This is a genomic window from Streptomyces nojiriensis (assembly GCF_017639205.1).
Taxonomy (GTDB): Bacteria; Actinomycetota; Actinomycetes; order Streptomycetales; family Streptomycetaceae; genus Streptomyces; species Streptomyces nojiriensis.
Window position 1 is genome coordinate 3,186,183 of record NZ_CP071139.1, and the last position, 54,878, is coordinate 3,241,060.

At 73.2% G+C, this 54,878-nt stretch carries 58 protein-coding genes, 1 other RNA gene and 1 riboswitch (2 of these 60 cut by a window edge); of the genes, 30 read left to right on the top strand and 29 right to left on the bottom strand.

What is annotated here, in order from left to right; all coding sequences use genetic code 11:
- Nucleotides 1–590: the 3' portion of a bifunctional DNA primase/polymerase gene (locus JYK04_RS14820; protein WP_189747861.1), read on the top strand. The gene continues 160 nt to the left of window position 1, outside the view; 590 of the gene's 750 nt are visible here — the last part of the coding sequence; the start codon falls outside the window, past its left edge; the stop codon is at nt 588–590.
- A 213-nt stretch (nt 591–803) separates the two neighbouring features.
- Here JYK04_RS14820 and yaaA read toward each other — a convergent pair whose 3' ends face one another.
- The gene (gene yaaA, locus JYK04_RS14825) at nt 804–1,607 is read right to left on the bottom strand and encodes a peroxide stress protein YaaA (RefSeq protein ID WP_189747859.1); all 804 of its coding nucleotides are present in this window, start codon (nt 1,605–1,607) and stop codon (nt 804–806) included.
- 112 nt (nt 1,608–1,719) lie between these two features.
- Between yaaA and JYK04_RS14830 the strand changes: the two genes are divergently transcribed.
- Nucleotides 1,720–3,162, top strand: a complete 1,443-nt coding sequence (locus JYK04_RS14830) for an RNB domain-containing ribonuclease (RefSeq protein ID WP_189747857.1) — start codon at nt 1,720–1,722, stop codon at nt 3,160–3,162.
- Here the strand turns inward: JYK04_RS14830 and JYK04_RS14835 are convergent.
- Both JYK04_RS14835 and JYK04_RS14840 read right to left on the bottom strand, forming a co-directional pair.
- Entirely contained in the window at nt 3,159–3,989 is an 831-nt protein-coding gene (locus JYK04_RS14835; protein WP_189747855.1) for a hypothetical protein, read from the bottom strand. The genes JYK04_RS14830 and JYK04_RS14835 overlap by 4 nt on opposite strands.
- The gene (locus JYK04_RS14840) at nt 3,986–4,720 is read right to left on the bottom strand and encodes a MerR family transcriptional regulator (protein WP_189747853.1); all 735 of its coding nucleotides are present in this window, start codon (nt 4,718–4,720) and stop codon (nt 3,986–3,988) included. The genes JYK04_RS14835 and JYK04_RS14840 overlap by 4 nt, the downstream gene beginning before the upstream one ends.
- Before the next feature lie 87 nt (nt 4,721–4,807).
- Between JYK04_RS14840 and rnpB the strand changes: the two genes are divergently transcribed.
- An RNA gene (gene rnpB / locus JYK04_RS14845) (RNase P RNA component class A) lies at nt 4,808–5,209 on the top strand.
- A gap of 516 nt (nt 5,210–5,725) precedes the next feature.
- Here rnpB and JYK04_RS14850 read toward each other — a convergent pair.
- From JYK04_RS14850 to JYK04_RS14860, 3 genes are read right to left on the bottom strand one after another with little or no spacing between them, the layout of a single operon-like run.
- Nucleotides 5,726–7,045 (bottom strand): bifunctional RNase H/acid phosphatase, encoded by a 1,320-nt coding sequence (locus tag JYK04_RS14850; protein ID WP_189747851.1) that lies wholly within the window; start codon nt 7,043–7,045, stop codon nt 5,726–5,728.
- Complete coding sequence (locus tag JYK04_RS14855; protein WP_189747877.1) at nt 7,045–7,788, bottom strand: zinc ribbon domain-containing protein; 744 nt, start codon at nt 7,786–7,788, stop codon at nt 7,045–7,047. Before JYK04_RS14855 ends, JYK04_RS14850 begins: the two co-directional genes overlap by 1 nt.
- The gene (locus tag JYK04_RS14860) at nt 7,785–8,645 is read right to left on the bottom strand and encodes a Nif3-like dinuclear metal center hexameric protein (RefSeq protein WP_189747848.1); all 861 of its coding nucleotides are present in this window, start codon (nt 8,643–8,645) and stop codon (nt 7,785–7,787) included. Before JYK04_RS14860 ends, JYK04_RS14855 begins: the two co-directional genes overlap by 4 nt.
- A 382-nt stretch (nt 8,646–9,027) precedes the next feature.
- On the opposite strand from JYK04_RS14860, the gene JYK04_RS14865 reads away from it, so the two are divergent.
- Nucleotides 9,028–10,113, top strand: coding sequence for a hypothetical protein (locus tag JYK04_RS14865; protein ID WP_229876926.1), 1,086 nt, complete (start codon nt 9,028–9,030; stop codon nt 10,111–10,113).
- 29 nt (nt 10,114–10,142) lie between these two features.
- Here the strand turns inward: JYK04_RS14865 and JYK04_RS14870 are convergent, their stop codons facing one another.
- From JYK04_RS14870 to JYK04_RS14880, 3 genes are read right to left on the bottom strand one after another with little or no spacing between them, the layout of a single operon-like run.
- Entirely contained in the window at nt 10,143–11,084 is a 942-nt protein-coding gene (locus tag JYK04_RS14870) for a 3-oxoacyl-ACP reductase (RefSeq protein ID WP_189747841.1), read from the bottom strand.
- A 24-nt stretch (nt 11,085–11,108) separates the two neighbouring features.
- Nucleotides 11,109–12,185, bottom strand: coding sequence for a Zn-dependent alcohol dehydrogenase (locus JYK04_RS14875; protein WP_189747839.1), 1,077 nt, complete (start codon nt 12,183–12,185; stop codon nt 11,109–11,111).
- Between the two features lie 56 nt (nt 12,186–12,241).
- On the bottom strand, nt 12,242–13,096 hold the full coding sequence (locus JYK04_RS14880) for a MaoC/PaaZ C-terminal domain-containing protein (RefSeq protein WP_189747837.1): 855 nt from the start codon (nt 13,094–13,096) through the stop codon (nt 12,242–12,244).
- 253 nt (nt 13,097–13,349) lie between these two features.
- Here JYK04_RS14880 and JYK04_RS14885 point away from each other — a divergent pair, with 253 nt between their 5' ends.
- The 4 genes from JYK04_RS14885 to JYK04_RS14900 all read left to right on the top strand — a co-directional run bounded on the left by JYK04_RS14885 (nt 13,350) and on the right by JYK04_RS14900 (nt 15,235).
- On the top strand, nt 13,350–13,703 hold the full coding sequence (locus tag JYK04_RS14885) for a response regulator transcription factor (protein WP_189747835.1): 354 nt from the start codon (nt 13,350–13,352) through the stop codon (nt 13,701–13,703).
- Nucleotides 13,704–13,873: 170 nt separating this feature from the next.
- Entirely contained in the window at nt 13,874–14,428 is a 555-nt protein-coding gene (locus JYK04_RS14890; protein WP_189747833.1) for an RNA polymerase sigma factor, read from the top strand.
- Nucleotides 14,415–14,684, top strand: a complete 270-nt coding sequence (locus tag JYK04_RS14895) for a hypothetical protein (protein ID WP_030011827.1) — start codon at nt 14,415–14,417, stop codon at nt 14,682–14,684. Before JYK04_RS14890 ends, JYK04_RS14895 begins: the two co-directional genes overlap by 14 nt.
- Before the next feature lie 122 nt (nt 14,685–14,806).
- A complete protein-coding gene (locus JYK04_RS14900) occupies nt 14,807–15,235 on the top strand; it encodes a hypothetical protein (RefSeq protein WP_189747831.1) in 429 nt (142 codons plus the stop codon).
- Between the two features lie 33 nt (nt 15,236–15,268).
- Here JYK04_RS14900 and JYK04_RS14905 read toward each other — a convergent pair whose 3' ends face one another.
- The 3 genes from JYK04_RS14905 to JYK04_RS14915 form a co-directional block, all read right to left on the bottom strand.
- Nucleotides 15,269–15,784 carry a YcxB family protein gene (locus JYK04_RS14905; RefSeq protein ID WP_189747829.1) on the bottom strand — a complete coding sequence of 172 codons (516 nt, stop codon included), beginning with the start codon at nt 15,782–15,784 and terminating at the stop codon, nt 15,269–15,271.
- 282 nt (nt 15,785–16,066) lie between these two features.
- Complete coding sequence (locus JYK04_RS14910; protein ID WP_189747827.1) at nt 16,067–17,254, bottom strand: lipid-transfer protein; 1,188 nt, start codon at nt 17,252–17,254, stop codon at nt 16,067–16,069.
- 12 nt (nt 17,255–17,266) lie between these two features.
- Nucleotides 17,267–19,399, bottom strand: coding sequence for an acyl-CoA dehydrogenase family protein (locus tag JYK04_RS14915; RefSeq protein ID WP_189747824.1), 2,133 nt, complete (start codon nt 19,397–19,399; stop codon nt 17,267–17,269).
- Between the two features lie 139 nt (nt 19,400–19,538).
- Between JYK04_RS14915 and JYK04_RS14920 the strand changes: the two genes are divergently transcribed.
- Nucleotides 19,539–20,162, top strand: a complete 624-nt coding sequence (locus JYK04_RS14920; RefSeq protein WP_189747822.1) for a histidine phosphatase family protein — start codon at nt 19,539–19,541, stop codon at nt 20,160–20,162.
- Between the two features lie 64 nt (nt 20,163–20,226).
- Here the strand turns inward: JYK04_RS14920 and JYK04_RS14925 are convergent, their stop codons facing one another.
- The 3 genes from JYK04_RS14925 to JYK04_RS14935 all read right to left on the bottom strand — a co-directional run bounded on the left by JYK04_RS14925 (nt 20,227) and on the right by JYK04_RS14935 (nt 22,917).
- Entirely contained in the window at nt 20,227–20,601 is a 375-nt protein-coding gene (locus tag JYK04_RS14925; RefSeq protein WP_189747820.1) for a hypothetical protein, read from the bottom strand.
- Nucleotides 20,602–20,836: 235 nt separating this feature from the next.
- Nucleotides 20,837–21,799: a helix-turn-helix transcriptional regulator gene (locus tag JYK04_RS14930; protein ID WP_202186060.1), complete on the bottom strand. Its 963-nt coding sequence runs from the start codon at nt 21,797–21,799 to the stop codon at nt 20,837–20,839.
- A gap of 230 nt (nt 21,800–22,029) precedes the next feature.
- Nucleotides 22,030–22,917, bottom strand: a complete 888-nt coding sequence (locus tag JYK04_RS14935; RefSeq protein WP_189747816.1) for a LysR family transcriptional regulator — start codon at nt 22,915–22,917, stop codon at nt 22,030–22,032.
- 94 nt (nt 22,918–23,011) lie between these two features.
- Here JYK04_RS14935 and JYK04_RS14940 point away from each other — a divergent pair, with 94 nt between their 5' ends.
- Both JYK04_RS14940 and JYK04_RS14945 read left to right on the top strand, forming a co-directional pair.
- A complete protein-coding gene (locus JYK04_RS14940) occupies nt 23,012–23,749 on the top strand; it encodes an SDR family oxidoreductase (protein ID WP_189747814.1) in 738 nt (245 codons plus the stop codon).
- A gap of 72 nt (nt 23,750–23,821) precedes the next feature.
- Nucleotides 23,822–24,238, top strand: coding sequence for a hypothetical protein (locus tag JYK04_RS14945; RefSeq protein ID WP_189747812.1), 417 nt, complete (start codon nt 23,822–23,824; stop codon nt 24,236–24,238).
- Nucleotides 24,239–24,366: 128 nt separating this feature from the next.
- Here JYK04_RS14945 and JYK04_RS14950 read toward each other — a convergent pair whose 3' ends face one another.
- Nucleotides 24,367–24,549, bottom strand: a complete 183-nt coding sequence (locus JYK04_RS14950; protein ID WP_189747810.1) for a hypothetical protein — start codon at nt 24,547–24,549, stop codon at nt 24,367–24,369.
- 277 nt (nt 24,550–24,826) lie between these two features.
- Between JYK04_RS14950 and JYK04_RS14955 the strand changes: the two genes are divergently transcribed.
- The 3 genes from JYK04_RS14955 to JYK04_RS14965 all read left to right on the top strand — a co-directional run bounded on the left by JYK04_RS14955 (nt 24,827) and on the right by JYK04_RS14965 (nt 26,622).
- Nucleotides 24,827–25,204, top strand: coding sequence for a peptidase inhibitor family I36 protein (locus JYK04_RS14955; protein WP_229876925.1), 378 nt, complete (start codon nt 24,827–24,829; stop codon nt 25,202–25,204).
- A 93-nt stretch (nt 25,205–25,297) separates the two neighbouring features.
- Nucleotides 25,298–26,158, top strand: coding sequence for a hypothetical protein (locus tag JYK04_RS14960; protein ID WP_202186062.1), 861 nt, complete (start codon nt 25,298–25,300; stop codon nt 26,156–26,158).
- A gap of 110 nt (nt 26,159–26,268) precedes the next feature.
- A complete protein-coding gene (locus JYK04_RS14965; RefSeq protein ID WP_189747806.1) occupies nt 26,269–26,622 on the top strand; it encodes a hypothetical protein in 354 nt (117 codons plus the stop codon).
- A gap of 6 nt (nt 26,623–26,628) precedes the next feature.
- On the opposite strand, the gene JYK04_RS14970 is transcribed toward JYK04_RS14965, so the two are convergent.
- Nucleotides 26,629–26,841: a hypothetical protein gene (locus JYK04_RS14970; RefSeq protein ID WP_189747804.1), complete on the bottom strand. Its 213-nt coding sequence runs from the start codon at nt 26,839–26,841 to the stop codon at nt 26,629–26,631.
- Between the two features lie 18 nt (nt 26,842–26,859).
- Here JYK04_RS14970 and JYK04_RS14975 point away from each other — a divergent pair, with 18 nt between their 5' ends.
- Nucleotides 26,860–27,534, top strand: coding sequence for a DNA alkylation repair protein (locus JYK04_RS14975; RefSeq protein WP_189747802.1), 675 nt, complete (start codon nt 26,860–26,862; stop codon nt 27,532–27,534).
- Nucleotides 27,535–27,543: 9 nt separating this feature from the next.
- Here JYK04_RS14975 and JYK04_RS14980 read toward each other — a convergent pair whose 3' ends face one another.
- Genes JYK04_RS14980 through JYK04_RS14990 form a run of 3 tightly spaced genes read right to left on the bottom strand, consistent with a single transcriptional unit; the run spans nt 27,544 to nt 30,245 of the window.
- Nucleotides 27,544–29,136, bottom strand: coding sequence for a serine/threonine-protein kinase (locus JYK04_RS14980; protein ID WP_189747800.1), 1,593 nt, complete (start codon nt 29,134–29,136; stop codon nt 27,544–27,546).
- A 34-nt stretch (nt 29,137–29,170) separates the two neighbouring features.
- Nucleotides 29,171–29,437: a DUF397 domain-containing protein gene (locus tag JYK04_RS14985; RefSeq protein WP_189747798.1), complete on the bottom strand. Its 267-nt coding sequence runs from the start codon at nt 29,435–29,437 to the stop codon at nt 29,171–29,173.
- Entirely contained in the window at nt 29,397–30,245 is an 849-nt protein-coding gene (locus JYK04_RS14990; RefSeq protein WP_189747796.1) for a helix-turn-helix domain-containing protein, read from the bottom strand. The genes JYK04_RS14985 and JYK04_RS14990 overlap by 41 nt, the downstream gene beginning before the upstream one ends.
- Nucleotides 30,246–30,452: 207 nt before the next feature.
- Here JYK04_RS14990 and JYK04_RS14995 point away from each other — a divergent pair, with 207 nt between their 5' ends.
- The 6 genes from JYK04_RS14995 (at nt 30,453) to JYK04_RS15020 (ending at nt 37,153) form a co-directional block, all read left to right on the top strand.
- Complete coding sequence (locus JYK04_RS14995) at nt 30,453–32,291, top strand: serine/threonine-protein kinase (RefSeq protein WP_189747794.1); 1,839 nt, start codon at nt 30,453–30,455, stop codon at nt 32,289–32,291.
- 95 nt (nt 32,292–32,386) lie between these two features.
- Complete coding sequence (locus JYK04_RS15000) at nt 32,387–33,028, top strand: class I SAM-dependent methyltransferase (RefSeq protein ID WP_189747792.1); 642 nt, start codon at nt 32,387–32,389, stop codon at nt 33,026–33,028.
- A 126-nt stretch (nt 33,029–33,154) separates the two neighbouring features.
- Nucleotides 33,155–34,144 carry an N-acetylmuramoyl-L-alanine amidase gene (locus JYK04_RS15005; protein WP_189747790.1) on the top strand — a complete coding sequence of 330 codons (990 nt, stop codon included), beginning with the start codon at nt 33,155–33,157 and terminating at the stop codon, nt 34,142–34,144.
- Between the two features lie 157 nt (nt 34,145–34,301).
- Nucleotides 34,302–35,132 (top strand): DUF5336 domain-containing protein, encoded by an 831-nt coding sequence (locus tag JYK04_RS15010; RefSeq protein ID WP_189747788.1) that lies wholly within the window; start codon nt 34,302–34,304, stop codon nt 35,130–35,132.
- Nucleotides 35,133–35,232: 100 nt separating this feature from the next.
- Nucleotides 35,233–36,243 carry an LLM class F420-dependent oxidoreductase gene (locus JYK04_RS15015; RefSeq protein WP_189747787.1) on the top strand — a complete coding sequence of 337 codons (1,011 nt, stop codon included), beginning with the start codon at nt 35,233–35,235 and terminating at the stop codon, nt 36,241–36,243.
- A gap of 187 nt (nt 36,244–36,430) precedes the next feature.
- Nucleotides 36,431–37,153 carry a dienelactone hydrolase family protein gene (locus JYK04_RS15020; RefSeq protein ID WP_189747785.1) on the top strand — a complete coding sequence of 241 codons (723 nt, stop codon included), beginning with the start codon at nt 36,431–36,433 and terminating at the stop codon, nt 37,151–37,153.
- Nucleotides 37,154–37,159: 6 nt separating this feature from the next.
- Here JYK04_RS15020 and JYK04_RS15025 read toward each other — a convergent pair whose 3' ends face one another.
- Nucleotides 37,160–37,546: a hypothetical protein gene (locus JYK04_RS15025; RefSeq protein WP_189747783.1), complete on the bottom strand. Its 387-nt coding sequence runs from the start codon at nt 37,544–37,546 to the stop codon at nt 37,160–37,162.
- Between the two features lie 542 nt (nt 37,547–38,088).
- Nucleotides 38,089–38,658, bottom strand: coding sequence for a hypothetical protein (locus JYK04_RS15030; protein ID WP_189747871.1), 570 nt, complete (start codon nt 38,656–38,658; stop codon nt 38,089–38,091).
- A gap of 178 nt (nt 38,659–38,836) precedes the next feature.
- Between JYK04_RS15030 and JYK04_RS15035 the strand changes: the two genes are divergently transcribed.
- Entirely contained in the window at nt 38,837–39,139 is a 303-nt protein-coding gene (locus JYK04_RS15035; RefSeq protein ID WP_094744912.1) for a hypothetical protein, read from the top strand.
- A 13-nt stretch (nt 39,140–39,152) separates the two neighbouring features.
- On the opposite strand, the gene JYK04_RS15040 is transcribed toward JYK04_RS15035, so the two are convergent.
- From JYK04_RS15040 to JYK04_RS15050, 3 genes are all read right to left on the bottom strand, one after another.
- Nucleotides 39,153–40,235 (bottom strand): prenyltransferase/squalene oxidase repeat-containing protein, encoded by a 1,083-nt coding sequence (locus tag JYK04_RS15040; protein WP_189747781.1) that lies wholly within the window; start codon nt 40,233–40,235, stop codon nt 39,153–39,155.
- A complete protein-coding gene (locus JYK04_RS15045) occupies nt 40,232–40,966 on the bottom strand; it encodes a class I SAM-dependent methyltransferase (protein WP_189747779.1) in 735 nt (244 codons plus the stop codon). The genes JYK04_RS15040 and JYK04_RS15045 overlap by 4 nt, the downstream gene beginning before the upstream one ends.
- Nucleotides 40,967–41,039: 73 nt before the next feature.
- Entirely contained in the window at nt 41,040–42,359 is a 1,320-nt protein-coding gene (locus JYK04_RS15050) for a glycosyltransferase family 4 protein (RefSeq protein WP_189747777.1), read from the bottom strand.
- 218 nt (nt 42,360–42,577) lie between these two features.
- Between JYK04_RS15050 and JYK04_RS15055 the strand changes: the two genes are divergently transcribed.
- The gene (locus JYK04_RS15055) at nt 42,578–43,201 is read left to right on the top strand and encodes a TetR family transcriptional regulator (RefSeq protein ID WP_189747775.1); all 624 of its coding nucleotides are present in this window, start codon (nt 42,578–42,580) and stop codon (nt 43,199–43,201) included.
- Nucleotides 43,202–43,305: 104 nt separating this feature from the next.
- Here JYK04_RS15055 and JYK04_RS15060 read toward each other — a convergent pair whose 3' ends face one another.
- The 3 genes from JYK04_RS15060 to JYK04_RS15070 all read right to left on the bottom strand — a co-directional run bounded on the left by JYK04_RS15060 (nt 43,306) and on the right by JYK04_RS15070 (nt 46,227).
- Nucleotides 43,306–44,316: a hypothetical protein gene (locus JYK04_RS15060; RefSeq protein WP_189747773.1), complete on the bottom strand. Its 1,011-nt coding sequence runs from the start codon at nt 44,314–44,316 to the stop codon at nt 43,306–43,308.
- A 199-nt stretch (nt 44,317–44,515) separates the two neighbouring features.
- A complete protein-coding gene (locus JYK04_RS15065) occupies nt 44,516–44,749 on the bottom strand; it encodes a ferredoxin (protein ID WP_189747771.1) in 234 nt (77 codons plus the stop codon).
- On the bottom strand, nt 44,749–46,227 hold the full coding sequence (locus JYK04_RS15070; RefSeq protein ID WP_189747770.1) for an aldehyde dehydrogenase: 1,479 nt from the start codon (nt 46,225–46,227) through the stop codon (nt 44,749–44,751). The genes JYK04_RS15065 and JYK04_RS15070 overlap by 1 nt, the downstream gene beginning before the upstream one ends.
- 195 nt (nt 46,228–46,422) lie before the next feature.
- Between JYK04_RS15070 and JYK04_RS15075 the strand changes: the two genes are divergently transcribed.
- The 7 genes from JYK04_RS15075 (at nt 46,423) to JYK04_RS15105 (ending at nt 54,707) form a co-directional block, all read left to right on the top strand.
- Nucleotides 46,423–47,577 (top strand): Strvi_7410 family MBL fold metallo-hydrolase, encoded by a 1,155-nt coding sequence (locus JYK04_RS15075; protein ID WP_229876924.1) that lies wholly within the window; start codon nt 46,423–46,425, stop codon nt 47,575–47,577.
- 83 nt (nt 47,578–47,660) lie between these two features.
- A riboswitch (cobalamin riboswitch) is annotated at nt 47,661–47,730 on the top strand.
- 138 nt (nt 47,731–47,868) lie between these two features.
- Nucleotides 47,869–49,122 carry an SCO2321 family membrane protein gene (locus JYK04_RS15080; RefSeq protein ID WP_189747768.1) on the top strand — a complete coding sequence of 418 codons (1,254 nt, stop codon included), beginning with the start codon at nt 47,869–47,871 and terminating at the stop codon, nt 49,120–49,122.
- Complete coding sequence (locus tag JYK04_RS15085) at nt 49,122–49,772, top strand: SCO2322 family protein (protein WP_189747766.1); 651 nt, start codon at nt 49,122–49,124, stop codon at nt 49,770–49,772. Before JYK04_RS15080 ends, JYK04_RS15085 begins: the two co-directional genes overlap by 1 nt.
- A gap of 281 nt (nt 49,773–50,053) precedes the next feature.
- The gene (locus JYK04_RS15090) at nt 50,054–51,214 is read left to right on the top strand and encodes an energy-coupling factor transporter transmembrane component T (RefSeq protein ID WP_189747866.1); all 1,161 of its coding nucleotides are present in this window, start codon (nt 50,054–50,056) and stop codon (nt 51,212–51,214) included.
- Entirely contained in the window at nt 51,211–53,118 is a 1,908-nt protein-coding gene (locus JYK04_RS15095; protein ID WP_189747765.1) for an ABC transporter ATP-binding protein, read from the top strand. The genes JYK04_RS15090 and JYK04_RS15095 overlap by 4 nt, the downstream gene beginning before the upstream one ends.
- Nucleotides 53,115–54,026: an ECF transporter S component gene (locus JYK04_RS15100; protein WP_229876923.1), complete on the top strand. Its 912-nt coding sequence runs from the start codon at nt 53,115–53,117 to the stop codon at nt 54,024–54,026. The genes JYK04_RS15095 and JYK04_RS15100 overlap by 4 nt, the downstream gene beginning before the upstream one ends.
- A 276-nt stretch (nt 54,027–54,302) precedes the next feature.
- Nucleotides 54,303–54,707, top strand: coding sequence for a lysozyme family protein (locus JYK04_RS15105; protein WP_483030229.1), 405 nt, complete (start codon nt 54,303–54,305; stop codon nt 54,705–54,707).
- 116 nt (nt 54,708–54,823) lie between these two features.
- Here the strand turns inward: JYK04_RS15105 and JYK04_RS15110 are convergent, their stop codons facing one another.
- Nucleotides 54,824–54,878 carry the end of a steroid 3-ketoacyl-CoA thiolase gene (locus JYK04_RS15110; RefSeq protein ID WP_189748648.1) on the bottom strand. It continues 1,115 nt past the right edge of the window, so only the last 55 of its 1,170 coding nucleotides appear in the window; its start codon lies off the right edge, out of view; its stop codon occupies nt 54,824–54,826.

Below are 54,878 nucleotides of genomic sequence, written 5' to 3' on the forward strand. Positions count from 1 at the left end.
ATCCCGCCGGTTACCGATGTTCGTGCGACCGGATCGGCTGTCCGACGCCCGCACGGCACCCCGTCTCCTTCGCCTGGCAGACCCAGTCGACCACCGACCGCGCACAGGTCGAACGCTGGGCGCGCAACCAGCCCCAGGCCAACTTCATCACCGCGACCGGCATGGTCCACGACGTACTCGACGTCCCGCTGGAAGCCGGCACCGACGCCCTCGACCGACTCCTGCTCGCCGGCATCAAGGTGGGCCCCGTCGCCGAGTCGGGCGGCACCGGCGACCAGGCCCGGATGCTCTTCTTCACCGCCACCCGCGGCACCCCCGAGGACGAGGACGAGTGGTGGCCCTGCGCACTGGACTGCCACCCCGAGACGATGGACGAACACCCGGGCCTGCGCTGGCACTGCCGCGGCAGCTACGTGCTGGTCCCGCCGGCGGCCCTCCCCGGTGACCGGTCGGTGACCTGGATCCGCGGCATGGAGCACCCCCTCCCGGACCCGCTCACCCTCCTGGAAACCCTCACCGACGCCTGCGCCACCTACGCCGGCGCCGCCGACCACGCCCCCGCCACGGTGGCCTGGCCCCTGGGCCGCTAGCCCCGGACCCCACCGGTCTCCGCCCGGACCTGCGCCTCAAACTCCCCCAGCTACCGCTGGGAGGTGCCCCCTGGCGGGGCTGAAATTGCCCTGCGGGCAATGCAGCCCGCCGGGCGGCACGTACGGGCGCAGCTCAGCCAAAATTCAGCCCCGCCTGCGTTTGAGGCGCGGGGGTCCGGGGGCAGCGCCCCCGGCAACGGCGCCGCGCCCGGCTCAGTGGTGGATCTGCGTGACCACCACGTCGAGGGACCAGGCCTTGCCCGCCTTCGCGGGGGCCTCGGCCTCGACCGTGTACCCCAGGTCCCGCAGGGCCGTGACCAGCTCCGCGGGCGAAGCCGGGGCGGCACCGGCCAGCAGCAGGTCCCGGACCAGCCGCCCCTTCGTCGCCTTGTTGAAGTGGCTCACCACCGACCGCTTCTCCACCCCGTCCACCAGCTGCGAGTGCAGCACCCGGACGGTCGCGGTCCGCCCCGCCACCTCACCCTTCGGCTTCCACGCGGCCCCGTACGCCGCCGACCGCAGGTCCAGCACCAGCCCGTCTCCGGCCGCCTCCGGCATGACCTCCGCCATCGGCCCCCGCCAGTACGCGCCGAGCGCGCCCAGCCCGGGCAGCTTCACCCCCATCGAGCAGCGGTACGAGGGGATCGCGTCGCCGACCCGCACCGCGCCCCACAGCCCCGAGAAGACGAGCAGCGCGGCCTCGGCCGACGCCCGCGCCGCCGCGGGCAGGTCGGCCAGGCCCAGCGCGTCGTAGAGCACGCCCGTGTAGATCTCGCCCGCCGGCCGGGCCCCCGCCGTACGCAGCTCCGCGTTCTTGGCGACCTCGCCGCGCAGGCCCTCGCTCAGGCCCAGCACCTCGCGCGCCTTCGTCTCGTCCGCCGCGCACAGCTCGACCAGCTCCTCCAGCACCGCCGCACGGGCCGGGGCCAGACCGGGCAGCGACAGCGCCTCCGGCTTCAGGGGTGCGCCGGAGCCGCCGGCGGCCTTTCCTTCGGACGGCGGCAGCAGCACGAGCACGGTGGTTCTCCTTCGGTACGACATCGCAGGGGGTGCGGCCCCCGGGCCAGGGTAGACGTCCGCCGCCCCCGCTCGCCGCGCCGTCCGCGCCCCCCGCACCTACGCTCGACGCATGCCACGCCGTCAGATGCACATGACCGGCGCAGACGGGGCTGCTCTGCGGGCCGCGCTGCGTGAACTGCGGACGAAGCTGGAGGTGCCCGAGGCGTTCCCGGCCGCAGTCCTCGCCGAGGCCGAGCACGCGGCGGCGCACCCCAGCCTCCCCGACCTGGACAGTACGGACATCCCCTTCTTCACGATCGACCCGCCGGCCTCCGTCGACCTCGACCAGGCCATGCACCTGGCGAAGCGCTCCGGCGGCGGATACCGGGTGCACTACGCCATCGCCGACGTCGCCGCGTTCGTCACCCCCGGCGGAGCGCTCGACTCCGAGGCCCACCGCCGTGTGACCACCCTCTACTTCCCCGACGGAAACGTCCCGCTGCACCCCGCCGTCCTCTCGGAGGGCGCGGCCAGCCTGCTGCCCGACCAGGTCCGCCCGGCCCTGGTGTGGCGCTTCGACCTGGACCCCGACGGCCGGGTCGAGACCGTCGACGTCCGCCGCGCGCTGATCCGCAGCCGGGCCCGGCTCGACTACGACGGCGTCCAGAAGGCCATCGACACCGGAACGGCGGAGGAGCCGCTCGCCCTCCTGAAGGACATCGGCCGGCTCCGCGAGGCCCTGGAACAGGCGCGCGGCGGCATCTCCCTCAACGTGCCCGAGCAGGAGATCGTCGCGCGCGACGGCACGTACGCCCTGGCCTACCGCGCCCCGCTGCCCGCCGACGGGTGGAACGCGCAGCTCTCCCTGATGACCGGCATGGCCGCGGCCGATCTGATGCTGGCCACCGGCACCGGCATCCTGCGTACGCTGCCCAGCGCCCCCGACGGCGCTGTCGGCCGGCTCCGGCGGACCGCGAAGGCCCTGCGGATCGACTGGCCGCACCACGTGCCGTACGCCGAACTCGTGCGCTCCCTCGACCCGCACCGCCCCGCCCACGCCGCCTTCCTCCAGGAGTGCACCGCCCTGCTGCGCGGCGCGGGCTACACGGCCTTCACCGGCGGCGAGAGCCCCGACCCGGCGATCCATTCCGCGGTGGCGGCCCCGTACACGCACTGCACGGCGCCGCTGCGCCGCCTCGTCGACCGGTACACCGGGGAACTGTGCGTGGCGGCGATGGCCGGGACCGAACCCCCGGCGTGGGTCATGGCGGCGCTCCCCGCGCTCCCGGACGAGATGGCGGAGGGCGGCCGGCTGGCGAACACGGTGGAACGGGAGTCCGTGGACCTGGTCGAGGCCGCCGTGCTGAAGGACCGGGTCGGGGAGACCTTCGAGGCCACGGTCATCGACGTCAAGGACCGGGAGCCGCTGGTGGGCACGGTCCACCTGGAGGACCCGGCGGTCGTCGGCCGCGTCCGGTCCACCACGCTCGACCTGCCCCTGGGCGACCGGATCCGGGTCCGGCTGACGGAGGCCGACCCGGGCACGTCGAAGATCCTCTTCGCGCCGGTCTAGGCCGGCTGTCGGCGCAGGGCGGTGACGAGGGCGCGCGGGTCGTCGGCGTGGAAGCGGACGGTCCGGGCCTCGCCCGTGGCGCCGAGCGGCCGGGTGAAGGGGAGCGGCCGGTTCAGTTCCAGGGTGACGGAGGTCTGGCTGCCGACGATGAGGTCGAGCACCCCGTCCTCGGACAGCGTGACCAGCCGGCCCTCGGGATAGCGCCGGTCCACCCGTACGGAGGCCACCGCGTCCGCCGGTACGGCCAGGTCGAACAGGGCCCCGTAGCGGATCCGCAGGGACCCGTCGGGGCGGACCACGTGCGGCCGGGTCACGCACGCGGCGTGCAGCGCGAGGACGAGCAGGATTCCGTACACGTCCAGCACCAGCACCACCCGGTGCACCGTCGGCCAGGGGATGAGCAGGGCCAGGCCGATGGTCTCGATCACCGACACGAAGAGCATCCCGTACATCATGGCCGTCTGCGGTCCGGTGTACGCGGCGGCGAGGTCCCCGGGGCGCACCCCGTGCCTGCCGCGGACGGCCCACCGGCCGAGGGAGGCGGCGGCGCGCAGCTCGTGCAGCACCAGCCGCCGCACCTGTACGGGGACCACGGCCCGGACCGCCGCGCGACCGGCGGCCCGCCGGTCGGCGCCACGGGCCCGCTCGGAGGCGTAGAGGCCGTACAGCACCCGGGCCTCCAGCAGCAGCACTCCGACGAGGAGCGCCTCGGTGGCGGCGAGCGCCCACCCGGGCAGGCGCACCCCCGCCGCCAGGCACACCACGAGCACCAGCTCCGCCGGGACGACGGCGGTGACGGCGATGCGCGCCGCCCGTATGCGGGTCATCCCCGCCCCCTCTCGATGAACGCCTCCATGACGAGGCGGACGACTTCGGCCTGCGCGGGCGCGTACTCGGCGAGCAGCGCCTCCTTGAACCCGGTCACGACCACCCCGTCGGCGGGGATCGCGGCGAACACCTCGTCGGGGACGGCCGCCACCAGCTCCGCCGCCAGGGGCGGGATCCGCGGGTCGTCCACGGGCGCGTCGGCGAGCTCGTCGAGGCGCACGTACAGGGCGAGCACGGCGGGATCGGCGGCCAGTGGCCCGAGCGCGGCGTACATCTCCTGGCCGCCCGCCCCCGTCGCATCGAGCAGGGTCAGGTGTTCGCGGTCCTTCGCGGCGGCCGGCGAGTCGGTCTGCGGCGCCTTCGCCAGCAGCGCGGCGAGCCCGGGCGAGAGCGGTTCGGCCTCCCCGGGCCCGGCGGCGAGCAGCACGGCGAGGCGGCGCCGCCGCTCCTGGATCTCGGCCTCCTGCCGGGCGAGGTCGGCGTCGAGTTCCGTGAGGACGTCGGCGAGTTCGCGCCCGGCGTCGTCCGCGAGGACGTCCCGCACCTCGTCGAGGCTGAGCCCGAGCTCGGTGAGCCGGCGTACGCGGGCCAGCAGCACGGCGTCGCGGAGGCTGTAGGCCCGGTAGCCGTTGGGACGCCGCTCCGGTTCCGGGAGCAGCCCGACATGGTGGTAGTGCCGGATCGCCCGGGTGGTGAGCCCGACGACCGCGGCGATCTCTCCGATCCGCATGCCCCCAGTAGAAACCCTGCCGCTGCGTCAAGGTCAAGCGAGGTCGGGCACGGCCGTCGCCCCGGGTAACATGGTCGCCACGGCAGACGAGTCGGCCGGGCGGCCGCGTCGGGATCCTCGGATCCCGCCGAGGAACGTCCGGGCTCCACAGGGCAGGGTGGTGGGTAACGCCCACCCGGGGTGACCCGCGGGACAGTGCCACAGAAAACAGACCGCCAGGGGCTTCGGCCCTCGGTAAGGGTGAAACGGTGGTGTAAGAGACCACCAGCGCCTGAGGTGACTCAGGCGGCTAGGTAAACCCCACCCGGAGCAAGGTCAAGAGGATCCGTCCCCGGACGGGTCTGCGCGAACGCTCGAGGGCTGCCCGCCCGAGTTCGCGGGTAGACCGCACGAGGCCGGTGGCAACACCGGTCCTAGATGGATGGCCGTCTCCCCGGCGACCGCGAGGTCACCGGGCGACAGAACCCGGCGTACAGGCCGGCTCGTCTGCCGCTTCCACTCCCGTTCGGGGGCAAGCGGTTCTCTCTCCGGCTCGGCTCCTGCCGGCCGGTGGTGCCGGGGCTCTGCCCCGGACCCCGCGCCTCAATCGCCGGCGGGGCTGGGTGGTGTGGGGCGGTGCCCCGCCGGAGTGTCTCCTCGGCTCGCGCGGTACCGCATGTCTCGGCTGTACCCGGCGGTGCGCGCTCGTCCTGCGGGGACACTCCGCCGTGTCCCCACCCCACGGCAGGACTTCGGCAGTGCCCCCGAAGCCGCCCCGACGCGTGGGGAGCGGGGACGGGCAGGGGTGTCCCCGCAGGACGAGCGCGCACCCCCGATCCACAGCCGAGACATGCCCGACCGCGCGAGCCGAGGAGACACCCCTGCCCGGCCCCGCGCACCGGCCTGCACCGCGACGGATCCGGCCCGGCCCCCCCGCCAGGGGTACGGCACCGAGCCCGGATCCCGCCCAGCCCCCCGCCAGGGGCACCGCACCGCGACCGGACCCCGCCCGGCCCCCCGCCAGGGCTACCGCAGGTGGGACGTGTCGTTCAGGAGACGGACCGAGGCGTTCCCGTCCGCGTAGTAGGCCACCGCCGAGAGGGAGGCCGCCGAGAGCTCCATGCGGAACAGGGCTTCCGGCGGGGCTCCCAGCGCCAGCCGGACCAGGATCTTGACCGGGGTCACGTGGGTGACCAGCAGGACCGTGCGGCCCGCGTGGGCGGACAGCAGGCGGTCGCGGGTGGCCGAGATCCGGCGGGTGGCGGACATGAAGCTCTCGCCGCCGCCCGTGGGGGCCGCCTTCGGGGAGTCCAGCCAGGCCTGGAGGTCGTCCGGGAAGCGCTGCTGCACCTCGGCGAAGGTCAGCCCCTCCCATGCCCCGAAGTCCACCTCGCGCAGGCCCTCTTCGACCGTCACGGTGAGGCCGAGGCGGTCCGCGACCGCGTGGGCGGTCTCACGGCAGCGGAGCAGCGGGGAGCTGATGACCGTCTGGATGGTGCCGCGGACGGCGAGCGCCTCGGCCACGGCGGCGGCCTGCCGGTGGCCGGCCGGGGACAGTTCGGGGTCGCTGCCGCCGCTGCCGGAGAAGCGCTTCTGCGGGGTGAGGGCGGTCTCGCCGTGCCGCAGCAGCACGAAGGTGGCCGGCGCCCCCATGTCCGGGCCCCAGCCGTGAGTGCCCGAGGCGACCGCCGGGGCATCGGCGTCGAGGCAGGGCTCGATGGCGTCCGCCAGGGTCTCGGCGTCGGCGAACAGCGTGTCGGCGAGCTCCTGGGCGGTCGTGGCCGCGGCTCCGGAGGAGGCGACCAGCGCCGCGCGGACGGCCGCGGCGCCCTTCGCCGCGTCCCCCGGCGGGCCGGCCGGCGCCGGCGGGGTGGCCAGGGCGCGCGCCGCGCCGTGGTCGAGGGCGGCCGTGGACGCCGACGGCTCCCACTGCCTGCCGCGCTTGCCCGCGTCCATGGCCTCGTTCGCGAGCCGGTCCGCGTGCTTGTTCTGCTCGCGCGGGATCCACTCGTACGTCACCTGGGCGCGCGGCAGGATCCGCGCGGCCTCGGCCGCGAGCGGCTTCATGTCCGGGTGCTTGATCTTCCAGCGGCCCGACATCTGCTCGACGACCAGCTTCGAGTCCATCCGGACCAGGACCTGCGCGTCGGACGCCAGGTCGCGGGCCGCCGTGAGCCCGGCGATCAGGCCCTTGTACTCGGCCACGTTGTTCGTCGCGACGCCGATGTACTCGGCACGCTCGGCCAGCGTCTCGCCCGTCGCCGGGTCGAGCACCACAGCGCCGTAGCCGGCCGGCCCCGGGTTGCCCCGGGACCCGCCGTCCGCCTCCACGACAAACTGCGGCATCAGATGCCCGAGTCGGCCGTACGGACCAGGATGCGGCCGCAGTTCTCGTGACGGACGACCTGGTCGCGCGCCGCGGCCTTGATCTCGTTGACCTCGGCCATGTCGAGCTCCAGCCGGCAGCCCTCGCAGCGGCGCTGGTAGAGGCGCGCGGCGCCGACCCCGCCCTGCTTGACGCGGATCTTCTCGTACAGCGCCATCAGGTCGGCGGGCATCGACGCGACGATGACCTCGCGGTCCTTGGTGACCTTCGCGACCTCGGCGTCGATCTCGGCGGTCGCCGCGTCCCGGCGCGCGGTGGCGTCCGCGGTCTTGGCCTCCAGGGCCGAGACGCGCTCGGTCAGCCCGGTGACGCGCTCCTGCGCACCCTCCAGACGCTCCATGACCTCCAGGACCACGTCCTCCAGGTCGCCCTGGCGCTTGGCGAGGGAGACGACCTCGCTCTGCAGGTTCGCCAGGTCCCGGGCCGAGATGCCCACGCCCGAGTCGAGCCGCTGCTGGTCGCGGACGGCGCGCTGGCGCACCTGGTCCACGTCCTGCTCCGCCTTGGTCTGCTCGCGCGCGGTGTCGCTCGCCTGGGTCTGGGCGGCGACGAGCAGGTCGCGCTGCTGCGCGAGGTCCTTGGTGAGCGAGTCGAGCTCGGCGTGCTCGGGGAGCGACTTGCGCTTGTGGGCGAGCTGAGACAGCCGGACGTCCAGCGCCTGGACGTCGAGAAGTCGGATCTGGTCGGCGGGCTCGGCGTTCAGTTGGGGGCTCCAGAGATAGAAGGGGGTGTGACGGACGGCGCGTGGGCCGTCCACGGGTCGGTGACCGTGCGCGAGACGTGGGTCCGCAGACCCCAGCCGTGGCGCTCGGAGATCGCGTCGAGCTGGGCTGCGGCCTGCTCGCACCAGGGCCACTCGGTGGCCCAGTGGGCGGCGTCGACGAGGGCGAGCGGGCGGCTCGTCTCGCGGGCCTCGGAGACCGGGTGGTGGCGCAGGTCGGCGGTCAGGAACACGTCCACGCCGGCGGCGCGGACCTGCGCGAAGAGGCTGTCGCCGGAGCCGCCGCTGACGGCGACGCGGCGGACCATCGCGTCCGGGTCGCCGGCCACGCGGATGCCCTGGGCGGTCGGCGGCAGCCAGGCCGCGGCGCGGGCGGCGAACTCGCGCAGGGTCTCGGGGTGGTCCAGTTCGCAGATCCGGCCGAGGCCCCGGCGGCCTTCCGGGTCGCTCGGGTCGGGCACCAGCGGGCCGGTGATCCGCAGGCCGAGGGCGCCGGCGAGGGCGTCGGAGACTCCCGGGTCGGCGGTGTCGGCGTTGGTGTGGGCGACGTGCAGCGCGATGTCGTTCTTGATCAGCGTGTGCACGACGCGGCCCTTGAAGGTGCCGGCCTCGACGGTGGTGGTGCCCCGCAGGTAGAGGGGGTGGTGGGTGATGATCAGGTCGGCGCCCAGCTTCACCGCCTCGTCGGCGATCTCCTGGACGGGGTCCACCGCGAACAGGACCCGGGTGACCTCGGCGTCCGGGTCGCCGCAGACGGTTCCGACGGCGTCCCACTGCTCGGCCCGCGAGGGGGGCCAGAGAGCGTCCAGCGCGGCGATGACTTCAGAGAGACGGGGCACGGGCCAAGGCTACCGTCCGGGGCGACCGTCCCGGTCAGGCCAGCCCTGCCGAACGGGGCCCTGCCCTTCCGGGTCGGACAGATCGTCTGATTCCCACCCGGGCCCCAGCCCGCCCGAGCCGCCCCCGGCCCCGTGCCCGCGGCGCCGCGAGGACCACCGCGCGCCGCCACGCAGGACTTCGAGGGACTGACGGCCGTCGCCCCTTCCGCAGCGGAGCGCCCCGGCACGGGCCCGCGGAGCCGCAGGGACGGGCCGCGCAGCACAACCGCCTCGTCCGGCACGCGCGAATCGCCGCCCGGACACCCGTATGTGTGAAGCGGTGTTGGTGGTGTTGTTCGCCGGGAAGCCCGAAAACTAGCTTCCCCCCCGGAGGTGACCACGGATGACCGTCTGTGCCATCGAAATGACGACCACGGCCGCGTTCAGCATTGCCGCGGACGGGTCGTACGCGGCCCGGCTGGCCGGGGAGGGCGACGCGCTCTACGCGGAGCGCTGGACCCTCGCCGGGCCCGAGCCGTACGCGGTACCGCTGCCGCTCGCGCAGCCCGAGGAGGCGGACAGCGAGGTGCTGCCGCTGGCCGACGGGCGCGTGCTGATCCACCGGCGGGTGGCGGAGCGGCACGCCTTCGCGCTGCTGTACCCGACGGGGGCCGAGGCCGGGCCGAGCACCGGGGAGCTCCAGCTGGGCGGGGTGGACGTGCGGGAGGGCGTACGGGTGCGCCTGCTCCCGCCGTGCCCGGGCGGAACCGCAGCCTTCGCCCTGGCTGCGGAGGACACCGTGAGCACGGTCTGGCAGGTGGCCGGGGGCCCGTCGGGGCCGCAGCCCGTCGCCCGGATCCCGGGGCGGTGCTCGGGCGGCGTCTGGCTGGACCGGGCGGGCCGGCTGCTGGCCCTGGACCGCGAGCTGGACGGCACCACCAAGGCCGTCGCCGTGGACCTGGGGCGCGCCGAGGTGTCCCCGCTGCTGCAGATCACCGAGGACAGCGACGACCGGCTGCTGCTGGCCGACCCGGACAGCGGGCTGCTGCTGATCCGCTCCGACGCCCCGGGCACCTCGCGCCTGGGCTGGGGCGTGTCGGGCAGCTCCCTGCCCGTCCGCTTCCCGGAGTGCCTGGCCCGGCTGGGGGACGCGTACCCGTTCGCGGCCCAGCCCGGCCAGTCCCTGATGCCGGAGACCTCCGGGGTGGCGCTGCGGCTGCCCGATGGCGACATCGGCCTGTGGCGCCCCGCCGACCGGCGCGTCTTCCGGCTCGGCGCCCCGGCGGGCTGGCTCGGCGGGACCGGGCTGTGGAGCCCGCAGGGCCGCCTGCACCTGCCGTACGCGACGCCCGAGGTGCCCTGCGGGATCGTCGGCCTGAACCTGCCGGCCTCCCCGCCCCCGCCCCCGCCGGTGGTGGTCCTGGATCCGCCCACGCCGACCGCCCCCCGCCCCGTCCCCCTCCAGCAGGCACCGCTGGCCGGGCGATAGGAACGGAGGGCGCTCGCCTTCCTACAGGCCTAGCCGTGCTTGAGGCCCAGCACCTCCGCCGCGGCGAAGGTCTCGTTCGCCGGGCGGGACGCGTAGTGCGGGGTCAGGAGCCCGTCGAGCTCCTCGAAGGAGAAGGACTCCTTGGCCGTGTCGAACTTGGCGGCCACCTTCGGGCGCTCCATGACGACCACGATCCCGCCGTGGACGACGAACAGCTGGCCGTTGGCCCTGGCGGAGGCGGGCGAGGCCAGGTACCCGACGAGCGGTGCGACGTGCTCGGGGGCGAGGGCGTCCAGCTCGCCCTCCTCCGGGACCTCGAAGCCGGCGAAGACGTCCTCGGTCATCCGGGTACGGGCGCGCGGGCAGATGGCGTTGGCCGTCACCCCGTACTTCGCGAGCGCCAGCGCGGTCGAGGTGGTCAGGCCCACGATGCCGCCCTTGGCCGCCGCGTAGTTCGGCTGGCCGGCCGAACCGCCGAGGAAGGCCTCGGAGGAGGTGTTGACGATCCGGCCGTAGACCGGGCCGCCCGCCGCCTTCGAGCGCTCGCGCCAGTGCGCGGACGCGAAGTGGGTGGTGTTGAAGTGGCCCTTGAGGTGGACCCGGATCACCGAGTCCCACTCCTCCTCCGACATCGAGAAGACCATCCGGTCGCGCAGGATGCCCGCGTTGTTGACCAGCACGTCCAGCTTCCCGAAGCTGGACACCGCCAGCTCGACCAGTTCCCGCGCCTGCTCGAAGTCGGCCACGTCGCCCAGGTGCGCCACCGCCCGGCCGCCCGCCGCGCGGATCTCCGCGGCGACCTCCTCCGCCGGGGCGGCCGAGGCCCCCCCGGAGCCGTCCCGGCCCGGCTGGCCGAAGTCGTTGACGACCACGCTCGCGCCGAGCCGCGCGAGCTCGATCGCCTCGGCCCGGCCGAGCCCGCGGCCCGCACCCGTCACGATGGCGGAGAGCCCCTCAAGTGGGAGTGACATCCGTAGCGTTCCTCTCAGAGCGGGTCAGAGTTCGATGCAGGTGCGCAGGGCGACACCCGTACGCATCTGGTCGAGCGCGTCGTTGATCTCGGCGAGCTGCACCCGGTGCGTGATCAGGCTCGCCAGGTCCACCCGGCCGGCCCGCCACAGCGCGATGGTGCGCTCGTAGGAGCGGAGCACGTCCCCGCCGCCGTACATCGACGGCAGGATCTTCTTCTCGTCGAAGAAGAGCGAGAACATGTCGATCTGGAAGTTGTCGTCCAGCGCGCCCGCGCCGACGATCACCACGCTCCCGCCGCGGCGGGTCATCTTGTAGGCGGTCTGCGCGGTGGCGGACTTGCCGACGACCTCGAAGACGTAGTCGAAGCCCTCGCCGCCGGTGATCCGGTTCTTGGCGTCGTCGAAGGCCTCCGGCCCCACGGCCTCGGTGGCCCCGAACCGCAGGGCCGCCTCGCGCCGCGACTCCACCGGGTCGACGGCGATAATCTGGGCCGCGCCCTGGACCTTGGCCCCCTGGATGACGGATATGCCGACGCCGCCGCAGCCGATGACGGCCACCGAGGATCCGGCCTCCACCTTGGCGGTGTTGATGGCGGCGCCGAGGCCGGTGGTGACACCGCAGCCGATGAGCGCGGCGATGTCGAAGGGCACGTCGTCGGGGATCGGGACGGCGCAGGCGGCGTCGACCACGAGCTCCTCGGCGAAGGTGCCGGTCGCGGCGAAGCCGAAGATGTCGCCGCCCGCGCGGCGGAAGTTGGGGGTGCCCGCGTTGACCAGGCTCGCCAGGCACAGGTGGCCCTGGCCGCGCTTGCAGGAGGGACAGTGGCCGCACGGCGGCAGCCAGCAGACGAGGACCCGGTCGCCCTGCTTGAGGGTGGTCACCCCGTCACCGACGTCGGAGATCACCCCGGAGCCCTCGTGGCCCGGGACGAAGGGGGCGGGCTGTGGCAGGACGCCGCTCATCGCGGAGAGGTCCGAGTGGCACAGGCCGGTGGCCTTGATCCGGATCTTCACCTTGCCGGGGCCGAGGCCGACGGCCTCCATGTCGTCGACGACCTCGAGCTTGTCCTGGCCGATCTCGCTCTGCAGTGCTGCGCGCACGGTGCGGCTCCTTGGGTCTCGTACGGTCTTGTTCTCGCCTGTTCTCGTCCTCTGGGTTACGCGTGTTCGACGACGGTGTCGGCGAGGACCGGCGCGTCGTCCCGTTCTGCGGCGGTCACCGAGACCTGGACCCGGCCGGGCTCCTGCCACATCCGGATCCGCAGGGTCTCGCCCGGGAAGACGATCCCGGCGAAGCGCGTGCGGTAGGCGCGGACCCGGGAGACGTCCCCGCCCAGGGCCGTGTCGACGACGGCCTTGAGGGTCATCCCGTACGAGCACAGGCCGTGCAGGATCGGCCGGTCGAAGCCGGCCAGCTTGGCGAACTCGGGGTCGGCGTGCAGCGGGTTCCAGTCGCCGGAGAGGCGGTAGAGGAGCGCCTGGTCCTCGCGGATGTGCCGCTCCTCGGTCCGGTCGGGCGCGCGCCCGGGGAGCTCCTCCTTGGCCGAGGGTCCGCGCTCACCGCCGAAGCCGCCCTCCCCGCGTACGAAGATCTGCGCGTCGCTCGTCCACAGCGGGCCGTCGGCGTCCGCGACCTCGGAGCGCAGCACGATCACGGCCGCCTTGCCCTTGTCGTAGACGGCGGCGACCTTCGAGCGGGAGGTGGCCCGCCCCTTGACGGGGATGGGCCGGTGCAGCTCGATGGAGTGGCCGCCGTGCAGGACGGCGGCGAGGTTGACGTCGATCCCGGGTGCGGCGAGGCCGCCGAGCATGGCCATGCCGGCGCCGGCGACGGTCGCGAAGCTGGGCAGGACGTGGAGCTTGGATTCGAGGGTGTAGCGCAGCTCGTCCGGGTCGGTGGCCGGCAGGCCCGCGCCGAGGCCGAGGTGGTAGAGCTGGATGTCCTTGTGGTCCCAGCCGATGTCCCCCAGGCGGGGGTCGGCGGCGAGGGCCTTGGCGGCATCGATCGGCATGGGGATGCTGCTCCCTGTCGTTGGAGAACCGGGGCCGTGGAAGACCTCGGCGCGGCCGTCCGCACCGTCGGCCGCACCGAGGTCGTATGCGGGGGCCGGTTCTAGAACGCGTTCTAGGCCCGGCCGGTGAGGGAATGTATAACGCACGCCCCCACACTTGGGAAGACTCTTGACTTCACGTCAGATCCGCTGCGTGCGGGGCGTGTTGCGTGCCCGCCGGGAGGCGGGGCAATACCCTGCCCGGGTGGAAGAAATGCCTGTTGACCACCGTGAGGTGCGCGCCCTGCGCGTCCTGCTGGAGCCGCCGAATCCGGCCCTGGCGCTCCAGCTCGGCCTCCAGCCGGACATCGAGGTCGTCCGGGACCCCATGGCCCGGCCCGCGGTGGCCCTGGTGGAGGAGCTCGCGGCCGTGACCGCCCTGCTGGCCGACGACCCGGAGTGCCGGGTGCTCGTCCTGACGGGCTCGGCGCACCCGGGCCTGGCGGAGGCAGCCCTCGCCGCGGGCGCGGTGGGGCTGGTGCTGCGGGACGGCCCGGTCGCGGACCTGGCGGACTGCGTCCGGCGCGCCTCGACGGGCGAGACCGTGGTGGACCCCGCCCTGGGGTGAACCCCGGTGAATCCTTTTGCGGCTCGCACGCCTCTTATGCATGTGCCGGCGCAGAGGTTCGGCACCTGACCCGGAGGTTGTCGTGATCACTGCTGTCGCCGTAGGCGCCGTCGTACTGCTCCTGCTCTGCACCTGCACCGTCCTCGTGGCGCGCCGGCGGAGCCGCTCCCGTGGCTGAGTCGACCTGGCCCGCCGAGCCGCTGATCCTCGCCGCGCAGGGCGGGGACCTCGACGCCGTCACCGCGCTGGTCTCCGGATCGCACCCGAACGTGCGGAGGTTCGCGTACTCGCTGTGCGCCTCCCCCGAGGACGCCGAGGACGCCGCCCAGGAGGCGCTGATCATCCTCTACCGGAAGATCGGCATGCTGCGCGCGTCCGGCGCCCTGGCCTCGTGGATGTTCCGCATCGTCCGCAACGAGTGCATGCGCCGGGCCCGGCTGGTGCCGCGCGAGCGCGCCCCGCTGCCCGACTCCGCCGTGATGTCGGCCGAGGACGAGGTACTGGAGCACCTGGAGGCCGCCCGGGTGGCGCGGGCGATCGCCGCCCTCCCCGCCGACCAGCGGCGGGTGCTGATCATGCGGGACATCCAGGGCTACAGCGGGCGGATGGCGGCGGACGCGCTCGGGCTCAGCCCCGCCGCGATGAAATCACGGCTGCACCGGGCCCGCGCGGCCCTGCGCCACACCCTGTACCCGGCTCCTGGAGGCAACGATGACGATCACTGACGGCCCCGACTTCGCGAGCTCCTCCCTGCCCCGGCACCTGCTCCGCGGCGCGGTCGGCCTCGGCGCCCTGATCGGCGCCTTCGCCCTCCTCCCGCTCTACGGACCGGTCACCCTGGCCCTCGCCCCGATCGGCCTGGTGGCCCTGCGCGGCTGCCCGATGTGCTGGGCGATCGGACTGGCGCAGACGCTCTCGCGGGGCCGCCTGCAACGGGAGTGCACGGACGGCCGATGCGAACTGAAGCCGGCGTCCCGCTGACACCCTGCATGGGCTCAACCGTACGGTCCCGGCCACCGATTTGACGGATTCCGCAGCAGCGCGCATCCACCTGCTGGACCAGGATGAGAGCCCCTCAACCCAGCTTCGTGGAGGCAGAACCCATGCGCTTGTCCGCCCTGTCCACCACCGCCGCACTCGTGCTCGCGACCCTCGCGGGAGGCGCGGCCCCGGCCGCTGCCGACGCCCCGGCCGGCCCGGTCCTCCAGGTCGACCTGGACGCCGGCCAGGGCCTCCACCACAACATCGGGACGGTGATCTACGAGCGCGTCGACGGCGCGGCGAACGCGGTCAGGATCATCTCGGTGTCGATCACCAGCGGCGAGCGCGACTGCGCCTGGGTGTCGTGGAACGACCCGCACAACGTGAACGGCTGGACCAACCTGACCAGCGAGCCCTCCTGCAACGGCACCGGCCTGGGAGAGAACCCCGACATCATCATCAAGGCGCCGGTCGGCCACCCGCTCAAGGTGCGCCTGGCAGCCGACCACCCCGGCTCCGACGTGGTGCACAAGGACATCCAGAAGCTCTGACCGGGGCGGGCCGGGCGGGGCCGGGCCGGGCCGCTACGAGCCGTCGCCGGCCTGCTCGTGCCCGAAGGCGCCGAGGAGCTCGCTCTCGCCCGGGGCGGTGAACAGCCGCTTGGGCAGCGCCACGAGACACGTCCGGCGGCGCGAGCGGCCCACGAACACGTGCAGCCGGGGCGTCTCGTGGTAGTAGCGCACCTCGTCCCACACCATCCGCTGCGATTCCCCGCCGCGGAACACCTCGATGCCCGTGCCGTCCACCACGACCCGCTTCTCCTCGGCGGCCCTGCCGCTGCGGAAGCCCCGGGCCACCGCCCACCGCGGCAGCAGAAGCAGCGCGACGAGGCCGTACGCCGCCGCGATCGCGAGGGGGACGGGGTGCACGGTGAGACCTTCCGAGGACAGCGTCACGCCCGCCGAAGCGAGGAGGACCGTACCGAGGGCGGCCACCACCCGCCCCCGCCGGAACAGCCCCGCCGCCTTGGCGGCCTCGTCGTACTCGTCCCTGGTCACACTGCCGGTGGCACTGAAGGACACCTCACGTATCTCACTCACGGGAGCGGAGCCTAGCGCTCCGCCCCCATGCCCGAAAGCGCGTTCCGCAGGGCCCCGCCCGGGGAGCGGCGGCCCCGCCGGGGGCTAGGCCGTGTCCGCAAAGTCCCGCCTGCCCCGCGACGCCTGGCACCGCACCTCGCCGCGTTGTCGGGGCGCCCGAGTACGTCCAGTACACGGGCGCCCCTCCGCCTTGCCATGCTTCCCCTCGGCCCTGGCGGGCCTGGGGAGGCCCCGTGGCACCGGACGACCCGGGCTCGGCCGACAAGATCCGGAAGAGACGGCCTACCTCCGCAGCAGCGTCACCACCGCCGCGCCGCCCAGCCCGATGTTGTGCGCCAGCCCCACCCGCGCCCCTGCGACCTGCCGCGGACCGGCCTCGCCGCGCAACTGCCACACCAGCTCCGCGGCCTGCGCCAGCCCCGTCGCCCCCAGCGGATGCCCCTTGGAGATCAGCCCCCCGGAGGGGTTGACCACCCACCGCCCGCCGTACGTGGTCGCGCCCGACTCCACCAGCTTCCCGGCGGCGCCGTCCTCGCACATGCCCAGCGCCTCGTACGTCAGCAGCTCGTTGATCGAGAAGCAGTCGTGCAGCTCCACCACGTCCACGTCCTCGATGCCGAGCCCCGAGGCCTCGTACGCCTGCCGGGCCGCGGCCGCCGTCATCGGCTTGCCGACCACGTCGATGCAGGAGCCCGAGGCGAAGGAGGCCTCGGTGTCCGTCGTCATCGACTGGCCGACGATCTCCACCGCCTTGTCGTGCAGCCCGTGCCGCACCAGGAACCGCTCGGACACCACCAGCGCCGCCGCCGCGCCGTCCGAGGTCGGCGAGCACTGGAGCTTCGTCAGCGGCGCGTGGATCTCCTTCGCCGCCAGGATCTCCTCGACCGAGTACACGTCCTGGAACTGCGCGTTGGGGTTGTTCGCCGAGTGCCGGTGGTTCTTCGCGCCGACCGCCGCGAGCTGCGCGGCCGTGGTCCCGTACCGCTCCATGTGCTCGCGCGCCGCGTTGCCGAAGATCTGCGCCGTGGGCGGGGACATCTCGAAGCCGTGGCCCGCGGCCATGATCCCGTAGTGCCGGGCCACCGGCGAGGTCTTGAAGTCGCCTCCGTCGGCCCCGCCCCCGAGCGCGCCGCGCTTCATCTTCTCGAAGCCCAGCGCGAGCACGCAGTCGCTGATCCCGCCCTGTACGAACTGCCGCGCCATCATCAGCGCCGTCGAGCCCGTCGCGCAGTTGTTGTTGACGTTGTAGACCGGCACCCCGGAGAGCCCCAGCTCGTACGCGGCCCGCTGGCCGGCCGTGGAGGCCTGGAAGCAGTACCCCACCGGGACCTGCTCCACCAGGTCGTAGCCGATGCCCGCGTCGGCGAGCGCCGCCGATCCGGCCTCCTTCGCCATGTCCCAGTACTGCCAGTCCCGCGACTCCGGCTTCTCGAACTTCGTCATGCCGACGCCCACGATGTACGACTTCATGCCCGACAACTCCTAGTCCCTGGGTAGGCCGAGGATCCGCTCGGCGACGACATTGAGCTGGACCTGCGTGGTGCCCCCGGCGATGGTCAGGCAGCGGGACATGAGCATCCCGTGCACCGCCCGCTCCCCCGCCCCCTCCCGCACCGCGCCCGCCGGCCCCAGCAGTTCGAGCGCGAGCTCGGCGGTCCGCTGCTGGTGCGGGGTCTGGACGAGCTTGCGTATGGAGGCGCCCGCGCCCGGCTCCAGCCCCGACACCTGCTGGAGCGTGGTGCGCAGCCCGATGCAGGCCAGGGCGTGGGCCTCGGCGGCGAGTGCGCCGATCCGCGCCCGGTACGTGCCGTCGAGGTCGGCGGCGCGCGCGAGGAGCGCCTCCAGGCCGGTGTCGAAGGTCATCTGGTCGGCCATGTGGACGCGTTCGTTGCCGAGGGTGTTGCGGGCCACCTTCCAGCCGCCGTCCGCCGCGCCGACCAGCGCGTCCGCCGGGAGCACCACGTCGTCGAAGTACACCTCGTTGAAGAGGGCCTCGCCGGTGATCTCCTTCAGCGGCCGGACGTCGATGCCGGGGGTGTTCTTCATGTCGACGACGAAGTAGCCGAGCCCCTTGTGCTTGGGCGCGTCCGGGTCGGTGCGGGCCAGCAGGATCCCGAAGTCGGCGCTGTGTGCAGAACTCGTCCACACCTTCTGGCCGTTGACCTTCCAGGAGCCGTCCTCCCCGCGCTCCGCCCGGGTCCGCAGCGAGGCCAGGTCGGAGCCGGCGCCCGGCTCCGAGAAGAGCTGGCACCAGGTGACGTCGCCGCGCAGGGTCGGCAGGAGGTGGGCCTCCCGCTGGGCGGGCGTCCCGTAGGCGAGCAGCGAGGGCACCACCCAGGTGGCGATCCCGAGGTCGGCGACCTTCACCCCGGCCGCGCTCAGCTCCTGCTGGACGACGAGCTGCTCGACGGGGCCCGCCCCGATCCCGTAGGGCGGCGGCAGGTAGGGGGCCGCGTAGCCGGTGGGGGCCAGGATCCGGCGCGCGGCGGCCGGATCGAGTCCGCGCGCGTCCGCGATGGCGGTACGGGCCTTCGCGCGGTACGCCTCGGCCTCCGCGGGCAGTTCCAGGCGCAGCTCGCGCCGCGCACCGCCCGCCGCGCACCGCACGGCCCGTACGCGGTGCCCGTCGCCGGGCCCCAGCAGCTGGCGGGCGACCAGGGCCCGCCGCAGGTAGATGTGGGCGTCGTGCTCCCAGGTGAAGCCGATCCCGCCGAGGAGCTGGATGCAGTCCTTGGCGCAGGAGTAGGCGGCGTCCAGGGCGGTCCCGGCGGCGAGGGCGGCGACCAGCGAGCGCACGTCGGCGGGCTCGTCCATCGCCTGTGCGGCGTCCCAGGCCAGCGCCCGGGCCTGTTCCAGCCGGACCAGCATGTCGGCGCACAGGTGCTTGACGCCCTGGAACTGCCCGATGGGCCGGCCGAACTGCTCGCGCACCTTCGCGTACTCGGCGGCCGTGTGCAGCGCCCAGGCGGCGGTGCCGCAGGCGTCGGCGGCGAAGAGCGTGCAGGCCAGGTCGCGGACCAGGGCCTCGTCCAGCGCGAGCAGCCGGTCCGGGCCGGTGGCGACCCCGCGCGCCCGCACCTCGGCGGTGGGGCGGGTGGGGTCGGCGCTGTCGTGCGTACGGATGTCCAGCGCGGCGGCGTCGACGGCGAACCAGCGGGTGCCGTCCGCGGCCTCGGCGGCGAGCAGCACCAGGTCGGCCTCACCGGCGCCGAGCACGGGCGGGGCGAGTCCGTCGAGCAGGTGGCCGCCGCCCTCGACGGCGACGGCGGTCAGGGTCCCCGGCCCGAGCGCGACCGCCCCGACGCGGCCTGCGAGCGGCTCGGCGCCGGCCCGCTGCAGCAGTACGGACGCCAGCGCGCTCGGCAGGTACGCCCCGGGCAGCGCGGCCCGGGCCGTCTCCTCGACGACGACGGCCAGGTCGAGCAGGGTGCCGCCGTCCAGGTGCGGGGCGAGCAGCCCCTGCGCGGTCAGCGCGTCCCAGTAGGCGGGCCGCGCCCCGGTCTGCGGCGGGGTGTCGAGCAGCTTGCGGACCTCCTCGGGAGGCATGGCCCGCGCGACCCAGCCGCGCACCGCCTCGGCCAACTCGCGCTGCTCCTGCGTGATTCCGATGCCCATGCGCGGCAGACTAGAACACGTTCCAATCTGACGGAAGGTCAGATGAAGGGTGATTCGGGGACCGGGGGCGGGAACCGGCCCCCGAGGGGGTGACGTCCTCGGACTCACAAGATCGACTGTGAGTTCGAAGGAGTCTGGAATGACCGGCACGGCCACCCGATACCTCTATCTCGCCCGGCACGGTGAGGCATCACCGGACGAGAGCGGGCTCACCGAGAACGGCCGCCGACAGGCCGTACTGCTCGGCCGACGCCTCCGGGACGTCCCCCTCGCGGCCGTCCACCACGGCCCGCTGCCCCGGGCGCAGCAGACGGCCCGCCTGATCGGCGACCAGCTGACGGGCGTCCCGCTGCACCTTTCGGAGGTCGCGGGCGACTACGTCCCCCACCTGCCGCAGCGGGATGAACTCCCGCCGGAATCGGCCGACTACTTCCTCGATTTCCTCGCCGGTGCCAGCGCCGAGGAAATCGAGCAGGGACCCGCGCTGGCCCGCCGGGCGATGGAGCTGTTCACCGGGCCGGTGGACGGCGCAGAGGACCGGCACGAGCTGGTCGTCACGCACAACTTCCTGGTCGCCTGGCTCGTCCGGGAGGCCATGTACGCGCCGAAGTGGCGCTGGCTCGGGCTCAACCACGCCAACGCCGCCCTGACCGTCATCCGCTACGCGCCCGGCCGGCCCGCCTCCGTGCTCCTCTGCAACGACATGCGGCACCTGCCGGCCGAACTGCGCTGGACGGGCTTCCCGCCCGAGTCGCACATCTGAAGGAGACCCTCCGGGGGCGCGGTTTCCCGCGCCCCCTCGGGTGGCGCCGGGTCGGCGAGCGGGTTCAGAGGAACCACATGAACTGGACCCTGATGGAGAGGTCCTCGGGCCAGCGCGCTTCCATGCGGACCTTCACCCACCCCCCGTCCTGGGGCGCCACGTTGTGCAGGGTGACGACCGCGGATCCCAGGATGGGCTTGTCGGTGACGGGACTGAACTCCGTGACGTTGGCGAGCACCATGGCCCAGGCCCCGCCGAAGCCGGGCAGCTTCACCTCCCCGTCGAAAATCCCGTGGCCCCGGAAGTCGAAGGTCTGGGCGGCCATCTCCGGATTGAACTGCGCCTGGCCCCCGCTTCCGCCCGTGGACGGGAGCGCCTGCTCGGGCCCGGCCTTCACCGCGGCCTTCACCGCGTTGCCGCTTGCCGTTTTCTGGGTCATGTCCGTTCCCTTCGGTGAGGGGGGATCCCGACATGGCGCAGGCGTGTCGAAATCGGCACGCCATGCCGGTGCGGGGATCTCCGGAAGACCGGGCCGTGTACGCCGGCGGCTCGACGAGGAAGGACGTCCCGGCCTCGCTGTGCGAGCCGACCGCGGGTGTTCCGGTCTGCTTCTCATGGTGGGCCGGATCCGGGTCGCCGCGACCCCCTGACTTCAGGGATGTACGAACCGCGGATCAGCGGGTCAGCGCGGCACCGAGTTCGTCGCGCCCGTCCGCTCCGGTCTTGCGGAAGACCGCCTTGAGGTGGTCGTTGACCGTGTACGCGGACAGGTCGAGGCGGCGGGCGATCTGCTTGACGGACGCCCCCGTGCGGAGCTGCGTGACGACGTCGCGCTCCCGGGGAGTGATGCCGTACCACGCGCACAACGACGGCAGGACCAGGTCCCACGTGGCCCCCTGGACGACGAGGGCCACATCGCCCGCGGCGTCCGCGTCGAGCACCTGGCCCTGACAGGTGGTCCAGCGGCCGGAGGCCGCCGGGGGCGCGCACACCAGGGGAATCGCCCCGCCCTGACGGCGGGCCTGCGTCCGGGCGACGAGGGAGAGCGAGACGAGGAAGGCCCCCGGCACCCACGAGGGGATGGCGTGCGCCGACCACTGGTCCAGCCACAGCTGCGCCTGCGGGCTGACCGCCTTGATCCGGTGGTCGGGACCGACGGTGATCACTCCCGCCGGCAGAGGGGGAACCTCGGGGCAGAGCGGACCGGCCGTCGCGTACCGGCGCAGGGCGGCCAGCAGTGCCGGTACGAGCCGGGCCGCCCGCCGGACGTCGTCCTGGCCGAACGGCGCGGCACCCGCACAGCGGAGCAGCCCGAGAGCCCCCCACACCCCGCGCCTGTCCTGGAGGAGCAGCCGCAGCTCGGAACTCGCCCCGTAGGCGGTCAGGATCTTCCGCACACGCGGGTCGGGCACGGGCGACCCGTCGGTGCCCGCGCCCGCGACGACGGCCGGGGTCCGCAGGAGGGTCGGAACCGCCGACCGCCGCGGGTCACCCCCCAGATGCCGGTGCATGACGAGCTCCATGACCAGCGCGGGATCGTACTGGTGCCAGAAACTGAAACTGCCCAGCCCAGGACCGGTTGCCGGATCGGTTCCCACCAGGCTCAACGCGTCGTGGGCCACGATGGGGGCGAGCACGCGCGAAATCCCCGCTCCGACCTGCTCGGGGCCGGCGTTCTGGCTCGCCGCGGCATGGAGGTCACACGCCAGACGCCTGTCGTCGAAGAACGCAAGGCCCACATCGCACCATTATCCCCGCATGTGCGCGGCGCGGCCCAGGCTGCGCACAGGAGCCCTACGGGCCTTGCGCGAGCAGGCCGGGCTCCTTGCAGATCCACCGACCTGAAGCGGCTGGCCAGGGCGGCCGTTCAGTGCGTCGGCGCGCTGTCCGGAACCAGCCGCGTGGCGGTGCGGATCAGACGGGCGAGGGCGAGTGAGCGGCTGTGCGGGGGCCAGGCGATGTGGGTGTGGACGGGAGGTGCGTCGGTCAGGGGCACGGCGGCGTGCTCGTGCCATAGCCAGGTGCGCGCGGAGTCCGGGACGACGGCCATGGTGCGTCCGAGGGCGATCAGCTGGGCCAGCTGCGTGTGGTCGCGGACTTCCGGGCCTGGACCGGGTGCGTAGGCGCCGTGTCGCGGCCAGCGGGCGATCGGGAGATCGGGGACGTCGCTGATGTCGGCCATGGACAGGACCTTGCGCGCCGCGAGCGGGTGCCTTGCGGGCAGGACGGCGATCCGCCCCTCGGTCAGCAGTTCCTCGCTGTCGAACCCGGCCAGGGAGTTGAACGGCACGATGAGGAGCGCGACATCGGCGCGGCCGTCGCGCAGCATCTGCTCCTGCTCGGTGAAACCGCCGGCCAGCACCTCGATCTCGGCGGCGTCGGGCTCGGCGGCGTAGGCGTCGAGCAGCCGCTGCAACAGATCGTGGGAGGCGGCGGCCTTGACCGCGATGACCAGGCGTTCTCGGGGGCCGCCCGGATGGTCCGTGCTGCAGGAGCGGCGGGTGCGTCGCGCCGCGGCAGCGGTCGCGTCCAGGGCCGCGCGGCCCTCGTGCAGCAGCACCTGACCGGCGCCGGTCAGGCGCACGCCGCGGCGGTCGCGGTCCAGCAGACGGACCCCGAGGCGTTTCTCGAGCCGCTGGATGGCTCTGGACAGCGGCGGCTGGGCCATGCCCAGGCGTCCCGCGGCGCGGCCGAAGTGCAGCTCCTCGGCGACGGCGATGAAGTACCTGAGCTCGCGGGTCTCCAAGGCGTCCACGACTGCCCCCTTCCTGCGCTGATACCTGGCGGGTATCGCAGGATACCGTTTCGGTGTTGGACGCTCCGCTCGGCCGAGGGCGAGCATCAACGGCATGAGCAAAGCAAAGATCGCGCTGATAACCGGCGCGAACAAAGGCATCGGGTACGCGATCGCGGCCGGTCTGGGCACCTTGGGACACCGCGTGGGCGTGGGAGCCCGCGACGAAACCCGGCTCGGGGAGGCTGTCGAGAAGCTGCGCGCCGCCGGGGTCGACGCGTTCGGCGTGCCGCTGGACGTGACCAGCCGACGCAGCGTCACCGAGGCCGCCGAACTGGTCGAGCTGGAGGCCGGGGGCCTCGACGTCCTGGTCAACAACGCCGGCATCCCGGGGGAGATGGGGCCCGGGTGGGCCCAGGATCCGACCAGCCTCGATCTCGACGTGGTCCGGACGGTGGTGGAGACCAACGTGCTGGGCGTCATCCAGGTGACCAACGCGATGCTGCCGCTGCTGCGGCGCTCCGGGTCGCCCCGCATCGTCAACGTCTCCAGCGGCGTCGGCTCCCTGACCCGGCAGGCGGACCCGGGCATCGACATCGGTCCGGTCATGGCGGCCTACGCGCCGTCGAAGACGTTCCTCAACGCCGTCACCGTGCAGTACGCCCGCCACTTCGCCGGCACGGACATCCTGATCAACGCCGCCTGCCCCGGCCTGGTCGCGACCGACTTCACCGGCTTCCACGGATCCCGCACCCCCGAGCAGGGCGCAGCCACGGCGATCCGGCTCGCCACGCTGCCGGACGGTGGCCCGACCGGTTCGTTCTTCGAGGACGACGGGACCATCCCCTGGTAACCCCGCGCCACGAACCACCGACTACTGTCCCGACCAAGCTTGATCGAGACATCCGGTTGGGAGCCTGGCGCCGTGGAAGACTTCGCAGAGCTAGGGCTTCGCCGCTCGATCGCTGACGCCGACTCTCCGGCCTGGCACGTCAGGGCGGCCGCCGGACGACGGCTGGCGGCGGCGCCTCGGATCGAGAGCGTCGCCGGTGTCCTGCACCGTCTGCTCCTGGACGCCGAGGACACCGGGGTGACCTCCGATACCGCTGCGGCCCTGTTGGCTCGGAGAGATCTGGCCGGCCTGCGTGCCGTGCTCGCGGCCCGCGCAGTGGCGTCCGGCGAGGGAACGGCCGATCAGCTCGCTGCGGAACTTGACTGCGACCCGCGCTGGGCGACCGGAGAGGACGGCGCCGAGCTGATCGCGCAACTCCGAACGCTGACGTCGGATACGGACCCGGATGTCCGCAACGAGGCCCTGCTGCGGCTTTCACACCTGCGCTGACCGGAAGGGCGGGCAGCGGCCGGGGCCCGGCCGCCACGGCGTTTTTGTCCCGGCCCCTACCCGTCCACTGACCGACGGCACGGTCGCCCCCGTCGTCGCGGGCAGGGCGCCGGGTCCCGGCGCCCGGGTCAGCACCGCAGCTCCGCCACGCGCTCGCTCATCACCTCCACGGCGTCGCGCAGCAGAGGACGCGGCCCGGGGTGGGCCTCCCGGATGAGCTTCACCGCGTGAAGCTGCCGACCACTCGTGATCAGCTCGTCCACCTCTTCCCGGACCACCGGCGGCAACGCGTCCCAGATCGAGTTCTCCATGTGCCGATCCAAGCAACTCGCCCACTCCCACCGCCACCGTATTGACAGTGCACCCCGCGCCAAGGCGGTCCGAGTACACCCGCAGATAGCGGGTCCACCGACTCATTCACCCCAACTCGGGCTTATATACAGGCTGTTGAGTACAGATGAGCCGTTCACTATAGTCGGCACGGACACGGCCGACCCGGGTCCGAGCGTGCCGCATTCGGGACCCAACTCCCCTTCGTGGCGCCCGATTTGGCGTCGGCGGGAACACCACTACGCAGGGGGACGAACCATGCGCATGAAGCGGGCCCTGGCACTCTTGGTCGCGGCAGCCGGTGTCACCATCGGAATGGCCACCCCGGCCAGTGCATATGCATGCCAGACCGGTTTCTTCTGTCTCTACTACAACTCCAACCAGGGCGGCGCCCGCTGGTTCACGGACGGCGACGTGCCCAATCTCGCCGGGGAAATATTCACCACGTGGGCCACTGGTGAGGGCGAGCCGGTGAAGAACAATGCCGCGTCGACCCAGAACGCCTCGAACTACTGCTACCGGGTCTACTACAACTCGAACTACGCCGGCCCGTACGACACCGTCCAGGCTCACACCTCCCGGAACCTTGTGAACACGTACAACAACAACGCTTCCGTCCGAGACATGATCTGCTGAGCATCGGCACCTGGCCCGGGAAAGGGTGTTCCGCAACCGCCGTCGCGGCCGCGGAGCACCCTTCCTTGCCACCCGTAGAGGAAACCAGTGAACGTGGCCACCCCTTCCACCAGAGCGTGCGCCGGCATGGCGGTGCTCCTGCTCCCGCTCCTGTCCGCGTGCTCGGCCGGCACCGCCGGCCCCGGCGAACCCCCAGGCCGGACGGCGGCGCGCAGCCTCACCGACAGCAAGGCCCTCGAGCTGCCCCTGGACGAATACCTGCTGACGACCGCCGACGCGGGCGTACTCGCCCGCGGCCGCGATTCCATCATGCAGCGGTGCCTCAACGGATTGGGCGCCCCATATACCCCCAAAGCGCGGGGAAACACCGATATCGAAACGAACGAGCGGCGCTACGGCCTGGCCGACGCGGAGCTCGCGAAACAACACGGATATCACGTGCCCGACATGGACAAACGGGCCGAAGACTATCCCTCGTCGGTCATGCCGCTCGTCACGGGTGAGGTGCCCACGTACAACGGCGTAGCCGTACCGCAGGGCGGATGCATCGGAGAGGCGCAGAGGGAACTGCACGAGGTCGAGCTGCAGGACGCCTTGAATCTCCCCCACAAACTCAACATGGAAAGCTACGCGAAGTCGCAGAAGGCTCCCGCGGTGGTGAAAGCGACCGAGGAGTGGTCGAACTGCATGAAGGAGTCCGGGCACGCCTACCCTGACCCCCTCGCCGCAATCAACGACAAGGAATTCAGCGCCGCGATCCCCGGACCGCACGAGAAGGAAGTGGCGCTCGCCGACGTCCTGTGCAAGCAGAAGGTGAACCTGATCGGCATTTGGTCCGACGCCGAAAGCGAATACCAGAAGTTCGCGATCGAAGCCAACAAGAGCACCTTGGCGGCGCCGCTGGCCGCCAAACAGAAGACCGTGGCCGCCGCGAAGGCCGCGGCCGCGCAGTAGGAGTTCGTGACCGCCGGCGCGGAAATCGCGTGGCCGCCGGGTTCGCGGTGCAGGTATCGTCCGGTCCCCCGACCCGCCGTACCGGCGGACCCGTTCAGAGAGCGACGCACATGACCAGCCCCCGGACCACGACGACCCTGTGGCGCCCCACCGGCCCCGAGGAGCTGGCCCTGGTGCGGGAGATGAACTGGCGTGCGTGGCCGCCCCGACTGCCCGAGCAACCGATCTTCTACCCGGTCCTCAACGAGGACTACGCGATCAGGATCGCGCGGGACTGGAACGTGAAGCACAGCGGCGTCGGCTTCGTCACCCGCTTCGAGGTCGACTCGGAGTTCTTGAGCCGCTACCCCGTCCAGCAGGCGGGCGGGCGGACCATCCTCGAGCTCTGGGTTCCGGCCGAGGAGCTGGACGACTTCAACGCCCACATCGTCGGTGAGATCCAGGTGACCCACGAATTCCGCTGAGGCGGATCACCGACCCCGACCAGAGGTGGCCACGCGAGCCGGCATGACCCCGAGGACAAGGTTCTCCATGGCCTCGGGCATCCGGCCGAACCGGGCGAGCCGGTCGGCCACGGCATACAGTTCGCCCCACCCGCCGAAGCGGTCGTCCTCGCCCAGCGCGAGCAGCCGGCCCGCACAAAGACCGCTCCGGGCGCCATAGGCTGGCCGGAACTCATCCACGACGGACAGGGGGCCGAGATGACCGAGCCGACGGTCGAGCAGGTCATGGCCGAGCTGGCGGCGCTGGAGGACCCGCGGATCCGCGAGGTCAACGAGAGGCACGGTGACGATCACGGTGTGAACCTCACCAAGCTGCGCGCGGTCGCCAAGCGCCTCAAGACGCAGCAGGACCTCGCACGCGAACTCTGGAGGACCGACGACAGCGCGGCGATGCTCCTGGCGCTGCTGATCTGCCGCCCGAAGGCCTTCGAGCGCGACGAGCTGGACACCATGCTGCGCGGGGCCCGCACCCCCAAGGTGCACGACTGGCTCGTGAACTACGTCGTGAAGAAGAGCCCGCACTCCGAAGAGCTGCGCCTCGCCTGGTTCGCGGATCCCGATCCGGTGGTCGCGAGCGCCGGCTGGGCGCTGACCACCGAGCGGGTCGCGAAGAAGCCCGACGGCCTCGACCTCCCGGGGCTGCTCGATGCCATCGAGGCGGAGATGAAGGACGCCCCGGAGCGGCTGCAGTGGGCGATGAACCACTGCCTGGCCCAGATCGGGATCGAGCACCCCGAGTACCGCGCCCGTGCCCTCGACATCGGCGAGCGCCTGGAAGTCCTCAAGGACTACCCGACCCCTCCGAACTGCACATCTCCGTTCGCGCCCGCCTGGATCGCCGAGATGGTGCGACGGCAGCAGGAGAAGCAGTAGGAGGGGCGCTCAGCCGGTTTTGACCGGCACGGGCTTCAGCGCGGCCTTGGCGATCTCCTTGGCCTTCTGCTCGCAGCCCCCGGGCTGGTAGAGGCCGACCCAGACGACCAGGTTGCCGTGCCGGACGGAGAGCGCGCAGGTCCATTCGGTACTGCCGGGGGACGCCCAGTACGCCCCGTCGCCGAACCCCAGGTTGTTCACCCGCTTCGCCCCGGCCCCGTCCGTGGCGAAACCGGCCTGCTGGAGCCTCGCGTTGGCTCCGTCGTCACCGCCCCGCTTGACGTCCCACCGGACCAGCGCGGTCCGCCGGTCGGCCAAGGAGTCGTACCAGGTGCACATCGTGTGCACCTCGTTCTTGTTCGCGCTGTGGAAGTCCTGCTTGGCATCCCGCCCGGTCAGGGGGATGTACTGGGTGGCCTTCTGGCAGGCCGGTACGTCGGCGTAGGCCGCGGGACCAGCGCCTTCCGCCGCCCGGTGGTCCAGGGTGTACGCACCCACGCCGACGCCCGTCGCCACCAGTACTCCGGCGGCCACGAGCGCCACCGTCCGCGACCGCCTCCGGGGCGGGGTCGGCGCCGGCTCGGCCGGCGGGGCGGACTCCGAGACCTCGACCGCCCGCTCCGCCACCTCATCGGGCTCGGGCTCCGGCTCCGGCTCCGGCACGGGGAGCGGTTCCGGCGGCGGCGCCACCACGGTCGCGGTGTCGGCGGACAGCAGCCGGTCGATCTCCGCCCGCTGCTCGGCCTGCATCCGGTACACGGCGGGCGGCCACTGCAGGCCTGTCGGAGCGACCGGCCCGAGGAGTTCGAGCAGCTGCGCCGGGGTGGGCCTGGCTGCCGGGTCCTTGGCCAGGCAGCGCTCCACGATCCCGCGCAGTCCGTCGGGCACCGCGCTCAGGTCGGGGGTGGAGTGCACCACGTCGTAGAGCGTCTGGAGGGTCGAGGTCCCGGCGAAGGGGCTGCTGCCGGTGAACGCCATCACCAGCATCGATCCGAGCGAGAACACATCGCTCGCCGGTGTCAGCGGCTTGCTCTCGGCCTGCTCGGGCGACATGAAGGAGGGCGAACCGATCACCCAGCCGGTGCGCGTCAGCCCGGTGTCGCCCTCGACCTCGCCCTCGGTGGCCCGCGCGATGCCGAGGTCGATGACGCGTACCCCGTCCTCGGTGAGGAGTACGTTGTCGGGCTTGAGGTCCCGGTGGATCAGCCCCGCCCGGTGGATCTCCGCGAGCGCCGACGCGAGCCCCGCCGCCAGCCGGTGGACGACGGCCTCCTCCAGCACGCCGTCCGCCCGGACCACGGCCCCGAGCGAGGGCCCGGACACGAACACCGAGGCCAGCCACGGTGTCGGCGCGTCCGGGTCGGCGTCCATGACGGCCGCCGTATAGGCACCGGAGACCTTGCGCGAGGCCGCGACCTCGCGCCGGAAACGGGCCCGGAAGTCCTCGTCGTCGGCGAAGTGCGCGAGCACCTGCTTGACGGCGACCAGCCGCCCGTCAGGCCCCGCGCACAGCAGTACCCGCCCCATGCCTCCCTGCCCGAGCACGCCGGCCACCTTGAACGGCCCCACGTGCGTCGGACCGGCCGGTCCTACGCGCTCCATTCCCCCGACTCCCTCCCCGTCGTCAGGGAGCGGATCATACAGAGAGGGATTTCACGAAGGCCTCGAACGCCGCCGGGTGGACGGTGAAGACGGGACCCTCGGGGTTCTTGGAGTCCCGGACGGCGACGCGGCAGGGCTGAGCGGCGACCTCGACGCAATCACCGCCGGTGTCCCCGCTGTACAAGGCCTTGAGCCAGCCGGTGTCACCGAGCGGCGCGCACTCGACGCACTGGCCGCCGGTGTCAGAGCTGTACGAGGACTTACGCCATCGTGCGCCCGTCAGGTTCTGGATGATCTCCATAGCGTTCCTCCATTACTCGGGCGATCCGGACCGCCGATGCCTCCACGGAGAGCGCGGCTGCCTGCAAGTGATCGTAACGGAGCGAACCTTCCCTGAGAGCCTGAGGATTGGCCGTCATATGGCCCTGTACGAAGTCCTCGGTATAGACAAGGTCAGGGTCTTCGTCGAACCGCATGAGGCTGAATGAGCCTGGCTGCCCCGCATGGGCGCCTGCCTCGAAAGGCAGGATCTGCACCTTGACCCACTGTCGCCTCTGCTGCGCCAACAAATGGGCGAGTTGGTTCCGCATGACGTCCCGGCCGCCGATCTCCTGGTGCAGCACGGCCTCGCTCATCACCACCCACATCAGCGGCGGGATCTCGCGGTCGAGTACTCGCTGACGATCCATCCGGGCGGCCACCTTTGCGTCGAGGTCGCCCTCACTCCACACCCCCAACACCGCCCGCGCGTACGCCTCCGTCTGCAGCAGTCCATCCACCAACTGCGCTTGATAGGTGGAGAGATACGAGGCCCGGGCCTCCATCTCCGCGTACGGCTGGAACCAGGTCGGCAGCACGCTCCGCAGCACCAGGCCCACCAGTCGCGAGAACACCCCGCCGGTGCCCAGCGCCGCGTCCACCCGCTCGGAGAAGTCCCGGGTCGGGACGCGCTTCGTCGTCTCGATCTGGCAGATCAGCGAGCCCGTACAGAAGATGATCTCGCCCAACTGCGCCTGCTTCAGGCCCGCCTGCTCCCTCAGCCGCCGCAGTTCGTAGCCGTAGTAGTCCAGCGGCGAGGCGCTGGGATCGAGCTCGCGGATCTTGACCATGAGGTGGTCACCCCCAAGTTCACGCTGTGCGTTCGGCGTTCGTTTCGCCCTGTCGCCGAGCGTAATCAGCCGGATGCGCTCCGGTGACGTGAATCACGCGATCGGTCACGGTCGGTCAGAAGCGGTCGTCGGCCGCTCCGCACGTATGCGGCGATAATGCTCTGCCGGACTGATCTTGAGGCGACGGGGGCCTGGCAGGTGCGGGAAGTGATCGAAGACCGGTACGCGCTGGCCGAGTTGCTCGGCCGGGGCGGCTTCGGCGAGGTGTGGCGGGCCGAGGACAGCCGGGTGGGCCGCCAGGTCGCCGTCAAGATCGGATACCCACAGACGCCGGAGGACACCCGCCGTTTCGAGCGGGAGGCCAGCCTCGCCGGGAACCTCGCGCATCCCAACATCGCCACCATCCACGACTTCGGGCGCACCGAACGCGAGGGGCGCGACGCCGTCTACCTCGTCATGGAGCTGCTCCGCGGCCGCAGCCTGGCCGAGGTGCTGGAAGCCGGCGTGCCGCCGCTCGCGGACGCCCTGGAGTGGGCCGGGCGCATCGCGGACGCGCTGGGGGCGGCCCACGCCGCCGGGATCGTCCACCGGGACGTCAAGCCGGCCAACGTGATGGTCACCGACGGCGGGCTGACGAAGGTGCTCGACTTCGGCATCGCCAAGGCCGGGAGCGGCAGCGGCGCCGTCACCACGACGGGGCTGACGGCCACCGGCATGATCATCGGCTCCTTCCCGTACATGGCCCCCGAGCGGTGGACGGGCGGGGCGAACGGCGTGCCCGTCGACGGGCGGGCCGACCTCTACGCCCTGGGCTGCGTGCTGACGGAACTGCTGACCGGCACCCGTCCCTTCGCCGCGCACGAGATGCACGAGCTGCTCGCCCAGCACCTCACGACGGCGCCGCCCGCGCCGAGTTCGCTGCGGGAGGGGCTGCCGGCCGCGCTGGACTCCCTCGTGCTGGAGCTGCTCGCGAAGGACCCGGCGGACCGGCCCGCGGACGCGGCCGAGGTGTCCCGGCGGCTGGCGGAGATCGCCCGGAGCGAGGCCCCCGAGCCCGAACCCGTACCCGCAGCCGCCCCCGAACCCGTGCCGGCACCGGCGATGCCCTTCCCGCCCCCGCCGTCGTACGCCCCGACCGTGCACACCGCGGCCCCCGATCCGGTCCGCACGATGCTGGAGCGCAGGCTGACGGTGCTGCTGGAGGACGAACCGCCCGACGTCGTGCAGCGGCTGCGGATGCTGACCGACGACCTGACCGAGGAGCTCGGCGCGCAGGACCCCCTGACGGTGCGGGCCGCCTACCACCGCGTGATGCGGGCCCCGGGGCCGTCCAGGACGACCGATCTGGAACGCCTGCTGCCGCGCATGGTGCGGGTCCTGGGCCTGGAGCACCCGGACACGATCACCGGGCGCGCCGCCTGGGTCGGCGAGGCGGCGGCCTTCGGGCCCGGGGACGGCCGCCGGCACGAGCAGGAGCTGCGCGAGATCGTCGAGCAGGCGACGCGGGCGTTCGGCACGCACGCCCTGGTCACGCTGACCGCCCGCTACCACCTCGCGTCGGCCATGCACCGGGGCGCCCACGCCCGCGACGGCCAGTGGGACGCGCGCAGCCGGGAGCGCGCGCTGAGCGAACGCGCCTGGCTGGGGCCGCTGCTGCCCGATCTGGAATGGGCCCTGACCGCCGACAGCCCGGTCCTGCTGGACGTGCGGCGCAGGCTGGCCCACGACGCCTGGCTGGTCGGTGACGTCGCCGGCGCCGCGCTCCTGTACTGGCGGCTCTTCCCCGACCTCGCCGAACTCGCCGAGCGCGGCAGTCCGGAAGTGGCCCACCGGGTGCTCCGCGCCATCGGCGAGGCGGGCGATCCGGCGGCCGCCCTGGCGCACTTGAACCCGTTGCTGCGCCGGCTCCCCTTCCTCCCCGGCATGCAGGACCTGGCCCAGGAGGTCTCCGACACCCGGGCGGACTTCCGGCGTGCCGTACGGGAGCAGCGGCGGGCCGAGGGAACGGGCGGGGCGGGCGGCCTGTCCCGGCTGTTCGGACGCTGACCGGGCGGCGGCGTACGAGCGCACCCCCGGCCGTAGCGTCCTACCAGCGGGTAGGGCACCATGGGCCGCCACACACGATCACCGCCGGAGGAACCATGGCCACCCCCAAGCCGGAGACCCTCGCCGCCTTCGAGGCCGCCAAGGGGTTCATGCCCGTACGCGAGGGCCTCGCCCTGTACGAGGCGGCCGCCGCGGCCGGGGCGCTCGGGCTGCCGCTGCTGGAGGTCGGCACGTACTGCGGCCGCTCCACCATCCTGCTCGCCGACGCCGCCCGCGAGGCCGGCGTGGCGGCGATCACCGTCGACCACCACCGGGGCAGCGAGGAGCAGCAGCCGGGCTGGGAGTACCACGACCCGACGGTCGTGGACCCGGAGGTCGGGCTGATGGACACCCTGCCGACCTTCCGCCGGACCCTGCACAAGGCCGGGCTGGAGGACCACGTGATCGCGATCGTCGGCCGGTCCCCGCAGGTCGCGGCCGCCTGGGGCGGCAAGCTCGGCTTCGTCTTCATCGACGGCGGTCACACGGACGAGCACGCGAGCGGCGACTACGAGGGCTGGGCCCCGCACGTCGCGGAGGGCGGCACGCTCGTCATCCACGACGTCTTCCCGGACCCGGCCGACGGCGGCCAGGCCCCGTACCGGATCTACCTGCGGGCTCTGGCGTCGGGCGCCTTCGAGGAGATCTCCGTCACCGACTCGCTGCGCGTGCTGCGGCGCACGGGCGGCAGTATCTGAGGGTCAGGGGGGCACGCTGACCAGGCCGGTCGTCCGACCTGGTGAACGCCGGGCAGACAATCGCACCACGCCTTCGGATGGCCTACGGTCCGGACGGGCGCCGGGAGCCGGGTCTAGCATCGCGGCGTGCGCAACGACAACAGCCCCCCGCCCCCCGAGTCCGGCTCCTCCATCGACCCGGACCGGTCCTGGTTCACCCGGCGCTCCACGCTCGTCGTCGGGGTTGCCGCGCTCGCCCCGGCCGCTCTGGCGGGCTGGGTCCTGACCCAGGCGTTCGCCGGGACGGGGTCCGACGGGCAGTCCCGCCCGGTGCCGCTGTCCGCCTCGCACTCGGCCATGTCACCGGGCCAGCGGGACGCGAAGCCGGGCTCCACCCCGAGCGAGAGCCCCAGCGCCAGTCAGAGCACCACCGCGGCAGCGCCCGCACCCGCACCCGCCAAGGGCCCGCTCACCGGCAGGACCGTGGTCGTCGACCCCGGCCACAACGCCGGAAACTTCGAGCACACCGACGAGATCGACCAGCAGGTCGACATCGGCACGGGCCACAAGGAGTGCGACACCACCGGCACCACCACCAACGCCGGCTACAAGGAGGCGGACTTCACCCTCGACGTCTCCCGGCGCCTGCGGACCGCCCTGGAGGCCCAGGGGGCCAAGGTGGTCCTGACCCACCAGGCCGACCGCCCGTGGGGGCCCTGCATCACCGAGCGCGCCCGCATCGGCAACGAGGCGAAGGCCGACGCCGTCGTGTCCGTCCACGCCGACGGGGTCTCGGCGGGCAACCGCGGCTTCCACATCATCCTCCCGGCCAAGGTCAAGGGCGGCGCCGCGGACACCGCGAAGATCGTCGGACCGTCCCGGGAGCTGGGCGAGCGGATCGCCGGGAACTTCGCCCGCACCACCGGCTCGGCCCCCGCCAACTACCTCGGCAGCGGTACCGGTTTGGTCGTCCGCGACGACCTCGGCGGACTGAACCTGTCGACTCGGCCCAAGGTGTTCATCGAATGCGGCAACATGCGTGACGCCAAGGACGCGGCGCAGCTGACGAGTCCGGAGTGGCGGCAGAAGGCGGCCCAGGGCATCGCGGACGGCATCGTCGGCTTCCTCGGCGGGTAGTCCCCCCTCGGGAGTCCGGCGGGACCACCCGCCGCCCCGATCATCTCGGCCGTCGGAAACCTCCGTACCATGGTGCCGCCCGCCCTGCTGCAGGCACGTTCTGCGACCGCGGCACCACGAGACGACGACGACCGAGACCGAGAAGGACACCTAAGACGTGAACATCCGCTCCCTCACTCGAGGCGACGGCGTGGTGATCGGAGCAGCGGCGCTGCTGTTCATCGCCTCGTTCCTCGATTTCTACTCCGCGACCGGTATCGACCGGCCGAGCGTGTGGGACCTCGACTCCAACCACCTGACGCTCCCCAGCATCTTCCTGCTCGGCTTCATCGCCGCCGGCCTGCTGATCGCGTCGCGCTTCCAGCCGGAGCGCAAGCTGGCCGCCCTGCCGCTGACGGCGTGGGGCACCGTGCTCGCCGTCTCCGCCGCCTGGTCGTCGCTGTGGGCGCTCATCGCCTGCCCGGACGTGCTCGACCTGGGCGCGGGTTCCATCCTCGCCCTGCTCGCCACGCTGGCCCTGGCCGGTGTGGCCATCGCCGGTACGAAGATCCCGGCGCTCGCCGGCCAGCTCGTCCCGGAGCCGCGTCCCGCCGCCGTCCCGCCGTACGGCGGCCAGCCGGGCCAGCCGCAGCCGGGGGCCGGGTACGGCTACCCGGGCGCGCAGCAGACCCCGTACGGTTCCACGCCGCAGCCGGTCCCGCCGTACGGCGGTACGCCGAACCCGGCCCCGGGTCCCGGTCCGCAGGACTCCCAGCACACCCCGGCCCCGGCCCCGGCCCCGGCGGCGGACTTCACGCCGTTCTGGTTCGCGGTGCCGGTGGCCCGTCCCCTCTACGCGGAGGACGGCTCCCCGACCCCGATCGCGGAACTCGCCCCGGGCACCTGGTACCTGGCCGTCGAGCAGCGTGGCGCGGCCACTCTGATCGCCCAGACCCAGGACGGCCGCCGCGGCGTGCTGAACGACACCTCGGGCATCCAGCGCGGCTGACCGCCACCCGGACCGAGGCCGACGGCCCCCCGCCCTTCCGGGCGGGGGGCCGTTGCCCTACAGTCACCTGACGCCTCGTCAGATTCTGAAGGGACCGCAGATGCGCCTCGGACTCGCACTCGGCTACTGGGGCCGCGGCCCCGCCCCCGCCCACCTCGACCTCGCCACCGAGGCCGAGAACCTCGGCTACCACTCGGTGTGGACCGCCGAAGCCTGGGGCTCGGACGCCTTCACCCCGCTGACCTGGATCGCCGCGCACACCTCGCGGATCCGCCTCGGCACCGCCATCGCGCAGATGGCCGCCCGCACCCCGACCGCCACGGCCATGCACGCCCTGACCCTGGACCACCTCTCCGGCGGCCGGATGATGCTCGGCCTCGGCCTGTCCGGACCACAGGTCGTCGAGGGCTGGTACGGGCGCCCCTTCCCCTCCTCACCGCTCACCGCCACCCGCGAGTACGTGGACGTCGTCCGGCAGGTGCTGCGCCGCGAAGGCCCGGTCGCCCTGGACGGCCGCTTCCACAGCCACCCGTACCGCGGCGAGGACGGCACCGGCATCGGCAAACCCCTGAAGCCCATCACCCACCCGCTGCGGACGGACCTGCCGCTCCTCCTCGGCGCGGAGGGCCCGAAGAACATCGCCCAGACCACCCGGATCGCCGACGGCTGGCTCCCCCTGTACTGGTCCCCGACCCGCACCGACGTCTACCAGGCCTCCCTCACCGACCTCCCCGAGGGCTTCATGATCGCGCCGATGGCCCGCGCCAAGGTCTGCGACGACGTCGCGGAGGGACTGCTCCCGGTCAAGGCGATGCTCGGCTTCTACATCGGCGGCATGGGCCACGCGGCCCGCAACTTCCACGCCGACCTGATGGCCCGCATGGGCTACGAGGAGGAGGCCCGCCGCATCCAGGAACTCTTCCTCGCGGGCCGCAAGGAAGAGGCGGTCCTGGCCGTACCGGACGAGTTCGCCGACGAGATCTCGCTCATCGGCCCCCGGGAACGGATCGCCGAACGCCTGGACCTCTGGCGCAAGGGCCCGGTGACCGACCTCCTCCTGACCGCCCCGGACCCCCACACCCTGCGCGTCCTGGCGGAGCTCAACAGCTGAGTGCCCGCGAAACCCGCTTGGCGGACCCCGGCGGCCGCTGCTACGTTTCCGGAGGCCGTGCGAGAGAACGAGGAGGTGGTACCCGTGAACGCAGTATCGACATGGGTGCTCCCCTCCGGGGTCACGGTCGGACGCTAGGCAGGTCGTCCGGGAGCGCCGATCACGCGCACTCCCGAAAGGCACGACCATGCAGTTCACTTCCGAACAGCTCCTCGACGACGGCGTCCTCGCACGCGAATTCACCCTCGGCGAGATCCCCGGCACCCTGTGGACGCCCGCATCCTCCGCACCGGTCCCGCTGATCCTCATGGCCCACAACAACGGCCTGCCCAAGGGGGCGGCCCGACTGGTGGCCCGGGCCCGGCACTCCGCGGCGCACGGCTACGCGGTGGCCAGCATCGACGCCTCCGGGTGCGGTGACCGGCCCCGTTCCGCAGCCGACGAGCAGGCCCGCGCCGAGCTCCGCCGGGCGATGCAGGCCGGTGAGCCGGTCGACGAGATCTTCGAGTCCTTCATCGGCCCGCTGGTCGAGAACGCGGTCCCGGAATGGCGGACCACCTTGGACGCCCTCCTGGCGCTGCCCGAGATCGGCGGCCCGGTCGGGTACTCGGGGTGGACCGCCCTCGGCATCCGCCTGGCGGTGGCCGAACCGCGCATCGCGGCCGCCGGTCTCTTCGCCGGGGGGTACGTGCCCCGCGCCCAGCGCGAGGAGGCCCGGCAGGTCACCGTTCCACTGCTGTTCCTGCTGCAGTGGGACGACGAAGGCAACCCCCGGCAACGCGCCCTGGACCTGTTCGACGCCTTCGGCGCCACGGAGAAGACCCTGCACGCCAACCTGGGCGGACACACCGGTACCCCGTGGTTCGAGGTGGAGGACGGCAACCGGTTCTTCGACCGGCACCTGAAATAGGGCCGGTCAGGATCCGGCCTGCGGTACGGCCTCCAGCAGCTCCCGCACGTCCAGCGGCATGACGGCGATCTCGATGCTCCCGCCGCCGTCGTAGGCGCAGCTGACGATCCGTGAGCCGGGGTTGATGGAGATCCCCTCCTTCACGGAGGGGACCCGGATCCCGGTGGCCCGCCCGCCGGGCAGCGCGACGGGCTCCCCGCGCCGCGGAACCCACCGGGCCGTGCCCTGGTCCCCGTACACCCGGCCCATCCGCCAGCGGCCTTCCCCGGCCGGGATCCGGGCCATGCAGGGAATCCCGGCCACGGGGCCGGCGGCCGTCCGCGCACGATGCTTGCGCCTCAGCAGCCACCCGGCCACCACGGCGCCGAGCACGACCCCCACGATCTCGATCACCCACCCATTGAACCAGTCCCGGTACGGCCCAGACCCCGCCGTTGCCCTGGCCGGGCGGTGCCGTTGCCCTGGCCGGGCGGTGCGGGTGCGTTTCCGGGTGCGGCCCGGTGGTCGCGCCTCAAACGCCGGCGGGGCTGGGTTTGGCTTCGGTTGGGGCGGGGCCCCTCCGGGGGCTCTCCTCGGCTCGCGCCAGGCGGCCGTGGTCCTGCCGTACGGCCCGGGTTGCGCGCTCGTCCTGCGGGGAGCCCCCGGAGTGTCCCCACCCCACGGCCGGGGGGCTCGGCCGGGGTGGGGGTGCGGGGACGGTGGGGGGTGTCCCCGCAGGACGAGCGCGCAACCACCGGGTACGGCCGAGATGGCCAGTCAGGCGCGAGCCGAGGAGACACCCCCCGGCGGCACCGCACCCCCGCCCCCGCAACCGACCCCGCCCAGGCGGCACAACCCAGCCCCGCCGGCGATTGAGGCGCGGCCACGGGCCGCACCCGGCAAGGGACCCGCACCGCCCGGCCAGGGCAAGGGCACCGCCCGGCCGGGGCAACGGGCTAGCCGCCGAGCTGCGACACGCTCGGGACCTTGTCCGTCACCGTCGCACCCGCGCTCTGGCCCGCTTCCTTCACGCTGCTGATGACGCTGTCGAAGGCGCCGATGTCACCGTCACCCGCCTGCCCCTTGCGCAGCTTGCTGCCGAGGCCCTTGAGGGACTCGATGCCCGCCGTGAGCGGGGCCACCGCCTTCGCCAGCAGCGGGTCGCCCTTCGCGTTCTCCGCCGCCGCCTTGAGCCGGTTGTACGCGAACGCGCCCGCGAGGCCCGCCTTGATCAGCGCGAAGGTGCGCCCCTTGGCACCCTTCTTGAACTTGCCCGCGCGGTACGGCTTGACGATCCACTGGTACGTCGCACCCGCCGCGAGGCCCGCGTTGGCGACGAAGCGCGTCTTGGCGAACTTCTGCTTCTCCGCCGACGTACTGGGCGACGGCGTCGCGGCGGCCAGTTCGTCGGCCTCGGCGGCGACGGGCTCCGCCGCCGCGAGGGCGGCCAGCTCCCCCATCGACGCGGCGGAGAGCTCCTCGCGCGGGCCGTTCCCGCCACTGCCGCATGCGGTGGCGCCGACCATCAGCGCGGTGGACAGGACCACCGCCGCAAGGGCGCGGCGGAGTCGGACTGTCGTGGGTACGGGCACGGTTCCCTCCGGGAATGAGGCGTCTCCCGCAGCCTCACCCCGGACCCCCGGCTCCACCACCCGGGGGCGCCCGTTCGGGTTTACGACACGTCGGAGCGGCAACACGCGCCGCATGAGCACTCACACACGAGTACGCACCCGGGGAAGCAGTCAGGCAGGCCGCGCCGTCGCACTGGTGGCGGACGTGCTCGCCTTCGTCATCGGACTCTGGATCCTGCTCTTCCTGCTGGAGGCCAACCAGGGCAACGCCCTGGTCGACCTCGTCCACGACGTCGCCTCCTGGCTCGCGGCCTGGTCCTACGACCTGTTCACCTTCAGCCGCGCGTGGGTCCAGGTCGTCATCGGCTACGGCATCGCCGCCGTCGCCTACCTCCTCGTCGGCCACGCCGTGGCCGGCTGGCTCTACCGCCGCTGAGCCGGCCGCCCGGTCAGCCGCAGCAGTCCGGCTCCAGCCCGGCCGGGAGCGAGGTCCCGCCGAACACCTCGGTGGTGGCCTCGTCCCCGCCGAGCGCCGCGACGGCGAGCAGCAGCGACCCGGCCGTCCAGGTGGTCTGCTCCACCGGCCAGACGGCGTCGTCCTGGAACACGTACCCCGTCCAGTACATGCCGTTGTCCGCGCGCAGGTGGGTGATCGAGCGCAGGATCTCCAGCGCCCGGTCCGACTCCCCCGTCGCCCACAGCGCGAGCGCCAGCTCGCAGGACTCGCCGCCCGTCACCCACGGGTTGGGCAGCACGCAGCGCACACCCAGGTCCGGGACCACGAACTCGTCCCAGCGCCCGTCGATGCGCGCCTTGGCCTCGGAGCCGGTCAGGGCCCCGCCGAGGACCGGGTAGTACCAGTCCATCGAGTAGTGGTCCTTGTCGAGGAACCGCTCCGGATGGCGCCGGATGGCGTGCCGCAGCGCGCCCGCCGCGAGTTCCCAGTCGGGCTGCGGCTCCTCGCGGTGCTCGGCGATGGCCAGCGCGCAGCGCAGTGCCTGGTGGATGGAGGAGGAGCCGGTCAGGAGGGCGTCGGTGACGGCCGTGCCGTCCTCCTCCCGCTTCCAGCCGATCTCGCCGCCCGGCTGCTGGAGCGTCAGGACGCACTCCACGGCCGCGTAGACGGCCGGCCACATGCGGTCCAGGAAGGTGTCGTCGCCGGTGGAGAGGTAGTGGTGCCACACGCCGACGGCTATGTACGCGGTGAAGTTGCTCTCGCGGCTCGCGTCCTGCGGCTCCGTGGTGTCCACGCCGTCGGGCCGGTCGGCGTAGGCCGCGTACCAGGAACCGTCCTGGTTCTGGTGCCGGGCCAGCCACACGTACGCCCGCTCCGCGGCCTCGTGCTCACCGGCCGCGTCGAGCGCCATCGCGGCCTCGGTGTGGTCCCACGGGTCGAGGTGGTGCCCGCGGAACCACGGTATGGCGCCGTCGGCGCGCTGCGCGGCGAGGATGCCCGCCACCGTCAGGGCGGCCTCCTCGGCCGTCAGTACGCCGTCCAGGACCAGGTGTTCGGTGCGCCCCGGCGAGCTCACTGGGTCGCGCCTACGGGGAGGTGGGGCTTGGTCGCGTACGCCACGAAGCTCTTGCCGATGAGCGGGTTCAGGGCCTGCTCGGCGAGCCGCGTGGCCAGCGGCTTCTTCATGATGTCCCAGACCAGGAGCTTGTGGTACGCCTTGACGGGCAGCGCCTTGTCGTTGTCGACGCCGAAGGCGCACTTGAGCCACCAGTACGGGGAGTGCAGCCCGTGCGCGTGGTGCGTGCCGTACGGCTTGAGGCCCGCGGCCTTCATCTTGCCGAGCAGCTCGTCCGCCTTGTAGATGCGGATGTGGCCGCCCTCGACCTCGTGGTAGGCGTCGGAGAGCGCCCAGCAGATCTTCTCGGGGCCGTAGCGCGGCACGGTGATGGCGATGCGCCCGCCGGGCTTGAGCACGCGCACCATTTCGGCGAGCACGCCCTTGTCGTCGTGGATGTGCTCCATCACCTCGGAGATGATGACGACGTCGAAGGAGTCGTCGGGGAAGGGCAGCGCGAGCGCGTCGCCCTCCATGGCGGTGGCGGTGGCCCCGGCGGGGGCCTCACCGGCCTCCTTCATCGCGGCGAACCACTTGGCGACCTCGCGGATCTCCTCGCCGTTGCGGTCGACGGCGACCACCTGGGCGCCTCTCCGGTAGCACTCGAAGGCGTGCCGGCCTGCGCCGCAGCCCAGGTCGAGTACGCGGTCGCCTGCGGCGAGCGGGAACCGGGAGAAATCGACGGTCAGCACGGGGTCCTGCCTTCGCGGTCGCGGGGGTGTTCGGGGATGGGGAGCAAGCGGAGGAAGCGGAGGAAGCAGAGGGTCAGCGCGCCCGGCGGGTAGGGGCGGCGGCGGCCTGCTCGATGGCGGCGCGGTAGTGCGCGACGGTGCCGCGGGCGGCCGCGGCCCAGGTGAACCGGGTCAGGACCCGTTCGCGCCCGGCGGCGCCGAGGCGGGCCCGCAGCTCCGGATCGCCGAGCATCCGGCCCAGTGCGCCGGCCAGCGCGCCCGCGTCGCCCGGGGGCACCGCGAGGCAGGTCTCGCCGTCGGGTCCGGCGACCTCGGGGATCGCGCCGCCGGTGGTGGCGACGAGCGGGGTGCCGGTGGCCATGGCTTCGGCCGCCGGCAGCGAGAAGCCTTCGTAGAGGGAGGGCACGCAGGCGATCTGGGCACTGCGGACGAGGTCGACGAGCTCGGCGTCGGTGATGCCCTTGACGAAGCGGACCGCGTCCTGGAGGCCGTACGTCTCGATGGCGCGGGCGACCGGGCCCTGCTCGGCACGCTTGCCGACGACGACGAGGTGCGCGTCGGGCTGCTCGGTGCGCAGCTTCGCGAGCGCCTCGACGAGGTACACGAGCCCCTTGAGCGGCACGTCGGCGCTGGAGGTGGTGACGATGCGGCCCGGCACCTCGGCCACGGACGGGTCGGGCGACCAGAGGTCGGTGTCGGCGCCGATGTGCACGACGTGGATGCGCTCGTCGCGGACGCCCAGGTGCTGGGCGATCTCCTGCTTGGAGGACCCGGAGACGGTGAGCACGGACGGGAGCCGGCGGGCCACGCGGCCCTGCATGCGGGTGAAGGCGTACCAGCGGCGCACGGAGGCCCGCTTCAGCCGGCCCTGCGCGGCGTCGAGGTCGAGCTTGCGGTCGACGGTGATGGGGTGGTGGATCGTCGTGACCAGCGGGGCGCCGAGGTCGGCGAGGAGGCCGTACCCGAGCGTCTGGTTGTCGTGGATGACGTCGAAGTCACCGGCGCGCGCGGCCAGATGGCGGCGGGCGCGCAGCGAGAAGGTCAGCGGCTCGGGGAAGCCGCCGGTCCACATGGTGGCGACCTCGACGGCGTCGATCCAGTCCCGGTACTCGTCGCGCCCCGGCGTGCGGAAGGGGTCCGGGCTGCGGTACAGGTCCAGGCTCGGGAGCTCGGTGAGCGTGGCGCCCGTGTCGAGCACGGGGTAGGGCTGCGCGCCGATGACCTCGACGGAGTGCCCCAGCTGTACGAGTTCGCGCGCGAGGTGGCGGACGTAGACGCCCTGGCCGCCGCAGAACGGGTTCCCCTTATAGGTGAGGAGTGCGATGCGCAGCGGGCGGTCGCCGTCGGCGGCGGAACCCGCGAAAGGGCTCGTCACCATGGCCTCAGCGGTCACTCTCGGCCCCCTTCTCCCTGCAACTTTCGCCGGAGCGTAACCGCTCGGATAATGTAGAACAAGTTTCAGACTTGATCCGTCGAAGACCATTGAATCTACCGGCCGGAAACTACACCGTAAGAGGCGGAGCAGGTGATTCGCGCCACGGCTCCGGCGCCTGCCATGCTGGCCGCGGACCAGCCCGGATTCAGCCCGCGCAACGACACGGAACGGGAGCCATGACAGCGGAAGTGAAGGCCGTCACCACACCGGCGTCGCCTCCCCTGACGGAACGCCAGGAGGCCCGCCGCCGCCGGATCCTGCACGCCAGCGCCCAGCTGGCCAGCCGGGGCGGATTCGACGCCGTCCAGATGCGCGAGGTCGCGGAGGCGGCGGGGGTGGCCCTGGGCACGCTCTACCGCTACTTCCCCTCCAAGGTGCACCTGCTCGTCGCCACCATGCAGGACCAGCTCCAGCACATGCACACCACGCTGCGCAAGCGGCCGCCGGCCGGGGACGACCCCGCGGCGCGGGTCGCGGAGACCCTGATGCGGGCCTTCCGCGCCCTCCAGCGGGAGCCCCAGCTGGCCGACGCGATGGTGCGGGCACTGACGTTCGCGGACCGGAGCGTGAGCCCCGAGGTGGACACGGTGTCCCGGCTGACCACGGCGATCATCCTGGACGCGATGGGCCTGGAGAAGCCGCCGACGGCGGAGCAGCTCTCGGCGGTCCGGGTCATCGAGCACACCTGGCACTCGGCACTGATCACGTGGCTTTCCGGCCGCGCCTCGATCGCCCAGGTCAAGATCGACATCGAAACGGTGTGCCGCCTGATCGACCTGACGTCCCCGGAAAAGGCCTGAAGCCGCCGCTGCGGATCGGGGTCGGGGCCGGGGCCGGGGTCTGACCGGGTCGGATGGGGGCAGAGTGGCTTCGGGGGGCGGGAGCCCCCGCCCCGCCCCACTCCTCACCGCCGTGTGAGCAGGGCTCCCCATACGGCCCGGGCACGGTGCAGCCGGTAGGAGAGCTTGCCCCACGGGCGGTAGCTCCACGGGATGGCGTTCACATAGCCGTCGACCTGTCGGAACTGCTCCAGGGCCGCGCGGTAGCGGTGCTGCCGGACGAGGAAGTAGGCGAGCAGGTGCCGCGCCTCCGGCAGGTTCGGGTGACCTTCTGCCGCTCCGACGTCCTCCAGCGCCGCGTCCACGAGCGCGACGACGTGCGGCGTACCGAACAGGCCCGCGGGGTCGCCCACCAGGTCCACTTCCTCGTACCACGCGAGCAGGGGCAGGAGCGCCAGCAGGCTTCCACGCGGCGCCTGCCGGGCCGCGCGCGCCGCGAACTCCTCCACCTCGGCCCGGGAACCACTCCACTTGCTGCAGAAGTACAGCAATGCGGAGTAGTGGGCGCCGAAGTGGTGCGGCGAGGCTGCCTCGACCTCGGCCAGCAACGCGCCCATCTCGTCCTTGGAGAAGGCCAGCCCGCGCCCGACCGTGACCATCCCGGCCAGCGGCGTCGGATCTCCCGGACAGCGGCGTGCGGCGTGCGCCAGCTCCACGCGCGCCGCGGCGAGCTCCTGGTGGAAGCCGGCGAACTGCTGCTGGGACGTCAGACTCGCCGACCGGAACCCGCGCAGCCGCCATGCCCGCTTCACGTGCGTACACCCGGCGACCAAGATCGCGTCGGGGTCGTCCGGGGCGGCCGCCTGCCAGGCCTTCAGCCAGCCGTCACCGTCGTACGCGGCCGAGTACGCCAGGTGCCCGGCGTAGTACGTACGGCGCTCCCAGTCGGTTCCGGCCGCCTCCATGAGGTCGGCCGCGGGCTGCCACGCTCCACCGCGCACGGCCTTGAGCGCGCGCTGGAGCTGCGGATCGGGCCCGGCCAGACGCCCGTTCAGGGGCCGTGGGGGTATGAGGGCGGCCAGGAGGAAGCACAGCACCACAACCGCAGCCACCGTGTAGAGGATGGGTATGGACACGGATGAATCAACCAACTGAGGCTGGGCCACTGAGGTTCCCGTCATCGAACTCGTCCGCCCGTCTGTTCGAGATACGAGCGCAGCGGAGTATGCAACATCGACAACGGAGCGGACAACGGCCGATCATGCGGCAGGGCGGGGCGCATCCGACCGTCCCGCCCCTGCCCCCGCTCCTGCCCCCGCCCCTGCCCCCGCTCCCCTACTCCTCCGGCGGGAAGACCGGCTCGCCCGTCGCCGCCAGGGTGATCAGGATGGCCTCCACCGGGCAGCCCTCCGCCGCCGCGAGGATCGGCTCGTTCGCGTCCGACTCGGCGGTGCGCGGGTGGGACTGGCGTGCCGTGTCCAGGACGAAGCCGTCCGGGGCGTGGTTCACGCACATGCCCGAGCCGATGCAGACCCCCCGGTCCACCTCGACCTGCCAGCGGTCACCCATCAGGCACCCGCCTCGCCTGCGCCGGATGAATACGCGGCCGGGAGGTGGATCATCTTGTGCTCCAGGTACTCGCTCAGGCCCTCCGGGCCGAACTCCCGCCCCAGGCCGCTGTTCTTGTAGCCGCCGAACGGCCCCAGCATGTCGAGGCTGAAGGTGTTCACGTTGAAGGTGCCGGTGCGGATCCGGCGGGCGAAGTCGATGCCGCGCTCGACGTCGGCGGTCCAGACGCTGCCGCTGAGGCCGAAGTCCGAGTCGTTGGCCACCCGTACCGCCTCGGCCTCGTCCCCGTAGGGGATCAGGCAGACGACCGGGCCGAAGATCTCCTCGCGGGCGATCCGCATGGAGTTGTCGACGTCACCGAAGAGGGTGGGCTCCACGTACCAGCCCTGCTCCAGGCCCGCCGGGCGGCCGCCGCCCGCCAGGACCTTCGCACCCTCCTCCTGCCCGATGCGGATGTAGTCCAGCGAGCGCTGCTGCTGCCGCTTCGCGACCAGCGGGCCGAGCTGGGTCGCCGGGTCGAGCGGGTCGCCGACGACGAGCGCGCCGGCCGCCGCCGCGAGGGCCTCGGCCACCTCCTCGTACCGGCTGCGGGGGGCGAGGATGCGGGTCTGGGCGACGCACGCCTGGCCGTTGTTCATCCAGGCCGCGGGCACGATCCCGGCCACCGCGGTCGCCACGTCGGCGTCCGGGAGGACCACGGCCGCCGACTTGCCGCCGAGTTCGAGGGTGACGCGGGTGAGGTTGCGGGCGGCGACCTCCATCACGCGCTTGCCGGCCGCGACCGAGCCGGTGAAGGCGACCTTGTCGATGCCGGGGTGCCCGACGAGGTACTCGCTGACCTCGCGGTCGGCGGGCAGGATCGACAGCACGCCCTCGGGGAGTCCGGCCTCGCGCGCGATGTCGGCCAGGATGTAGGAGTCGAGCGGCGCCTCGGGCGACGGCTTGAGGATCACCGTCGAGCCGGTCAGGAGGGCGGGCGCCAGCTTGGCCGCCGCCACGAACTGCGGGACGTTCCACGGGATGACGGCGGCGACCACGCCCACCGGCTCCCGGCGCACCAGGATCGGGCCGAGCACGCCCTGGCGGTGCTCCTCGTACGGGTAGGCGCGGGCGACCGTGATCGCGGCGTCGTAGACCATCATCGGGCCGAGCGCCTGGGCGAGGACGCTCCAGGAGTACGGGGAGCCGTTCTGGGAGCTGATCGAGCGGGCTATCTCCTCGTGCCGGACGGCGATGGCGTCCTTGATCCGGGAGACGACGGCGATCCGCTCGTCCAGGGTCATCCGCGGCCAGGGCCCCTCGTCGAACGCCGTGCGCGCGACGGCGACGGCGCGGTCGACGTCCGCCTTCGAGGCGTGCGGGACGGAGCCGATGACCTGCTCGGTGTGGGGGGAGACGATCCGGATCCTGTCGGTGCCCAGCGGATCCGTCCACTCCCCGCCGATGAACAGCTTTCCGTGTTCCACGAGCTCGGTCATGGCTGAGGCCTCCTGCGGCTTGACGTTCCAGAACTGATACCAGTTCTAGTTAGAGGAGTCCACGGCCAGGACTGAACCTCCGTCGGTGCGGTGGAGAAGATCGAACGACTAGTCAGGGAGCCCGGAAAGTGGTCGACTTGGGCTACTACTGGAACACGTTCTCGTCCGGGGGCGGCGACAGGGGAGGGCGGGCGCATGACGGAGGACACGCCACAGGTCACGGGAGACACGCCGCCAGGCGCGGAGCACACGTCGCCGGTCACGGAGGACACGTCCCCAGACGCGCAGGACACGTCGCCGGTCACCGGCGACACACCACACGTCACCGATCACGGCGGCGGCGTGTGGGCCATCAAGGTCCCCATCCCCGACAACCCCCTCGGACACACCCTCGTCCACGTCCTCGACACCGACCGCGGCCCGGTCCTCGTCGACACCGGCTGGGACGACCCCGCCTCCTGGGACACCCTCGCCGCCGGCCTCGCCGCACTCGGCACCGCCGTCACCGACATCCACGGGGTGGTCATCACCCACCACCACCCCGACCACCACGGCCTCTCCGGCCAGGTCCGCGAGGCCTCCGGCGCCTGGATCGCCATGCACGCCGCCGACACCGAGGTCGTCGTACGGACCCGCTCCTCCGAACCCGGCGTCTGGTTCGACTACATGAGCGCCAAACTCGCCGCAGCCGGAGCCCCCGAGGAACACATCGCCCCGCTGCGCGCCGCCCGCGCGAGCGGCCGCATGCGGACCCTGCCCGGCCTGCGCGCCGCCGTCCCCGACCGGGAGATCGTCCCCGCCGAACTGCTCCCCCTCGCCGGGCGCCGGCTGCGCGCGATCTGGACCCCAGGCCACACCCCCGGCCACGTCTGCCTGCACCTGGAGGAATCCCACCCGGCGAACCTCCCCGGGAACGGCCGCCTCTTCTCCGGGGACCACCTGCTGCCCGGGATCTCCCCCCACATCGGCCTGTACGAGGCCCCGGAGGACACCCGCGTCACCGACCCCCTCGGCGACTACCTCGACTCCCTCGAACGCATCGGCCGCCTCGGACCCGCCGAGGTGCTCCCCGCCCACCAGCACGCCTTCACCGACGCACCCGCCCGCGTACGGGAGCTCCTCGACCACCACGAGGAACGGCTGAGGGGCCTGTGGACGCTGCTGGCCGAGCCGCTGACCCCGTGGGGCCTGGCCGAGCGGATGGAGTGGAACCGGCCCTGGGAGCAGATCCCGTACGGCTCCCGCAACATCGCCGTCTCCGAGGCGGAAGCCCACGTGCGGCGGCTGGTGAAACAGGGCCGCGCCGAGGCGGTGCCGGGCACGGACCCGGTGACGTACCGGGCCGTGTAAGGGGCGCCCGGCCCCTGCGCCCCCAGGGGCCCGCCGGTTACGGGCCGGTAGAGTGAACCTGTCGTCCACACCTCTGTACGGGGGGAAGCCGGTGCAATTCCGGCGCTGACCCGCAACCGTGACCCACCCCCGGCACCGCCCGGGCGGGGAGCCGGAATGCCCCGTGCCGAAGGTGCGCGGCTCGTGCCGCCGGAGCCCCGGCGGCCGGCACCGTCGAGGTAAACGGAGCCGGAGCCCGGTGCCTGTGCGTGCCTGCTGCCGGTTCCCCCGTACGAGAGGCACCACCCCCCTATGAACGTCCGTCGCAGCGCAGCCGCGCTCGCCGCCTCCGCCGTGCTCTGCGTGGGCGCCGCCCCCGCAGCCCTCGCCGACACCGCGCCGCCCGCCTCCCCCTCCGCGCCCCCGGTCATCCCCTCCGGTCTGTACGGCAAGAGCGACCCCACCTACGACGGCGTGTGGCGGCAGTCCTTCGCGCTGCTCGCCCAGCACACCGTCGATGTCGAGCCCGCCCGCGAGGCCGTGGTCTGGCTGCTCGGCCAGCAGTGCCAGACCGGCGGCTTCCCCTCCTTCCGCGCGAACCCCGCCGTGGCGTGCGACGCGAACACGATGTACGACACGAACGCCACCGCGGCGGCCGTGCAGGCCCTGAAGGCGCTCGGCGGCCACGACGGGGACGTCAAGAAGAGCGTGGACTGGCTGAAGTCCGTCCAGAACGAGGACGGCGGCTGGAGCTACGTGCCCGGCTCCCCCAGCGACGCCAACTCCACCGCCGTGGTGATCAGCGCCCTGGCCGTGGCGGGCGAGAAGCCGGCCGAGATCAGGTCCAAGGCGGGCAAGTCGGCCTACGAGGGCCTGCTCCCCTTCCAGCTGGGCTGCGCCGCCGAGCCGGCCGCCGACCGGGGCGCCTTCGCCTACCAGCCGGCCGACGGCAAGCTCCTCGCCAACGCCGACGCCACGGCCGCCGCCGCCCTGGCCGGCCTCGGCAAGGGCGCGGCCGTCGTCCCGTCCGCCGAGAACACCCCCGCCGCCCCACTGGCCTGCCCGGCCGCGAACGCCGCCGACCCGGTGGCCGCCGCCCAGGGCGCGGCCGGCTACCTGGCCGAGGCCCTCAAGAAGGACGGCCACCTCATGGCCGTCACCCCGGGCGCGGACCAGCCCACCCCCGACACCGGCAACACCGTCGACGCGGTACTGGCCCTGGCCGCCGCCGGCCACAAGGAGTCGGCGGCGGGCGCCCTGAAGTGGCTGGAGACCAACTCCGCCGAGTGGGCGAAGGGCAGCCCGGCCGCCCTGGGCACCCTCGTCCTCGCCACCCACGCGACCGGCAACGACCCGAAGTCCTTCGGCGGCACCGACCTCGTCGCCGCGCTGAACGCGACCGGCCCGGCCCCGCAGGGCGCGGACACCGAAGCGACGAAGGTGGACAGCAAGAAGGAGAAGCCCTCCGGCGGCCAGAACGTCTGGTGGATCGTCGGTTCGTGCGCCGCGGCCGGTGTCGGCATCGGCATCCTGCTGAGCGGCCGCCGGAAGAAGAACCACTCCTGATGCGCCGCCGCCTGCCCGCCGTGGCCCTCGCTCTCGGAATCACCCTGGCCCTGCTGGCCGCCGCCCCGGCGCTGGCGGCCGGCTACCGCTACTGGTCGTTCTGGGACGGCTCGGCGGGCGGCCGGTGGTCCTACGCCACCCAGGGCCCCTCGATGGCCCGCCCCGCGGACGGCGCCGTCCAGGGCTTCCGCTTCTCGGTGAGCAAGGACGCGGCGGCACAGGCGGCCCAGCCGCGCGCGGCGGCCGACTTCGAGGCCGTCTGCGGGACGACCGCCCCGACGGAGGGCACCAAGCGGGTGGCACTCGTCATCGACTTCGGCGTCCCGCAGGACGCCCCGGCGGGCGACGTCCCGCCCGAGGCCGCCCCGCGCACGGCGTGCGCCCAGGTGGCCCCCGAGGCCACGACGGCCGAGGCCCTGGCCTCGGTCGCCAAGCCGCTGCGCTACAACAGTGCGGCGCTGCTGTGCGCGATCTCCGGCTACCCGAAGCAGGGCTGCGGTGACCAGGTCGCGGAGTCCTCGGCAGCGCCCGAACCCTCCGCCGCTCCGGAATCCGGCGGGGGCCCGTCCGCGGGCCTGCTCGCCGGCATCGCCGCGGTGGCCGCCCTGGCAGCGGCTGGCATCTGGCAGTCCCGCCGCCGCACCCGATGACCGGCCCCGGCGCCGCGGCGCACCCCGGCGACGACGCCGAGCCGACCACCACGCACACCGGCGCCCCCCGGACCGCGCCCACCACCGGCACCGGCAATGAGGGCACGCCAACCACCCCGGCGACCCGCACCACAAGCACCGGTACCCGCCGGGCCGCGCCCCTCTCCGCCGACGGCAAGCCGGCCGCCGGGGCGACCCGCGCCACGGCCACGGCCACGGGCACGGGCACGGGCGCCGGTACCCGCCGGGCGTGGCCGCAGGCCCACCGCGCACCCGGCGGCCTGCCCCCGGCCCGGCGGAGCCCGGCCGGGGCGCAGGTCCCCGCGCACCGGTCGACGTACGAAAAGTGGAAACCCCCGCAGGCCGGCCGGGCCACCGCCCTGCACGCGGGGGCCTGGTGGCTGTGGGCCCTCGGCCTCGCCACCGCCGCCTCCCGCACCACCAACCCGCTGCTGCTCGGGCTGCTCGTCGGCGTCGCCGGGTACGTGGTCGCGGCCCGCCGCACCGACGCGCCCTGGGCCCGTTCCTACGGCGCCTTCCTCAAACTCGGCCTCTTCGTCATCGGCCTGCGCCTGCTCTTCTCCGTGCTCCTCGGCTCCCCCCTCCCCGGTACGCACCCCCTCTTCACCCTCCCGGAGATCCCGCTCCCGGCCTGGGCCCAGGGCATCCGCTTCGGCGGCCGCGTCACCGCCGAGCAGCTCGTCTTCGCCTTCTACGACGGGCTGAAGCTGGCCACGCTCCTGGTGTGCGTCGGCGCCGCGAACGCCCTCGCCAATCCGGCGCGGCTGCTGAAGTCCCTCCCGGCCGCCCTGTACGAGGCCGGGGTCGCCGTCGTCGTCGCCATGACCTTCGCGCCGAACATGGTCGCCGACGTCGTGCGCCTGCGGACCGCCCGCCGGCTGCGCGGCCGGCCCACGGGCGGGGTGAAGGCCATCCTCCAGATCGGCCTGCCGGTCCTGGAGGGCGCTCTGGAACGCTCCGTCGCCATCGCCGCATCGATGGACGCGCGCGGCTACGGCCGTACCGCCGAGGTCCCGCCCGCCGTCCGGCACACCACCAACGCCCTCACCCTCGGCGGCCTCATCGGCATGTGCGCGGGCACGTACGGCCTGCTCGCCGCGCAGGGCGCCGCGTACGGGCTGCCCGTGCTCGGCGTCGGCGCGGCCCTGGCCGTCGCCGGCCTGCGCCTGGGCGGCCGCCGGTCGGTGCGGACCCGCTACCGGCCCGACCGCTGGGGGCCGCGCGCCTGGCTGGTCGCCGGATCGGGCGCGGCCGTGGCCGCCCTGCTGATCCACGCCGGTTCCGTCGACCCCGCCGCCCTGCACCCGGGCGTGGTCCCGCTGGCGGCCCCCACGCTCCCGCTGTGGCCGACGGCCGCGATCCTGATCGGCCTGCTGCCCGCCTTCGTGGCACCCGTACCGCCCAAGGAGGCGTCGCAGTGATCCGCTTCGAGCAGGTGTCGGTCGTCTACGAGGGCGCGTCCGCCCCCTCCCTGCGGGGCGTCGACCTGGTGATCCCCGAGGGGGAGCTGACGCTGCTGGTCGGCCCGTCTGGTGTCGGCAAGTCCACCCTGCTGGGGACGGTCTCCGGACTGGTCCCGCACTTCACGGGCGGCACCCTGCGGGGCCGGGTCACGGTCGCCGGCCGGGACACGCGCACCCACGAGCCGCGCGAGCTCGCGGACGTGGTCGGCACGGTCGGCCAGGACCCCCTCGCGCACTTCGTGACGGACGTGGTCGAGGACGAGCTCGCCTACGGCATGGAGTCGCTGGGCCTGCCGCCTGCGGTGATGCGCCGCCGGGTGGAGGAGACCCTGGACCTGCTGGGCCTGAACGAGCTGCGCGACCGGCCGATCGCGACGCTGTCCGGCGGCCAGCAGCAGCGGGTGGCGATCGGCTCGGTCCTCACCCCGCACCCGCGGGTGCTGGTGCTGGACGAGCCGACGTCCGCGCTCGACCCGGCGGCGGCGGAGGAGGTCCTCGCGGTCCTGCAGCGCCTGGTGCACGACCTGGGCACGACCGTGCTGATGGCGGAGCACCGGCTGGAGCGGGTCGTCCAGTACGCCGACCGGGTCCTGCTCCTGCCGTCGCCGGGCGCGGCCCCGGTCATCGGCACCCCGGCCGAGATCATGGCCGTCTCCCCGGTCCACCCGCCGGTGGTCTCCCTGGGCCGCCTCGCGGGCTGGTCCCCGCTCCCCCTCTCGGTCCGCGACGCCCGCCGCCGAGCCGCTCCGCTGGTGGCCCGCCTGTCCGCTGCGCCAGGCATCCCGGACCGCCTGTCCGGGCCCGCCCACCCCGCCGCTTCCCAGGGCTCCGCCCCGGACCCCGCGCCTCAAACGCCGGCGGGGCTGAAACTTCCGGCCCCGCCCGTTCCAGCCCCGCCGGCGTTTGAGGCGATCCCAGCCCCGCCGGCGCCTGAGGCAAACCCAGCCCCGTCGGCGTTTGAGGCGATTCCAGCCTCGCCGGCGTTTGAGGCGCGGGGGTCCGGGGGCGGAGCCCCCGTCGCCGGAGCCCCCGGGCTGCTCTCGCGCCTGCTCCGCCGCGGCCGGCCGAGCCCCGACTCCGCCCCCGCCCCCCGGGAGGCCCCGGCCGAGGTCCACCGGGTCACCGTCCGCCGCGGCCGCGTACAGGCCCTGCACGACATCACCCTCACCGTGGCCCCGGGCGAAACCATCGCCCTCATGGGCCGCAACGGCGCCGGCAAGTCCACCCTCCTCTCCACCCTCGTCGGTACGGTCACCCCCACCACCGGCGAGGTGACCGTCGGCGGCCGCACCCCCCACCGCACGGCACCGCCCGAGATGGTGCGCCGCGTCGGCCTCGTTCCGCAGGAACCCCGCGACCTCCTCTACGCCGACACGGTCGCCGCCGAGTGCGCCGCCGCCGACTCCGACGCCGCCGCGCCCCCCGGCACCTGCCGGGACCTCGTCTCCGCGCTGCTTCCGGACGTACCCGACGACATCCACCCGCGCGACCTCTCCGAGGGCCAGCGCCTGGCCCTCGCCCTGGCCCTCGTCCTCACCGGCCGACCCGCCCTGCTGCTCCTGGACGAGCCCACCCGCGGCCTGGACTACGCCGCCAAGGTCCGCCTGGTCGAGATCCTGCGCGGCCTGGCCGCCGACGGCCACGCCATCGTCCTGGCCACCCACGACGTGGAGCTCGCCGCCGAGCTGGCCCACCGCGTGGTGATCCTGGCCGGCGGGGAGATCGTCGCGGACGGCCCGACCGCCGAGGTCGTCGTCTCCTCGCCCGCCTTCGCGCCGCAGGTGGCGAAGGTCCTCGCCCCGGACCCCTGGCTCACCGTGCGCCAGGTCGCCGAGGCCCTGGACGCGGCGGAGGCCCCGTGAACCGCCCCGCCCGTCCCGGCCGTCCCGCCCGTCCCTCCCGCCCCGTCCGGATCGGCCCCCGCGCCGCCGTCACTCTGGTCCTCGTCACCCTCATCGGCATCGCGGCCTTCGGCTGGCCGCTGCTCGCCGACCGCGGGTCGGGCCTCGCGCACGCGCAGGACGCCCCCTGGCTCTTCGCCGCGCTCCTCCCGCTGCTGGTGGCGGTGGTCGTCGCGACCATCGCCGACAACGGCATGGACGCGAAGGCGGTGGCGATGCTCGGTGTGCTCGCCGCCGTCGGGGCGGCGCTGAGACCGCTGGGCGCGGGTACGGCCGGGCTGGAGCCCATGTTCTTCCTGATGGTGCTCAGCGCGCGGGTCCTCGGTCCCGGCTTCGGCTTCGTCCTGGGCTCGGTGACGATGTTCGCCTCCGCCCTGCTGACGGGCGGGGTCGGGCCGTGGATGCCGTTCCAGATGCTGGCGATGGGCTGGTTCGCGCTGGGGGCCGGGCTGCTGCCGGGCCCGGAGAGGATCCGGGGCCGGGCGGAGCTGCTGATGCTGGCCTCGTACGGCTTCGCGGGCTCGTTCGCGTACGGCACGGTCATGAACCTGCAGGGCTGGGTGCTGCTGCAGGGCATGGGCCAGGGCATCTCCTTCCATCCGGGGGAGCCGGTGGCCGCGAACCTGGCGCGGTTCGCCGCGTACTGCCTGGCGACCTCGGTGGGCTGGGACCTGGGCCGGGCCGTACTGACGGTCGTACTGACCCTCGCCCTCGGGGCGACCCTGCTGAAGGCGCTGCGCCGGGCGACCCGCAAAGCTGCCTTCGCCCCCCCGTCTCCTTCGATCCGGGGGCCTCGACCGCGGGCGAACCCGCCTTCGGGAAGGGTACGAACGGCAGCGGAGGGTGACATTCGGGGCCTCCCCCGGTGACCCGCCCCATAGGACCTGGGTCACATACGAATCCGGCTAGTAGGCCTCGGAGCCCCCGGACCCTCCCCTGCGGACGGTCGGTGGGGCTCCCGCTGCGAGGTCCACTAGTAAGCCGGACCTTTGCCAGGGCGTCGGGGCGTCTGTAGAACTGGATGAGTCGCAAGGCGGCAGGGGTACTTCACCCTCCGCCGACGAACCCCTCTCCACCGCGTGAGTGGCTCACGCATGTCTTCGGCATGTCTGCGACCGCCCTTGTCCCCGTCGGAAGGTCAATCCGTGTCCAACGCCATCATCCGCCGCATCGCCACCTCCAAGAAGGCCCTCGCGGGCTCCGTCGTCGCCCTGGGCGTCGCCGGCTCCATGCTCGCCACCGTTCCCGCCCAGGCGGCCCCGGTGAGCGCCAAGGCGATCGCGCAGCAGATGATCAAGGACCCGGCCCAGTTCGCCGCCTTCGACAAGATCATCTCCCACGAGAGCGGCTGGGACTACACCGCGACCAACGCCTCTTCCGGTGCCTACGGCCTGGCCCAGGCCCTGCCGGCCTCGAAGATGGCCTCCGCGGGTGCGGACTGGAAGACCAACCCGGCCACCCAGATCAAGTGGGGCCTGGACTACATGAACGACCGCTACGGCAGCCCGGTCGGCGCCTGGAACTTCTGGTCCGCCAACCACTGGTACTAAGCCGCCCCAGCGGGCAGCACAGCGAAAAGCAGACATACGAAGGCCCCGGTGGCCGGCCTCCCCAGGTCCGGCCTCCGGGGCCTTCTGCATCCCATCCCACGGGTCTCAGCGGCGCCTCACAGGCGCTGGATGATCGTGCCGGTCGCCAGCGCGCCCCCCGCGCACATGGTG

What these genes read in the sequence shown, in the direction of transcription:
- JYK04_RS14835 (WP_189747855.1), bottom strand. Translation starts at nt 3,989, where the DNA reads ATGACCCGCATACGGGCGGCGCGCATCGCCGTCACCGCCGTCGTCCCG.
- JYK04_RS14880 (WP_189747837.1), bottom strand. Translation starts at nt 13,096, where the DNA reads ATGCCGATCGATGCCGCCAAGGCCCTCGCCGCCGACCCCCGCCTGGGG.
- JYK04_RS15065 (WP_189747771.1), bottom strand. Translation starts at nt 44,749, where the DNA reads ATGGGTGACCGCTGGCAGGTCGAGGTGGACCGGGGGGTCTGCATCGGC.
- JYK04_RS14965 (WP_189747806.1), top strand. Translation starts at nt 26,269, where the DNA reads ATGACCAGCCCCCGGACCACGACGACCCTGTGGCGCCCCACCGGCCCC.
- JYK04_RS15000 (WP_189747792.1), top strand. Translation starts at nt 32,387, where the DNA reads ATGGCCACCCCCAAGCCGGAGACCCTCGCCGCCTTCGAGGCCGCCAAG.
- JYK04_RS15070 (WP_189747770.1), bottom strand. Translation starts at nt 46,227, where the DNA reads ATGACCGAGCTCGTGGAACACGGAAAGCTGTTCATCGGCGGGGAGTGG.
- JYK04_RS14850 (WP_189747851.1), bottom strand. Translation starts at nt 7,045, where the DNA reads ATGCCGCAGTTTGTCGTGGAGGCGGACGGCGGGTCCCGGGGCAACCCG.
- JYK04_RS14915 (WP_189747824.1), bottom strand. Translation starts at nt 19,399, where the DNA reads ATGGGCATCGGAATCACGCAGGAGCAGCGCGAGTTGGCCGAGGCGGTG.
- JYK04_RS15055 (WP_189747775.1), top strand. Translation starts at nt 42,578, where the DNA reads ATGACAGCGGAAGTGAAGGCCGTCACCACACCGGCGTCGCCTCCCCTG.
- JYK04_RS15075 (WP_229876924.1), top strand. Translation starts at nt 46,423, where the DNA reads ATGACGGAGGACACGCCACAGGTCACGGGAGACACGCCGCCAGGCGCG.
- JYK04_RS14985 (WP_189747798.1), bottom strand. Translation starts at nt 29,437, where the DNA reads ATGGAGATCATCCAGAACCTGACGGGCGCACGATGGCGTAAGTCCTCG.
- JYK04_RS15015 (WP_189747787.1), top strand. Translation starts at nt 35,233, where the DNA reads ATGCGCCTCGGACTCGCACTCGGCTACTGGGGCCGCGGCCCCGCCCCC.
- JYK04_RS14920 (WP_189747822.1), top strand. Translation starts at nt 19,539, where the DNA reads ATGACCGGCACGGCCACCCGATACCTCTATCTCGCCCGGCACGGTGAG.
- JYK04_RS14950 (WP_189747810.1), bottom strand. Translation starts at nt 24,549, where the DNA reads ATGGAGAACTCGATCTGGGACGCGTTGCCGCCGGTGGTCCGGGAAGAG.
- JYK04_RS14840 (WP_189747853.1), bottom strand. Translation starts at nt 4,720, where the DNA reads ATGCGGATCGGAGAGATCGCCGCGGTCGTCGGGCTCACCACCCGGGCG.
- JYK04_RS15030 (WP_189747871.1), bottom strand. Translation starts at nt 38,658, where the DNA reads ATGGTCGGCGCCACCGCATGCGGCAGTGGCGGGAACGGCCCGCGCGAG.
- JYK04_RS15085 (WP_189747766.1), top strand. Translation starts at nt 49,122, where the DNA reads ATGCGCCGCCGCCTGCCCGCCGTGGCCCTCGCTCTCGGAATCACCCTG.
- JYK04_RS14870 (WP_189747841.1), bottom strand. Translation starts at nt 11,084, where the DNA reads ATGTCACTCCCACTTGAGGGGCTCTCCGCCATCGTGACGGGTGCGGGC.
- JYK04_RS14980 (WP_189747800.1), bottom strand. Translation starts at nt 29,136, where the DNA reads ATGGAGCGCGTAGGACCGGCCGGTCCGACGCACGTGGGGCCGTTCAAG.
- JYK04_RS14910 (WP_189747827.1), bottom strand. Translation starts at nt 17,254, where the DNA reads ATGAAGTCGTACATCGTGGGCGTCGGCATGACGAAGTTCGAGAAGCCG.
- JYK04_RS15080 (WP_189747768.1), top strand. Translation starts at nt 47,869, where the DNA reads ATGAACGTCCGTCGCAGCGCAGCCGCGCTCGCCGCCTCCGCCGTGCTC.
- JYK04_RS14830 (WP_189747857.1), top strand. Translation starts at nt 1,720, where the DNA reads ATGCCACGCCGTCAGATGCACATGACCGGCGCAGACGGGGCTGCTCTG.
- JYK04_RS14865 (WP_229876926.1), top strand. Translation starts at nt 9,028, where the DNA reads ATGACCGTCTGTGCCATCGAAATGACGACCACGGCCGCGTTCAGCATT.
- JYK04_RS14925 (WP_189747820.1), bottom strand. Translation starts at nt 20,601, where the DNA reads ATGACCCAGAAAACGGCAAGCGGCAACGCGGTGAAGGCCGCGGTGAAG.
- JYK04_RS14885 (WP_189747835.1), top strand. Translation starts at nt 13,350, where the DNA reads ATGCCTGTTGACCACCGTGAGGTGCGCGCCCTGCGCGTCCTGCTGGAG.
- JYK04_RS14955 (WP_229876925.1), top strand. Translation starts at nt 24,827, where the DNA reads ATGCGCATGAAGCGGGCCCTGGCACTCTTGGTCGCGGCAGCCGGTGTC.
- JYK04_RS14940 (WP_189747814.1), top strand. Translation starts at nt 23,012, where the DNA reads ATGAGCAAAGCAAAGATCGCGCTGATAACCGGCGCGAACAAAGGCATC.
- JYK04_RS15020 (WP_189747785.1), top strand. Translation starts at nt 36,431, where the DNA reads ATGCAGTTCACTTCCGAACAGCTCCTCGACGACGGCGTCCTCGCACGC.
- JYK04_RS15035 (WP_094744912.1), top strand. Translation starts at nt 38,837, where the DNA reads ATGAGCACTCACACACGAGTACGCACCCGGGGAAGCAGTCAGGCAGGC.
- JYK04_RS14975 (WP_189747802.1), top strand. Translation starts at nt 26,860, where the DNA reads ATGACCGAGCCGACGGTCGAGCAGGTCATGGCCGAGCTGGCGGCGCTG.
- JYK04_RS14900 (WP_189747831.1), top strand. Translation starts at nt 14,807, where the DNA reads ATGCGCTTGTCCGCCCTGTCCACCACCGCCGCACTCGTGCTCGCGACC.
- JYK04_RS14990 (WP_189747796.1), bottom strand. Translation starts at nt 30,245, where the DNA reads ATGGTCAAGATCCGCGAGCTCGATCCCAGCGCCTCGCCGCTGGACTAC.
- JYK04_RS14895 (WP_030011827.1), top strand. Translation starts at nt 14,415, where the DNA reads ATGACGATCACTGACGGCCCCGACTTCGCGAGCTCCTCCCTGCCCCGG.